We start from the raw sequence: 57,671 nt of genomic DNA on the forward strand, positions 1-57,671 counted from the left end.
CTTCCATGCCGTGCGCCTCGCACTGCCCGGCATGAAGGCGAAGGGCTGGGGCCGGATCGTCAACCTGTCCTCGATCTATGGTGCGCGCGGGGCCGAGAATCGCATCGACTACGTCACCACCAAGACGGCGCTGCTCGGCATGACGCGCGCGATCGCGATCGAGACGGCGCGCACCGGCATCACCTGCAACGCGCTCTGCCCCGGCACCGTGCCCTCGCCCGCGATCCTCGACCGCATCGCCGGCATCGCGCGCGAGCAGGGCGTCAGCGAAGCGCTGGCGGCGCAGGACTATATCGCGCCCCGCCACCCGACCGAGCGCTTCGTCGCGCTGGAGAGCGTCGCGGCCATGCTCGTCCTCCTGTGCGGCCCGGCCGGGCAGGACATCACCGGCACGACGCTGCCGATCGACGGAGGCTGGCAGGCGCGCTGAGACGCTCTGCTCTTTGGTTTCGCATCGGCATTTTCCGAAAATCGCATTCCACTTTTTCGGGCCGATGCGTCAGCCGAAGGCCGACAGCGCGATGACGCGGCCTGCATCGGGGGCCTCGTCGAGGTTCCAGAGCGCGGCGAGCAGCGGCTCGGGATCGAGGCCCGGGCAGCCATGGGCGGCGAGCGTCCTGAATTTCTCCGAGATCTCGGCGTCCGACAGCGGGTTGTCGGTGCTGCCGCGGGCCGCCTTCACGACGCGGTCGAGCACCGCGCCGTCAACGAGCGTGATCTCGACGCGCGCGCCATCGACCGTGTGCCCCACTTCCTGGCCGACCGTGACCCTGTCGCGCAAGGCCAGGACGTCTGGCGCCCTGACGCGCTCGTCGCTGAACTCGGTGACCCCGGCGCGCCCTTCGATCCAGGCGACCGCGACCGCGTGCTGGGCGCTGACCTGCGCCTCGCGGCCCGTGGTGACGGCCGGGCGGTCGGCCCGTTCGCCGAGCAGGGGATGGCCGAGTACGCGGATGCCGGAGATGCGCTCCGGCGGCACATAGCCCTGCTCCCGGAGTGCGAGCACGGCATCGACCACTGGGTTCAGCACGACGCCGCAGGGATAGGGCTTGTAGGTGTTGCGCAGCAGCTCCCAGCGCTCCCCCAGCCCCGCCGTCAGGCCGGCGAGATCGGGATCGCTGCCCATGACCTGCAGGAAGCCGCGCGGCCCCTCGAGCGGCAGCTCCGGCCCCTCGACGCCGTTCTGCGCCAGCAGGGCGGCGAGCAGCCCGCCCCGCGCCGACTGGCCGACGCCGATGCTCTTGGCCATGGTGCCGAGCGTCTCGACCAGCCCGGAGGACTGGGCCGAGGCATTGCCGAGCGCCCAGAGCATGTGCGTCTCGTCGAGGCCGAGCACCTTGCCGATGGCCGCCGCCGCGCCGAAGACGCCGCAGGTCGCCGTGATGTGCCAGCCTCTCTTGTAGTGGAAGGGCGAGACCGCGTTGCCGAGCCGGCACTCGATCTCGACGCCCAGGATGAAGGCGTGGAGCAGGTCCGCGCCGCTCATCGGCCGCCGCTGCGCGAAGGCAAAGAGCGGCGGCGCGACCGGCGCGGAGGGGTGGATGATCGTGCCGGGATGGGTATCGTCGAAGTCGAAGACATTGCCGGCGAGCGCGTTGACGAAGGCTGCGTCGAGGCAGCTCATCTGCTCGCGCCGGCCGATGATGGTCGCCTCGGCCGGCGCCGAGAAGGGCGCCAGCGTCAAGGCAGTGCGACGCGTCGCAGCATCGCTGGAGCCACCGAGCGCCGTGCCGATGACATTGACGACGGAGCGTTTCGCCTCGTGGCGCAGGGCCGCGGGCATATCCCGCCACTGCGAGTCGACGACGAAGCGGGAGAGGCTGCGGGAGATCATGCTTGTGCTCTCGATCAAGGGGGCGTCGCTCACTCAGCCGACCTGCTGCGGCAGCCAGGTGACGATGCCGGGGAAGAAATAGAGCAGCCAGATGAAGCTGAGCATGACGAAGATGTAGGGGATGACGCCGTAGGAGATGTCGCGCAGGGACACATCGTTGCTCATGCCCTTGAGCACGAAGAGCACGAGCCCCACCGGCGGCGTCACCAGCCCGATCTCGACCAAAAGCACCAGCACGACGCCGAACCAGATCGGGTCGAGGCCGATCGAGACGATGACCGGGAAGGTCACGCTCAGCGTCATCAGCATCATCGCGATCGATTCGATGAAGCAGCCGAGGATCAGGTAGATGCCGACGATGATCGCGAAGACGAGCCAGGGCGCGAGGTTCGCGTCGGTGACGAGCTGCACCATGGCGCGCGGCAGGCGCAGATAGTCGAAGACCCAGCTCATGATCGCCGCGCCGACGACGATCAGCATGATGAAGGCTGTGACCTTCACGGTGTCGATCAGGCAGGCATAGAAGGCGTCCCAGTCGAGCCTGCGGCGCTTCAGCGCCATGCCGAGCGCCGCGACCGCGCCGATCGCACCCGCTTCCGTCGGCGTGGCGATGCCGAGATAGAGCGAGCCGAGCACGGCGGCGATCAGGACCAGGAAAGGCAGCACGCCGACTGTAGAGCTGAGCTTGCGGCTCCAGGCGTAGGATTCGCCCTTCGGGATCGCGCTCGGCGAAACGAGGCCCCAGACGAAAACCGTGACCATGAACAAGGCCGAAAGCAGCAGGCCGGGAATGATGCCGGCGAGGAAAAGCTGCGTCACTGCGACGCCGACGACGTTGCCGTAGATGATCATCGCGATCGAGGGCGGGATCAGGATGCCGAGCGTCGCGCCGGCGGCGACGACGCCATAAGTCAGGCGCGGGCTGTAGCCGCGCCGGACCATCTCGGGCGCGGCGACCGAGCCGAGCGTCGCGGCCGTGGCCAGGCTGGAGCCGCAGACGGCCGCGAAGGTGGCTGAGGCCGCGACGCTGGCATGGGCGAGGCCGCCCGGCGTCTTGCCGAACCAGGTGACCAGCGCATCGAAGAGTTCGGTGGTGATGCCGCTGCGGACCAGCAGCGCACCCATCAGCACGAAGCTCGGCACGGCGGTCAGCGTGAAGCTGTTGATGCTGGTCCAGGAGCGGTCGGCCAGGACTGGCAACTGCGTCTGCGGCAGCAGGAAATAGAGGCCGAGCAGACCGACGAGCCCCATCGCGAAGGCGACGCGCACTCCGGCGAAGAGCAGCACCAGCAAGGTGAGGCCGAGCAGGCTGCCGAGCCAGAGCAGCGAGGTTCCGCGCGAATAATAGAAGATCAGGGCCAGTCCGCCGAAGGCGATCACGGTCGCCGCCGCGATGCGCCAGCCGCTCCAGGCGACCATTGCGACGACGATGGCGGCGCAGATCAGGATGGAGCCCCAGTCGAAGCGGGTGCCGGGAATGCGCCAGTCCGACCGGCCCATGAACGCGAGGGCGAGCATCAGCGACAGGGCCACGGCGGGGACGATCCATTGCGCGGCGACCGAGCGCGGCGGCCGCAGTTCGTGCAGGTCGCGCAGGATCGCAGCCGCGAACAGGATCAGCCCCAGCGTCATCGGGATCTGGGGCATCCATTGCGGCGTGCCGAGCAGGCCCCAGTCGCGGGCGCCATGGACATATTCGAGGAAGGTGAAGCGCGCCGTGTGCCAGGCGGCGAAGACGACGAAGACGAGGCCGAGCCAGAGCGTCACCAGTTCGAGGCGGGTGCGCCAGGGCTTCGAGACAGAATCGACGAGAATCTCGACCTGGATATGAGCGTTGGCGCGCTGGGCCGGCGCCATGCCGAAGAAGACGATGGCGACGAAGAGATAGGTGCCGATCTCAGTCACCCAGCTCGTCGGCTCGTTGAAGACATAGCGCGAGATCACCTCGAAGACGACGATGCCCGTCATCACCACGAGCGCGAGCGCGCCGACGAAGCCGCCGAGATCGGAGAGCCGGTCAATGCCGCGGATCACCGGGGAGCGGGGTTCCGCAGGGGGGTGCAACATTCCCGTCGCCACCATCGCGTCGGCCATAGGCGTATCTCCCGAAATCCTTGTTGGGATCGCGTTAGCACAGCGTCTGATTGACATGCAATCCTACTGTCATATTGTATGATTGGATGACGGGTCGCAAGATCGATGATCGATCGACCGGCGGTCAGCCACAGGCGGGCGCAACGTTCCGCCGCCGAATTTCGTATCCACGGGAGGATTTTATGCTGATTTCCACTCAGGCGGCCGAGTCAGGCCGCAGCCGTCGCCTGCTTGCCGCGCTTCTCGGCGCGGCCTTCACCTTCGTCGCCCCGGCGCTGGCCCAGGCCCCGAAGATCGACCTGACGATGGGCATCATCGTCTCGCCGGGCGATGCCTATTCGGCGATGACCGCGAGCGTGCCCGAGCGCATCGCCAAGGCAACGAATGGCCGCGTCTCGGTGACCGTCAGCGATTCCCTCGTCGCCCCGGCCCAGATCGCATCCTCCGTGCGTGACGGCCGCCTGCCGATGTCGGCTGCGCTCCACACCTATCTCGCCGCCGACGAGCCCCGCATGGGCATCTTCAACCTGCCCGGGCTGATCAACAATATCGAGGAATACCAGAAGGTGCGCGACGCCTTCTGGGCCAAGGACGTCGCCAGTATCTGGGCGGAGAAGTGGGGTGCGGTGGTGCTGGCGGAGGGCGCCTGGTGTCCGACCCGGCTGTTCTCGAAGACACCGATCCGCACCGTCGAGGATTTCAAGAACAAGCGCCTGCGCGTGCACAACCCGCAGACGGCTGCCCAGATGAACGCGCTCGGCGCCAAGCCGACGCCGATGGCGCCGACGGAGATCATGCCGGCGCTGGAGCGCGGCGTCATCGACGGCGTCTTCATCTCGACCTGCGTCGGCGGCGCGATGGAGTTCTGGCGGCTGGCCAAAAATGTCCAGGACTGGGGCGTCGGCGCCATCACCGGCTGGGCCATCCTGATCAACAAGGCGGAATGGGAGGGCATGCCGGCCGATGTCCGCGCGCAGGTGAAGGGCGCCATGGACGGCCTGCAGAAGGACGCCTTCGGCACCTACAACGCCTTCGTCCAGGCCGCGCTCGACAACATGAAGAAGAACGGCGTCGAGCCGTGGACCGCCTCGGAAGCGGAGCGGGCAGCGCTCAACGACCCGAAATTCGCCAAGGCGGCCTATGACAGCTGGCTCGGGCGCGCCAAGGAGGTCGGCTTCGACGGTCCGGCCTATGTCAACCAGGTGCGGCAGGCGCTGGGCAAGCCGGCGCTGTAATCGGCCAAGATGAGCCCGGTCGGGCATGGGCCTCGCGCCCGTGCCCGACCGCTCTGGCGGCGGGCAGGCCCGATGACCGGCCCGCTTGGGATCACGATCCCGAAAACGGCGGCCGCCGTTCAGCCGGGCTCATCACCTAAGTCATTGTTCTGGAAGCCGTTTCAGATTTTAACGCGAAACGTTCCAAATCGTCCGGCTAGGATATTGCTTGCGAATGTGACAATGGCTTTTGGAGCGTCGGGACAGGAGCATGTCAGCGGTGATGAATGATGCGGCGTTTCCGGAGCGTGACTTCCGCGTCGAGCGCGTGGCTGCACCGCTGCGCCACAGCGTTACCGAGAACATCCGCTACGCCATCGCCACCGGGCGCTTCAAGGGCGGCGAACGCCTGCCCGAGCGCGAACTCTGCGAACTGACGGGCGTCAGCCGCACCCTCATCCGCGAGGCGCTGCGCCAGCTCGAATCGGAGGGGCTGATCGAGGTCGTGCCGCATCGCGGCCCGGTCGTCGCGACGCTCTCGGCAGACCAGGCCCGCGACATCTACGAGGTCCGCATCCTGCTCGAAGGGCTGGCCTGCAAGCTCTTCGCCGAAAAGGCGACCGAGGCGCAACGCACGGCGCTGAAGCAGGCGTTCGAGCGGCTGCGCGCCTCCTTCGACATCCCCGACCCGATGGCGCGCCTCGACGCCAAGAACAGGTTCTACGACGGCCTGATCGAGGGCTCGGGCAATGGTGCGCTGGGGCTGAGCCTCAAGATGCTCAATGCCCGGATCATGCTGCTGCGGGCGACATCCCTGCAGGCTCCCGGGCGCAGCCGCGAGAGCATGCGCGAACTGACCGAGCTGATGGACGCGCTGATGTCGGGCGATGGCGAGGCCGCCCGGCTGGCGGCGACGCGGCATGTCGAAAGCGCCGCCCGCGCCGCCATGGGCTTCCTCAAGGGCTGACGGCGCGGTTGCGCGCCGAGCCCGCCCACCTCAGGCCGCGGCGAATGCCGCGTTGATGAGCGCCTGCGCCTCGTCCTGGATGCGGCGCAGATGGGCGTCGTCGCGGAAGCTCTCGGCGTAGATCTTGTAGACCTCCTCCGTCCCGGAAGGCCTTGCGCAGAACCAGCCGTCAGCCGTCGCCACCTTGACGCCACCGATCGCGGCGCCATTGCCCGGCGCCTCGTTGATGACGGCCGTGATCGGCTCGCCGGCGAGCGTCCCGGTCCTGATCTGCGCACGCGACAGCGTCTTGAGCACCGCCTTCTGCTCGCGGGTGGCCGCGGCATCGACGCGGGCATAGCGCGGCTCGCCCAGCTGCTTCGTCAGCCCGGCATAGCGCTGGCCGGGATCCGAGCCGGTGACGGCGGTGATCTCGGCTGCGAGCAGACCCAGGATCAGACCGTCCTTGTCGGTGCTCCAGCTCGTGCCGTCATGGCGCAGGAAGGAGGCGCCGGCGCTCTCCTCGCCGCCGAAGCCGAAGCTGCCATCCGAGAGGCCGTCGACGAACCATTTGAAGCCGACCGGCACCTCGACCAGCCGGCGCCCGAGCTTGGCCGCGACGCGATCGATCATCGCGCTGCTGACGACGGTCTTGCCGATGGCGGCGTCGCTGCGCCAGCCCGGACGGTGGGTGAAGAGATAGTCGATCGAGGTCGCGAGGTAGTGGTTCGGGTTCATCAATCCGCTGCTGCGGGTGACGATGCCATGCCGGTCGGCGTCGGTATCGTTGGCGAAGGCGACGTCGAAGCGGTCCTTCATGCCGATCAGGCTGGTCATCGCATAGGGCGAGGAGCAGTCCATCCGGATCTTGCCGTCCCAGTCGGCGCTCATGAAGCCAAACGTTGGATCGAGCGTGGTGTCGACCACCGTCGCGTTGAGGCGGTAGCGCTCGATGATCGGCGCGTAATAGTCGAGGCCGGCGCCGCCGAGCGGATCGATGCCGATGCTGACGCCGGACGAGCGGATCGCCTCCATGTCGACCACGGCGGCGAGATCCTCGACATAGGCCGCCAGATAGCCGTGGCGCCGGACAAAGCCGGAGGCCAACGCCTTCGCATAGGGCATGCGCCGGATGCCGGCGAGCCCGCCCGCCATCAGCTCATTGGCCTTGCGTTCGATCCAGCCGGTGGCGTCGGTATCGGCCGGCCCGCCATGGGGCATGTTGTATTTGAAGCCGCCATCGGCCGGCGGGTTGTGCGAGGGCGAGATCACCACGCCGTCGGCGAGCCCCGCGCCGCGGCCGCGATTGTGCCCGATGATGGCGTGCGAGATCACCGGCGTCGGTGTGAAGCGCAGATGCTCGTCGACCATGGCGACGACGCCATTGGCGGCGAACACCTCGAGTGCCGTCTCGAAGGCAGGGCGCGACAGCGCGTGCGTGTCGATGCCGAGGAAGAGCGGGCCGTCGATGCCGTTCTCCGTGCGGTAGAGGCAGATCGCCTGGGCGATGGCGAGGATATGCGCCTCGTTGAAGGAGAGCAGGAAGGAGGAGCCGCGGTGGCCGGAGGTGCCGAAGGCGACGCGCTGCGCCGCTTCCGCGGGATCGGGCCGGTCGAAATAGGCTTTCGTCAGCTTGGCGACATCCACCAGCAGGCTGGGGTCGAGCGGCTTGCCCGCAAGCGGGCTGATGGTGGACGTCATCAACTTTCCTCAACAACACATCGGCTTGCCGGCTTCTACGACACCCGAATGAAGCATCCGTTCCGGTTTCGCGATCTTGGGCCAGATACGGCCGCGCGTCACTCACTGCGCAAACAGGCTGTCGATCTTGTGGCACAGGGACGACGAATGAAGGCGCGCGTTTCGCGGGTCGCGATCAGGCGGTGCAGGAAGGGCCGCCCTCGCCTGCCGGCCGCGCCCGGACGGCGCAGAACTTGAATTCCGGAATCTTGCCGATCGGATCCAGCGCCGGGTTGGTCAACAGGTTCGCCGCAGCCTCGGCGTAGCAGAACGGCATGAAGACCATGTTCGGCGGGACGTCACGGTCGGAACGCACCTTCACCGCGACGGCACCGCGACGCGTCTCGAGCCGAACGAGACCGCCGGGCACGAGGCCGAGCCGCCCGAGATCGCGCGGCGACATCAGTGCGACCGCTTCCGGTTCGAGCTCGTCGAGGATGCCGGTGCGCCGCGTCATCGAGCCGGTGTGCCAATGCTCCAGCACCCGGCCGGTCGACAGCACCATCGGATAGGCATCGTCGGGCAGTTCGTCGGGCGGCACGATCTGCGCCGGCACGATCCGGGCGCGGCCGCTCGCGGTCGGATAGCCCTGCGTGAAGATGATCTCGTTGCCGGGCTGGTCGGGTCCGTCGACGGGGTAGGTGACCGCGCCTTCGCGTTCCAGCCGCTCCCAGGTGATGTTGCGGAGCGAGGGCATCACCGAGGCCATCTCGGCGAAGATGTCGGCCGGGCCGTCATAGCGCCAGTCGCAGCCCATTCGCCGCGCGATCTCCTGGATGATCCACCAATCCTGCCGCGCCCCGCCCCGCGGCCGCACCACCTGGCGCGCCATCTGCACGCGCCGGTCGGTGTTGGTGAAGGTGCCGACCTTCTCGGCGAACGCCGAGGCCGGCAGCACGACATCGGCGTGGAACGCGGTCTCGGTGAGGAACAGGTCCTGCACGACGAGATGCTCCAGCCTGGCCAACGCGCCGCGCGCATGGGTGAGGTCGGGGTCCGACATCGCCGGGTTCTCGCCCTCGATATACATGCCCGTGATCTCGCCGGCATGGATCGCGTTCATGATCTCGACGACGGTGAGGCCCTTCTTCGGATGGAGAGCCTGGCCCCAGAGCTCCTCGAAGATCCTGCGGGTCTCAGCCTTCTCGACCGGCTGATAATCCGGATAGACCATCGGGATCAGGCCGGCGTCGGAGGCCCCCTGAACGTTGTTCTGGCCGCGCAGCGGGTGCAGCCCCGTGCCAGGCCGGCCGATCTGGCCGGTGACCATGGCCAGCGCAATCAGGCAGCGGGCATTGTCGGTGCCATGGATGTGCTGGCTGATGCCCATGCCCCAGAAGATGATCGAGGCGCGCGAACGGGCATAGGCACGCGCGACCTCCTTCAGCGTCTCCGCCGGAATGCCGCAGACCGGCGCCATCGCCTCCGGCGGGAAGGCCTGGATGCTCTCCTTCAGCCGCTCATAGCCCTCGGTATAGCCGGCTATGTACTGCTCGTCGGTCAGCCCTTCGTTGATGATGGTGTGCAGCATCGCATTCAGCATGGCGACGTCGCTGCCCGGCTTGAAGGCAAGGTGTTTCCAGGCATGGCGCGACAGCGCCTGCCGCCGCGGGTCCATGACGACGAGCCTGGCGCCTTTCTTCACGGCGTTCTTGATGAAGGTCGCCGCGACCGGATGGTTCACGGTCGGATTGGCACCGATGACGATGATGACCTCGGCGTCGAGCGCGGCCGCGAACGGTGCCGTGACGGCGCCGGAATTGACGCCTTCCATCAGCGCCGCCACCGAGGATGCGTGGCAGAGCCTCGTGCAATGATCGACATTGTTCGAGCCGAAGCCGGTGCGCACCAGCTTCTGGAAGAGATAGGCCTCCTCGTTCGAGCCCTTGGCCGAGCCGAAGCCGGCGAGCGCCTTGCGACCCTTGCCGTCGCGGATGCGGCTCAGCCCCTGCGCCGCGAAGTCGAGGGCCTCTTCCCAGGACGCTTCGCGGAAATGGGTCCAGGGATTGGCGGGGTCGACCTGGTCGCGCGCATCCTTGGGCCTGTCCGGCAGGCGCAGCAGCGGCCGCGTCAGCCGGTGCGGATGGTGGATATAGTCGAAGCCGAAGCGGCCCTTGACGCAGAGCCGGTTATGATTGGCCGGGCCGTCGCGGCCTTCGGCGTAGACGATCGTCTCGTCCTTGACGTTGTAGGTGACCTGGCAGCCGACGCCGCAATAGGGGCAGAGCGAGGCGACCTTCCGGTCCGGCCAGACGGTGCGGGTCTGGTTCTCGTCGAGGAAGGCCCGCGGCATCAGCGCCCCGGTCGGGCAGGCCTGGATGCATTCGCCGCAGGCGACACAGCTCGACTGGCCCATCGGATCGTCGAAATCGAAGACGATCTTCGAACCGGTGCCGCGCCATGCCATCCCGATCACGTCGTTGACCTGGACCTCGCGGCAGGCGCGGACACACAGGCCGCACTGGATGCAGGCGCCGAGATTGACGCTCATCGCCGGGTGGCTGGTATCCGGCGGCGAACGCCCGGCCGCAGGGAAGCGGCTCTGCATTACGCCGGTCCTCTCGGCCCAGTTCCAGAATTTCGAGGTCGGGTCGTGCGACGTCGCGCGCGGCGGCTGGTCGGCGACGAGCAGCTCCATCACCAGCCTGCGGGCCTTTTCCGCCCGCCCGGTGCCGGTCTGCACCTTCATGCCGATGGCGGGCTTGCGCAGGCAGGAGGCGGCGAGCACGCGCTCGCCCTCGATCTCGACCATGCAGGCACGGCAATTGCCGTCGGCGCGGTAATCCGGCTCGGGCGAATGGCAGAGATGCGGAATCGCGATGCCGAGCCTCTGCGCGACCTGCCAGATCGTCTCGCCGGGCCCCGCTTCGACGCGCTCGCCATTCAGCTCGAAAACGATGCCGTGGCTCATGGCTGCGCAGCCCCCGTCATGAACGCCTCAGGGAAGTAACGCATCACGCAGGCCAAAGGGTTCGATGCCGCCTGCCCGAGGCCGCAGATCGAGGCGTCGCGCATCGCCTGCGACAATTCGCCGAGCAGGTCCTGGTCCCAGACCGGACGCCGCATCAGCATGACCGCCTTCTGCGTGCCGACGCGGCAGGGCGTGCACTGGCCGCAGCTCTCATCCTCGAAGAAGCGCATCAGGTTCAGCGCGGCGGCGCGGATGTCGTCATGGTCGGAGAGCACCACGACCGCAGCCGAGCCGATGAAGCAGCCATGTTTTTCGAGCGTGCCGAAATCGAGCGGGACGTCGTCCATCGCGGCCGGCAGGATGCCGCCGGAGGCCCCGCCCGGCAGATAGGCGAGGAAGCAGTGCCCGTCCTGCATGCCGCCGCAGAATTCCCCGATCAGCTCGCGGATGGTGATGCCGGCCGGGGCAAGCTTGACGCCGGGCTCCCGGACGCGGCCGGAGACCGAATAGCTGCGCAGGCCGCTGCGGCCGTTGCGCCCCTGCGCGCTCCACCAGCCAGGGCCGTTCTCGACGATGTCGCGGATCCAGTAGAGCGTCTCGACATTGTTGATCAGGGTCGGCCGGCCGAAGAGCCCGACCTGGAAGGGATAAGGCGGCTTGTGCCGGGGCAGCCCCCGCCTGCCCTCGAGGCTTTCGAGCAGCGCGGATTCCTCGCCGCAGATATAAGCCCCGGCGCCGCGCCTGAGATGGATTGCCGGACCGCCCGGCGGCAGCCTGGCGATCTCGCGGGCCAGGATCGCGCGGGCGGCGGGATATTCGTCGCGAAGATAGACATAGACCACGTCGGCCTCGACCACATGGGCGCCGATCAGCATGCCCTCGATGAAGCGGTGCGGGTCGGTCGTCAGGTAGTGCCGGTCCTTGAAGGTGCCCGGCTCGCCCTCGTCGGCATTCACCGCCATCAGCCGGGGGCCGGGTTCGCCGCGCACCGCCCGCCATTTCCGTCCGGTCGGGAAGCCCGCGCCGCCGAGACCGCGCAGCCCGGCCTCGTCGAGCAGCGACAGGATCGATTCGACGGCGCGCGCACCCGATCGCAGGCTGCCGAGCAGCTCATAGCCCCCGGCCGCGCAATAGGCGTCATAATCGACATGGTCCGGGATGTGAGCATGCGTGTCGCCGGCCGCGATCGCATCCAGCACCGTCTCCGGCGTCGCCTCATGGATGAAATGGTGGCCAACCTCCGCCACCGGCGCGTGATCGCACAGGCCGAGACAGGGCGCCCTGACCACGCGCACCCCCGGACCGGTCAACCTGTCGAGCCCGTCATGCAGCGCCTGAGAGCCATGCATCTCGCAGGTCAGGCTGTCGCAGACGCGCACGGTCAGCGACGGGATCGCCGGCTCGCCTTCCTTCACGATGTCGAAATGGGCGTAGAAGGTCGCCGTCTCGAAGACCTCGGCGAAGGACAGCTCCATCAGCTCGGCGAGCGCCGCCAGATGGGCGGCCGAGATCTGGCGATAGCGGTCCTGAATCAGGTGCAGATGTTCGACCAGCAGGTCGCGCCGGCGCGACTGCAAGCCAAGCAGGTCCTCGACCTCCTGCAGGGCGCGCGGCTCAACCTGCCGGCCCTTGGGCGTCGATCGGGCGCGCTTGCGCCCCAGCCCGGGATGCCCGAACCGCTGGACGTCATGACTCTGCTGATCCTGTGCGCTCATCGGCCCGGCCTATCCTCCCTCGTCGGAGTTCCAGGCTCCGCTCGCGCGCCGTTGTCCGGCTTCAGGATGGACGGTACCCGAAAGATCCGGGTCCGCCAGTCCGTGACAGGCAAAATGCCGGATCCGCGATGCGTCCAGCCCGGTGGCATGCGACGCCCCCCTCCTCGCAGCCCGAACCTTGGACAGGGTCATTGATCGCGATCAATGCGGGCGCGGACGGGTTTGCCGATCAAGGCTGCGCAGGTTTCCGGGCTTTCCCGCTCCTGCCACCCATCCGACCGGATGGACCAAACCGAGGAAACCGACATGCAACTGCCACATGGCGCCGTCATCGCCCTGGTCGACGGAAAGTGCTTCGAGCTGTTCCGCAACAGCGGCAATGAAGCCGGCCCCGTCCTCGCGCCGATGCCGTCGCCCGATCTGGACGAGCACGACAGGGCTGGCGGTGCAGGCCGCGATTCGAGCTCGGCCAACCCGACCGGCCACCAGATCGACGAGGATGCCCATGCGGCTGCCGCCGTCAGATGGTTGAACCAGCAGGTTCTCGGCCACAAGATCGAGCGGCTGGTGATCGTCGCCTCGCCCCGGACCCTGGGAGAAATGCGGCGGCACTACCACAAGCAGTTGCAGGCCGGCCTCGTCGCCGAATTGTCGAAGGATCTGATCGGCAAGAGCGGCCCGGACATCCTCGTCGCTCTCAGGAGCAAGTGAGGCGTCGCGGCAGCGGGCGCGGGGCGGAACACCCGGCGCCGGCGCCGCAGACAATGATCCGGAGACTCGGCGCAAGTGGCCGTTGACCTCGATCAAGGCCGCGGCGCGCCGGCGGGAGCACACAGGTCGTCAACGACCTCGCATGCGAGAGCAGTGATGGCGACCATGACCACTCTGGCCGGCAGGCCTCCTCCGGCGCCGCAGTTCGTCGCGCCTGGCCGGGCGCGGATGATGACGCGGATCGCGACCATACGGTCTCTCGTGATCGCGCTCGCCGCGATCTGCGCCAGCCAGGCGGCAATACAGCCGGGCCAGGCCATGCCCGCCGATGCGCAGCGGCCGGAGAACGCCGCGAGCGCCAGGATCGGCAAGCGCGTGGCGCAGCAGCACTGCGGCGGCTGCCACGCGGTTGCGGCGACCGGCGCCAGCCCCAATCCGAAGGCCCCGCGCTTTCCGCTGATCGCCGAGCGCTACCCGGCCGGCAACCCTGCGCCCGTCCTGATCGACGGCACCGTCGTTCGCCATCCCGGCATGCCCGAATTCAACCTGCTCGAGAACGAAACCGACGGGCTCGTGGCCTATATCAGGCGCGTGTCGCGCCGGTGGAAACCCACGCCCTGAGGCCAGGGGCTTCGACCAGAGGGAGCACGGCGACGATGACGGCGATCAGGATTTGGCGGCAGAAGCGCGCGATCAGATTTCGCGACGGGTTGAGGCTGCTGGCGCTCGGCGCGGCCCTGCTCGGGGCGGAGGCCACTCTGGCACAGAGCGTCGGCGATGCGCGCGCCGGCCGGGAGGTCGCCACGTCGCTCTGCATCCAGTGCCATCAGATCGACGGCTCCGGCCGCGATCCCGGCCGGGTTCCGCCCGGTTTCGGCGCGATCGCCGACATGGCGTCGCAGACCGAACTCTCGCTGCGCGTCTTCCTGCAGACGCCACATGGCAACATGCCGCGCTATCAGCTCACGCGAGACGAAACCGACGACGTCATCGCCTATATCATGAGCCTCAGAGCGCGTTGACTTCGGGGCGTGGCGGGCCTCCGGGGCCGGCTCGGACTTTGCGTCCCCACGACGGCCTCGGCCCTTGAGGCGAAGGAGCGTGAGTTCGCCATAGCCGGCGACCTGATCGAGCGGAATCCCGTTTTGACCAGCCAGCCCCGCGAGCGTAGCGTCGGAGCACTGTCTCAATTTTGGAGCGGGCCAATGAAGCGTCTGATCGTTACCTGTACCGCCCTTCTCGCAATTGTTTCGCCCACGATCGCACAGGAGGTGCTGAAGAAGGAGCCTGCCGCCGGTGTCCTCCGGTATGGCGAGAAAGTTCTCGTCGAGAGCCGGAAATGCTCGAAGGGTCAGGTGATGGAGGTCACCGGGGGCCGTATGCCGAGCCGCGGCACAAGAAATACACAGGCTCCGTCGACGCCCCGGGAGCGACGCTGCGTGCCGCGCGCCTGATTGCGAGCCACATTCGCGGCGACCCGACACGATTCGAACCTGCGACCCTGGCCCCTGGACCTGACCCGGCACAAATCCCTTGCCGCCGGAGCGATCGCGATCGGCTGGATGGAGCGGCGTCCTCCGAAGCTGGCTTCGAGCACCGAAGGCGTAAAAACTCCTTCTATTTATCAGATAGTTACGGGACACCCATTGGCTTGAAGAGCGATCTGAATCGGGGCAGGCAGGGCCGCGGCGCCGGCCAATTGACCCCGCCGCTTTTCCGCCTTACTCGTAAACGAGACGGTTCCCTCACGGGATCAAAAGGGAACGCAGTGCGGATGGTTCGCCATTCTATGCTGCGGCTGCCCCCGCAACTGTAAGCGGCGAGCCTTATCGCCACACGCCACTGGGACCTCGGCCCTGGGAAGGCGGTGACAAGGCACTGACCCGCGAGCCAGGAGACCTGCCGTCAGTCGTGGTCACACGCGAACACGTTCGGACGGGGTGTTTCGATCGCTGCTCGACTGTCTGCCCCCTGACCGGGGCAAACGGGAGATCGCGTTCGCGGTGACGTGCCACAGACGTCAACGCCCGAGGTCTCATCGTGATCCGTATCCCCAAGGCCGCCCAGCGCGGTCCTTCTTCCGTTATCCGCTGTTCTCTTGCTGCCGCCGGCATCGTGCTGTCTCAAACAGCCCATGCCCAGTCGCCGACCGAAATCATCGCGCTCGACCAGATCGTCGTCAGCGCGACCGGCACGCCCACTCCCGCCAGGGAGGTCGCCAGTTCCGTCACCGTCATCACGGCCCGGGAGATCGAAGTCCAGCAGCGCCGCACCCTTCCCCAGGCACTCGCGGCCGTGCCGGGGCTCAACATCGTCCAGATCGGCGGCCCCGGCGGCCAGACCTCGGTGTTCATGCGCGGCACCAACTCCAACCACGTCAAGGTCATGATCGACGGCATCGAGGTCAACGATCCCTCGACGCCGAACCGCTCCTTCGATTTCGGCTCGATGCTGACCAACGACATCGAGCGCATCGAGGTGCTGCGCGGTCCTCAGAGCGGTCTCTATGGCGCCAATGCGCTGGCCGGCGTCATCTCGATCACGACCAGGCGCGGCGAAGGGCCGCCGAAGGTCACCGCCTCCGTCGAAGCGGGCTCCCACGGCACCTTCAACCAGGCGATCAGCCTGAGCGGCGGCGGCGACCGCTTCAACTACTCCTTCAACATCGCCCATTTTAGATCCGAGGCAACGCCGGTCACGCCGCCCGACCTCGTCCCCGCCGGCCGGCGCATCAACCCGAACTCCTATGACAACTGGAGCTATTCGGCGCGGCTCGGCTTCAAGCTGACCGACACCGTCAGCCTGAGCTGGATCGGACGCTACAGCGACGGCTACCTGCTCTCGACCGGCGATTCAGGCTTTCCGAGCCGCCCCAACGGCTTCCGCTCGAGCCAGGACTACAAGCAGGCCTTCACGCGCGGCGAGATCGTCTGGGACCCGCTGGACGGCCGCTTCGTCAACCGCTTCGGCATCGCCTACACCAACCAGGATCGCAGCAACCGCACCGCAAACGCTGCAGGCCTTCTCGGCACGCCGACACCCAATCTCGGCGAGCGCACGAAGTTCGACTGGCGCGGCGATCTCAGGCTGACCGAAGGGCAAATGCTGGTGATGGGCCTGCAGCACGAGAACGAGCGCTATGAATCGCGCACGCTCACGGCGTCCACCGGAAACACCGGCGCCTTCGTCGAGCTGCAGTCGAACTGGACCGACCGCTTCTTCACCGTCGCCAACATCCGCTACGACAACGACGAGGAGTTCGGCGGTCACACGACCTACCGCCTGGCGCCGGTGTTCATCGTGCCCGGCACGGAGACCAAACTGAAGGCGAGCTACGGCACCGGCTTCAAGCCGCCGACGCTGAGCGAGCGCTTCAGCGATTCCAGGCCTGCCTTCAATTTCTTCGGCAATCCCAACCTGAAGCCCGAAGAGAATTGCGGCTGGGATGTCGGTTTCGAACAGCCGCTGCTGAACGACCGCGTCCGCTTCGGCGCGACGTATTTCCACAACGACATCGAGAACCTGATTACCACCAACCTCACGCGCGATTCCTACGCCAATGTCGGCAAGGCCACGACCAAGGGCGTCGAGGCTTTCGCGGCTCTGGAACTGACGCCGGAGTTCAAGGTGCGGGCCGACTACACCTTCACGCTCGCCAAGGACGAGATCGCGCGCTGGGAACTCCTGCGTCGGCCGCGCCACAAGGCGAGCGTGACCACGACCTGGACACCGATCGAGAAGCTCTCGCTCTCCGCGACGCTGATCTATGTCGGGGACCGCGTCGACGGGAACCGCGACTTCTCGATCTCGCGGATGCGGGCGACAGGAGCAGCGACCGTCAACATCGCCGCGGAATACAAGGCGACGGAGCAGCTCACCGTCTTCGGCCGCGTCGATAACCTGTTCGACAAACGCTACGAGAACCCGGTCGGCTTCCTCGCACCGGGCCTCGGCGCCTTCGCCGGCTTGCGGGCGACGCTGTGATCCTCGGCCTTGTTCCAGCTGGCGGCCGTCAAGCCGCCCGCGCCTTCCTGCTCGGCTGCCTTGCCGTCATCACAAGCGCCGCGTGCGCAGCCGCCGAGGAGAACCCGGCCAAGCCGCGCCGGATCGTCTCGCTGAACATGTGCACCGACGAACTCGTGCTGCGCCTTGCCGACCGGCAGGCGATCACATCGGTCACCTGGCTTTCCCAGGACCCGCGCAACGCCAACATGGCGGCGATCGCCGAAACGATTCCGGCCAATCACGGCCTGGTCGAGCAGGTGCTGAGCCACAAGCCCGATCTCGTCATCGCCGGCGCCTACACGACGCGGACCACCGTCGCGCTGCTGAAGCGCGTCGGTGCGACGGTCAGGGAGTTCGGCGTGCCGCGCAACATTGCCGCGATGCGCGCCCAGATCGAGGAGATGGCAGCGCTGCTGGGAGAGCCGGCGCGCGGGGCCGCGCTGGTCGCCGAGATCGACGCGCGCCTGGCCCGCCTGGCGGCCGAGCCTCGGCCGTCCAGAGCGAAAGCGCTGGTTCTGCGCCCGAACGGCTTTACCGTCGGGCGCGGCTCGCTCGTCGACGAGATTCTGACCCGAGCCGGCCTGGTCAATCGCGCGGCCGAGCTGGGCATCGACAATTACGGCCAGATCGCGCTGGAAACCGTCGTGCTCGGCGAAGCCGATCTGCTGATCCTGAATACGACTCCGGACGGCCCGCCCTCGCTGGCGCATGAAATCCTGCATCACCCGGTGCTCATGGCGCTCGGCAGCCGGGTCAAGCTCGTCGCTCTGCCGTCCAGGCTCTGGACCTGTGCCGGGCCGGCGGTGATCGACGCCATCGAGCTGCTGAGGCGCGCTGCCGCCGCCGATGGCGAGGGCTCATGACCGCACGGCCGTCCTATTCAGGCCTTGTCGCCCTGCTTGCCATCGCGGTGCTCGCCATGGCCGGTATCTCGATCGGAGTCGGCTATGCGCGGCTCGATCTGGGCGCGGCATTGTCCGATGCACTCGCCGGTCGCCAGAGCCTTTCGACGCTGGTGCTGGTGGAACTCCGTCTGCCGCGCGCGCTTCTCGGCGCGCTCGTCGGTTTCAGCCTCGGTATGGCAGGCGCCGCGATGCAGGGCCTGCTGCGCAACCCCCTGGCCGAGCCGGGCATCCTCGGGATTTCGAGCGCGGCGGCATTCGGAGCCGTCGTCGCGTTCTATTCCGGCTTTGCGGGCCTGTTCGCGCTGGCGCTCCCGCTGAGCGGCATCGCCGGGGCGATGCTGGCGACGCTGCTGCTCTACGGCTTCGTCGGGCGCGGTGCGGGCACGATGACGCTGATCCTCGTCGGCGTCGCCATCAACAGTTTCGCCGGCGCGATGACCTCGCTCGCGCTGAACCTCGCGCCGAACCCCTATGCGGCGCTGGAGATCGTGTTCTGGCTGATGGGCTCGCTGGCTGACCGAAGCCTGACCCATGTCTGGCTGGTCTTGCCGCTGATGCTGCTCGGCTGGGCACTGCTTTTGTCGAGCGGCCCGGCGCTCGACGGGCTGACGCTCGGCGAGGACACGGCGCGCAGCCTCGGCTTCGATCTCGCCAGGTTGCGGGCGCGGCTGATCGCGGGGGCCGCACTGTCCGTCGGCAGCGCGGTCGCCGTCACCGGCGCCATCGGCTTCGTCGGCCTGGTCGTGCCGCATATCCTGCGGCCCTTCATCGGCCATCGCCCCGGCAAGCTGCTGCTGGTCTCCGGGCTCGGCGGCGCGATCCTGACGCTCGCTGCCGACACCGCCTTGCGGCTGCTGCCGATCCGGCCCGAGCTCAAGCTCGGCGTCGTCACGGCGCTGATCGGCGCGCCCTTCCTGTTCAGCCTGATCCATCGCCTGCGACGGGAGGTCTGATGCAGATCGAAGCGCAAAACCTGACCGTCGCGCTTGGCGGAAAAGCGATCCTGCAAGGCATCGACCTGTCGCTCCGGCCGGGTGAACTCGTCGGGCTGATCGGGCCCAATGGCGCCGGCAAGACAACCCTGCTGAAGGCACTGGCCGATCTGCTGGCTCCGGATACGGGCCAGGTGCTCTACGAGGGCCAGACCGCGCACGCTTTCGGCCGGGGCGAACTGGCGCGCAGGATCGCCTTCCTGGCGCAAGGCGGCTCGGTGCATTGGCAGATGCGTGTCGAGGCTTTGGTCGCGCTCGGTCGCCTGCCGCATCGCCGGCCGTTCGCGGACAGCGCCGTCACCGACCGCGATGCGATCGCACGCGCCATGGCGGCCGCCGACATCACGCAGTTCCGTGGCCGAACGATCGACACCCTTTCTGGCGGCGAGCGCATGCGCGTGCTGCTGGCGCGGGCTTTGGCGGTCGAGGCCGCGATGCTGCTCGCAGACGAGCCGCTGGCGGCGCTCGACCCGCTGCATCAGCTCGAAGTGATGAGCCTGCTGCGCGCCAGTGTCACACCGCAGACCGGCGTCGTCGTCATCCTGCACGACCTGACATTGGCCGGCCGTTTCTGCGATCGCCTCGTGCTGATCGACAGAGGGCGTGTCGTCGCCGACGGGCCGCCCGCGACGGTGCTCAGCGATACGAACATCGCGGATGTCTTCGGCGTGACGACCGCGCGCGGCCAGCAGGCCGGGCAAGGTTTCGTGCTGCCCTGGCAACCCCTCCCCCCAACGCGCGAGCATGAGGCGGGCGCAAAAACCGCCTGACGATGCGCAAGCGAGCCAGCCCGCGCGCGGCGATCACGTTCCCGGGAAATCTGTTCGGACACGACGCTCGCCCGCAAAAATGCCGCAATGCAGCATATACTAAGCCTGCTTATGATGAGGAGGCGCTGCGTTGAAGACGCGCCCGCTGCGCCGCGAAATGATCTTCCAGCTCGTCGAGACGGCGCGGCTCATGCGCGGTCATATCGACCAGCGTGCCCGCCAGCGCGGGACCACCCGCGCGCAATGGGGCGTGCTCTCGCGGCTGCGCCGCAACGAGGGGATGAGGCAGGCCGAGCTCGCCGACATCCTCGACATTCAGCCGATCTCGGTGACGCGCATGATCGACCGGCTGGCACAGCAGAATCTGGTCGAGCGGCGGCCCGACCCAAGCGACCGCCGCGCCCATCGCCTTTACCTGACCAGCGAGGGGCTCGCTCTGGTCGACGATCTCGACCCCTTGCGCCAGGACATCGCCGATCACCTGCTCGCCATGGTCGATGACACGACCATCGCCACCATGCTGGCAGGGCTCGCCAGCATCCGCGAGCGGGCTCGGCCGACCGATTCCGAAACCCTTCCCGCCATTGAAACAGCCGCGTGACATCGAAGCCCATGAAGACCTCGAAGCCCATGAAGACCTCTCGACTCCTGCTCATCCCCTTCGTCGCCGCGGCAGCCGCGGGCGGCATCTGGTTCAGCAGTTCGCGCGGAGCGACCGAGTCCTCAGCACCGCGTCAGGCTCGCGGCGCCGACGGCTTTCCCGTGGCCGTGGTCACGGCGGCGGCCGAGGAGGCCGACATGCCCGTCGTGAAGCGCGCCATCGGCTTCGTCGAAACGCCGGCGAGCGTCGTGATCCGGTCGCGCATCGACAGCCAGATCCTCGAGCAGCACGTCACGGACGGCCAGTTCGTCAAGAAGGGCGACCTGCTCTTCACGCTCGACGATCGCGACATCAAGGCCCAGATCGCCAAGGACGAGGCGGCGGTCGCGCGCGACGAGGCGCTCCATACGCGCAGCGAGAGCGATCTCTCCCGCTACCAGCAGTTGATCGCCCGCAATGCCGGCACGCAGCAACAGCTCGACCAGGCCACGGCCGACGAGCGCTCGAGCGCGGCCACGATCCAGTCCGACAAGGCGACGCTCGAGGCGGACCGGCTGAAACTGGGCTACACGCGCATCGTCGCGCCAATCGACGGGCGCGCCGGGGCCGTGCAAGTCACGCCCGGGAACCTCGTCTCCGCCAATGCGTCCGGCACGGCGCTCGTCACATTGACCCAGATGAAGCCGCTGCGGGTCAGCTTCACACTGCCCGAGCGTGACTTGCCGGCGCTGCAAGCCGCGCTCGCCCGCGGCGCGCCGGTCCCCGTGCTCGCGCGCATTCCCGATACCGACCGGAAGGCCGCCAAGGGCGTGCTGAATTTCGTCGACTCCAGCATCGACATGACATCCGGCACGATCAGCGCCAAGGCCGCCTTCGCCAATGACGATCTCTCGCTCTGGCCGGGGCAGTATGTCGAGGTGGAGGTCGATGTCGATGTGCTGCGGGATGTCCCGCTGGTCGCCACCGTCGCGGTGCAGCCCGGCCAGAAGGGCCCTTACGTCTATGTCGCCAAAGGCGACGGCACAGTCTCGCTCCGGTCGGTGAAGATCGCGCTGGCCGATGGCGGACGCACCGCGCTGAGCGAGGGCGTGAAGCCCGGCGAACGCGTGGTCATCGATGGGCAGCTGCGGCTGAAGGACGGCGCGAAATTCCGCGAGCGCGATCCGCAGATGCCCACTGCCGCGCCCGGCGCCGCAGCCGTCGCCGAAAGAAGCGCGCCATGAACGTCTCGGCCTTCTGCATCCGCCATCCCGTCGCGACGATCCTGATGTCGGTCGCGCTCGTGCTCGCCGGGAGCTTCGCCTATCGCGTCCTGCCCGTGGCGGCCTTGCCGCGCGCGGAATTCCCCGTGGTGAACGTCTCGGCGCAATTGCCCGGCGCCTCGCCCGACACGATGGCGACCTCCGTCGCCACGCCGTTGATCAAGCAGTTCGCGACGATCGCGGGCATCGACAGCATCTCGACGACAAACTCGCAAGGCGCGACCTCGATCGCGATCCAGTTTGTGCTGACCCGCAACATCGACGCCGCCGCAGCGGATGTGCAGGCCGCGATCGCGCGCGCGCAACGCCAATTGCCGCAGGAGATGACCACCGCGCCGAGCTATCGGAAGGTCAATCCTGCCGATGCGCCGATCATCCTGATGGCGCTGAAGAGCGACGTCATCCCGCTCTCGCAGCTCGATGCCTTCGCCCAGCAGGTCATCTCGCCGGCGCTGTCGACCGTCGACGGCGTGGCGCAGGTGCTGATCTTCGGCAGCCAGAAATATGCGGTGCGCATCCAGATCGACCCGGTGGCGCTCGCCTCGCGCGGCATCGGCGTCGACGAACTCCAGGCCGCGATCACGGCGAGCAACGCCAATACGCCGGTCGGCACGCTGCAGAACACCGCGCAGCAACTGACGATCCAGGCGCGCACGCAGCTCGCCAACGCCAGCCAGTTCGCGAACGTCATCATCGCCACCCGCAACGGCAAGCCGGTGCGGCTCGGCGATGTCGCGAGGGTGATCGATTCCGTCGAGAACGTGCAGACGTCGAGTGCCTATGACGGCACGCCCGCGATCGTGCTTGCCGTCCAGCGCCAGCCCGATGCCAACACCGTCGAGGTGGTCGATCGCGTCAAGGCGATGCTCCCGACCTTCGCCGGGCAGATGCCGGCAGCGGCCTCGATCTCGTTCCTGAACGACCGTTCGACCTCCATCCGCGCCGCCGTCGAGGACGTTCAGTTCACGCTGGCGCTGACCATCGTACTGGTCGTGATGGTGATCTTCGTCTTCCTGCGCCGGCTCGCCGCGACCTTCATCCCGGCGATCGCCGTGCCGATCTCGATCGTGGCGACGCTGGCGGCGATGTATGCCTTCGGCTTCGCGATCGACAACATCTCGCTGCTGGGCCTGACGCTTTCGGTCGGCCTCGTCGTCGACGACGCCATCGTGATGCTCGAGAATATCGTGCGGCACATGGAAGAAGACGGGCTTTCGGCTTTCGACGCCGCCCTGAAAGGCTCCTCCGAGATCGGCTTCACGATCGTTTCGATCTCGCTCTCGCTCGTCGCCGTGTTCATTCCCGTGCTGCTGATGGGTGGCGTGATCGGCCGCATCTTCAACGAATTCGCGATCGTCGTGACGGTCTCGATCCTGGCCTCGGCCTTCGTTTCGCTGACGCTGACGCCGATGCTCTGCGCCCGCCTGCTCTCGGGCTATGGCAAGCATCACCGCGAAAACGCCCTCGGCCGCGCGCTGGAGCGCGGGTTTTCGGCGCTGGTCTCCGGCTATGACCGGACACTTGGCTGGTGCCTTCAGGTGAAGCCGCTGATGCTGGCATGCTTCTTCGCCACCATGGCGGGATCGGTCTGGCTCGTGCAGAGCGCGCCGAAGGGCTTCTTTCCACAGGAGGATATCGGCCAGCTCCAGGTCTCGACGGAAGCGCGCCAGGATATCTCCTTCGGCGCGATGAAGGAGCTTCAATCCAAGGTCGCCGAGATCTTTCGCCAGTCGCCCTCTGTCGCGCATGTCGTGCAAAGCGTCGGCGGCAGCGGCCCGGCTTCCGCGGCACTCAATGCGGGACGGCTCTTCGTCGAACTCAAGCCCAAGGACGAGCGGCCGCCTCTTGCCAAGGTGCTCTCCGATCTGCGCCGCGAACTCGCCCAGGTCGCCGGCATCACGGCCTTCATGACGCCGGTGCAGAACCTCAACATCGGCGCGCGTTCCTCCAAGAGCCAATACCAGCTCGTCGTGCAGGGGCTGGACCAGGGGTTGATGAACGAGTGGGCCGTGAAGCTCGCCGACGCGATGGGCCAGGACCGCGCCCGTTTCATCGACGTGACGACCGACCTGCAGAACAGCGCCTCCGAGGCGACGCTGGTGGTCGACCGCGACAAGGCGAACCAGCTGCGGATCGGGGCCGACACGCTGCGCTCGACGCTCTACTCCGGCTTCGGCGTGCGCCAGGTCTCGACGATCTACACGGCCGGCGACAGCTACGAGGTCATCGTCGAGTTCGATCCGCGCCATGGTTGGTCCCCGGACAAGCTCGACCAGATCCGCATCCGCGCGGGCAACGGACAATTGGTGCCGCTGGGCTCCTTCGCGCGCGTCGAGCGCACGGTCGGGCAGCTCACGGTCAACCAGCTCGGCCAGATACCGGCCGTGACGGTCTCCTACAACCTGCCGGCCGGTGTCGCGCTCGGCGACAGCGTCGCGCGCATCGATGCGATCAAGAGTTCGCTCGGCTTCCCGACCGCGCTGTCGACGACGCTGGCCGGCACGGCCAAGACCTTCCAGGATTCGCTCGGCAACCAGGGCATCCTGATCGCGGGAGCGATCCTGACGATCTATATCGTGCTCGGCATCCTGTATGAGAGCTTCATCCACCCGCTGACGATCCTGACCGGCCTTCCCTCGGCCGCGATCGGGGCTCTGGGCGCACTCAGGCTCTTCAACCTCGACCTGTCGGTCATCGCGATGATCGGGCTGCTGATGCTGATCGGCATCGTCAAGAAGAACGCGATCATGATGATCGACGTCGCGCTCGTGCTGCAGCGCGAGGGCGCCACTGCGCAGGATGCGATCCACCGCGCCTGCGTGATGCGATTCCGGCCGATCCTGATGACGACGCTGGCGGCACTGATGGGCACGCTGCCGATCGCCCTTGGCGCTGGCGCCAGCGCGGAACTGCGTCAGCCGCTCGGCATCGCCGTGGTCGGCGGGTTGCTGATCAGCCAGGTGCTGACGCTCTACATCACGCCGGTGCTGTTTCTCTATCTGGACAAGCTCGGCGACGCAGCGTCACGACTGTTCGGCCGGCGCGCCGCGACGCCCGCCGCCCTCCCCGCGCCGGCGGAATGACGGGGCGGTTCTTAACGACGCGCGGCCGAATCGCGTTCACGAAAAAACTGATTGTGGAGCGGAACCATTTCGCGAGGCGTTCGCGTTCCGCTGGGCCGTGGAGATCGTTGTCCAGAGATTTTGCGTCCAGGAAGTCGCGATAAGGCAACAGCCGTAATGCGACCATTGCCTCCTACGCGCTGAGGCGCTCACAGGCAGCGTCGTCGCATTCCTCGCGAAACCCAACTCACGACATCGCCGAGTCAGCCGGTGATCCGAACGTGTGGCAGCTGCCACTCTGAACCTTGCTCCTTCGCAAAATACCGCATTGAGCGTGTAGAGATCCAGGGCCAGCACGTGCTCATCTCAGGTCCAGTCAATGCGAGCTGATCGGCGCGCGAGAGGAAAGCTTTAGGCCGCAAAAGCCGGCAGAATCGGCACGCCGCGACTGCGCAGTTCGGCCTTGACGAGGTGCCGAAACCAGCGATCAATGGGGTTGGACGAAGCGACGAAGCAGGAGGCTGCCATGCCGGATCGCCTTCCTCCCTTACCGCATCTTCAAGGCGGCAACTTCCTGGCTGATGGCGGACTTGAAACCACGCTCGTCTTTCTGGAAGGTATCGATCTGCCTTCCTTTGCGGCGTTCCCGCTGGTCCTGACCGAGGCCGGACGAGAGGCGCTGGCTCGCTACTTCGGACCTTATCTGGCCGAGGCGAGGAACCGGGATGTCGGCTTCATCCTCGACACTCCCACGTGGCGAGCCAATCCTGATTGGGCAGAGAAGCTGGGCTTCGGCCTTGGTGATGTGCTCGAGGCCAATCGCCGGGCAGTCGCTTTTGCCGCACGGCTACGGGACGAAGTCGACGATCCGTCGATCCCGATTGTCCTGAACGGCGTGGTCGGTCCGAGGGGAGACGGCTACGTTGTTGGCGCGACCATGACCGAGGACGAGGCCGCACGCTACCATCGTCCACAGATAGAGGCGCTTCGCGACGGGGGCGCTGACATGGTGAGCGCGATCACCATGACATATGTGGAGGAGGCGGTGGGCATCGCGCTCGCTGCGCGCGCCAGCGGCGTGCCCGTCGCAGTCTCCTTCACAGTCGAGACGGACGGGCGACTGCCGTCTGGGCAGGACTTGAAGGCCGCGATCGAGGATACCGATGCGGCAACGGGCAAGACGCCAGCCTACTACATGATCAACTGCGCCCACCCGGATCATTTCCGGGAGGCAATTGCCTCCGGCGAACCCTGGCTCGACCGCATCCTCGGAATCAGGGCCAACGCGTCCCGGAAAAGCCATGCAGAGCTCGATGCATCGACCGAACTCGACATCGGCGATCCGACCGAGCTAGGCCGGCAGTATCGGGACTTGCGTTCCCAGCTGCCAAGCCTTCGCGTCTTCGGCGGCTGCTGTGGCACGGACCATCGGCACATCGCGGCCATATGCGAGGCGTGCCTTTGAGAAAGTCGGTCGTGAGGCTGCGCCGCAATCGATGCCGACGCTGCCGAGCCGCCATCTCGTCTGGCAGGGTTGCGGCCCGGCTGCCCGTTGCTGATTGGTCTTAGGCCTTAGTCTGGAGACTGCCGCTAGAACCGCCGTCGCATTTGCACGAGCACCCATCCCGCCACACCCGCGGCGCGCCTGACACGATCCGAACGTGTGACCGCTGCGCCGACCCAGCCCCTCGCTTCGTCGCAAATCCCGCATTGCCGAGCGAGCCGCGATCGGCTATCCACCTTTCACGGTTTGCGCCCGTAGCTCAGCTGGATAGAGCGTTGCCCTCCGAAGCTGGGTTTCCGCCGAAAGCGCTGCCGAAAAACCCCTACATAAACAGAAGCTTACGCGGCTGATAAGCACCTTAAACCCGATCACAATTAGGTTCGGCACAACCACGCCACAACCACTCGATTTCAGCACCAAGCCACGCTCGCTAAGATCTGAGCAGAATTTCGACGAAGCGCGATGCGAGCCGTGACAAGGGCCGGCTGCGCACTGTCATCAGACAGATCGTGATCGGGATCTCCGGGGTCACCAAAAGCCGCGCCAGACCGTCGAACCGTTGCGCTTCGATCAGAAGGCTATCGATCAAGGTCACATCGCCTTTCTGCGCCATCAGATGCGCCGCCGAGATGCTGTAGGGCACGGTCATGAACGGCGCATAGTCGAGCCCCACGTCTTCATGCGCGCGGGCGATCAGCCAGCCCAACGGCGACTTCTCCCGGTCGAAGCAGATCAGTCGCCGGTTCTTGATATCGTTGAGGCTGACAGAGCAACGCTGCGCGAGCGGATCGTCATTGCGAACCAGCGCGATAATCGAGGCCTGTGCCAGAGGCGTCAGGGCGATGTCGTCGGTGACGCGAGGCGAAAACATTACGCCGATATCAGCTGTGCCCTGTGACAGTTCGGTCGGCGCGTCGCCCATGATCAGTTCGATTCGCGCCAGCGGATACTCGGTGACGAGTTGTCGAAGCGCCTGCGCGATCAGACCCTGGCCGATGCTCGGCGTCGAGGCGATCCGCAGCGGCAGGGCGCGCCCAGACCGGAGTTCGCCGACAGCTTGGCGCAGGTCGCGCCATTCGTCCTCTACGGCGCCGAGAGCCCGCATCAGGGCGCGTGCCTGCGGCCGCAGCACCAGGCGGCCGTCTCGGCGCTCGAACACAGCGACTCCCAGACCTGCCTCGCTGCGGGCGATGATCTTGCTGACGGCCGATTGCGTCAGGTTCAGTTGCCTGGCGGCCTCGACGGTGGTGCCGAAGCAATCGACCGCACGCAGGACGCCGGCATGGAAAGGCGTCAGCCCACTCATGCCGCCGCCTCGGCCAGACGGTCCAGCAGGATGCGCGCGGCGCGGTCGAGCGGTGCACCATCGCGGTGATGCGCATACGCAGTCACAAGCGGGCTGGCCGCGAGCGGCCGGATGGCAAGGCCTTCTGTCAGTCCGCTGCTGATCACGAAGCCGTCGACGACGGCAATGCCCACGCCCTCGCGCGCAAGATGGCAGGCGGTGTCGGTGTGGCGCACCGTGATCGCGATACGGTCGGCAAGACCGCTTTGGGCGAGCGCGGCCTGGAAGCTGTCCGAGCGGCTGACACCATCCGGCCCGTAGCTAATCAAACGCTGGCGATCGAGATCGGCGCGCGCGAGTGCCTCGCGATTGGCAAGCGCATGCTCCTGTCCCAGCACGCAGACGAGCGAGCTGCGGCGCAGTTCGACATCGAGCAGCCCGTCGATCGCCATGGGACCGTAAGAGATGGCGAGATCGACATCGTCGGCGACCAGATGATCGCGGACATGATCGAAGACCACCTCAACGGCCGCGCTGTCAGCCAGGGCAAGCCGAGCGCTGGCGATCGCAGGCGGCAGGATGCTATGCGCGAGCCCCGGAACGGTCGCGATGCGCAGCCGGTCCGCCATGCCGACGCGGATCATGTCCGCCTCGTGTAGCGCGCGGCGCAGTGAGCCAAGGGCTGGCCGCGCCAATCGGGTCAGCTCGATTGCCTCTGGCGTTGGTGTTAGCCGCCCCTGGACGGTTGCGACGAGGCTTAGATCAAGTTCCTGCTCGGTCTGATGCAGCGACTTGATGACGGCGGACTGGCTGATGCCGAGTCCCTGCGCCGCCTCACCGGTTCCACCCAACCTAACGAATGCGTTGATCACATGCAGGGCGTTGAGCTTCATCGCGCCTATTCCATTCGGTTGACGAGCTTACCGAATGTTTCATTGGCGAGACTAGACCCGACCATGTGAGGTTGCAACATGCCGCGGGACAGCGGCCAAGATCAGGGGATCTGCATGACCACATTCCGCTCCATGGTATCTGCCGCCGCGCTTAGCCTCGCGATTCTTGCTCCATCGCTGACCGTCGCGCCGTCTCCCGCTTTCGCCAAGGGCATTCTGAAGCTCGCGCAGACCCAGGATCTGGTCTCGCTCGACCCGATCGCGACCAGTGACAATGCCTCGATCTTCGCGCAGCTCCTGGTTTTCGACACGCTGCTGCGCCCGAGCAAGGACGCGACCAAGCTCGAACCTGGCCTGGCGGAAACCTGGCAGGTCAGCAGCGACGGCCTGACCTACAGTTTCAAGCTGCGCGAGGCGAAGTTCTCGGACGGCACGCCCGTCACCGCGGGCGACGTCGCCTTCTCGCTGAAGCGCGCCGGCAGTGACGGCTCGAACTGGAAGCGGTTCTTCGCCGGCATCGACACCATCGAGACGCCCGACGACCGCACCGTCATTCTCAAGCTGAAGAAGGTCTTCACCCCGCTACTCAACAATCTCGCGCTGTTCTCCTCGGCGATCCTGCCGCAGAAGGCGTTTGAGGCGTCGTCGGGCAGCTTCTTCGAGAAGCCGATCGGCTCCGGACCCTTCACGGTCGCGGCGTGGAACAAGGGTCAGGGGCTCTCGCTCCGGAAGAATGCGAACTACTGGCAGGCCGGCAAGCCCGATCTCGATGGTGCCGAGCTGCTGGTCATTCCCGAAGGCAACAGCCGCGTGCTCAAGCTGCAGGCCGGCGAGATCGATGCCGCGCTCGAAATACCCCTGAACCAGATGCAGAGCCTCGGCCGGGCGGGCACCATCAAGACCGCCGTCGCCAATGTGCTCCGCACCGACTTCGTCTTGCTCAACACCAAGAAGAAGCCCTTCGACGACGTCCGCGTCCGCCAGGCGCTGAACTACGCCATCGACAAGGAGGGGCTGGTCAAGGCGCTGCTCTACGGCGCGGGCAAGGTGTCGAATTCGCCTATGCCGCCGATGGCCTATGCCGATCCGGACTTGAAGCCCTATGCCCATGATATCGCCAAGGCCAAGGCCCTATTGAAGGACGCCGGCTACGCCGATGGCTTCAAGACCTCGCTCCTGGTGCATTCGGGCCGACCGCTCCATCGCCAGCTCGGCCAGGCATTGCAGAGTGCGCTCGCGCAGATCGGCGTCACTGCCGAGATTCGGCTCGTCGAGGGTGGCACACACTGGTCGACCACGAAGGCCGGCGACTACGAGATGGCGGTTTCCTACGCTTCGAGCGACACGATCGATCCCGACCAAATGGCGGGCTTCCTGATCGTCAATCCCGAGCGCGCCAATGCCTACCATACCGAATGGAAGAGCGAGCGGGTCAACGAGCTCTACGAAAAGGAGCGCGCCACCAATGACGGACCCGAGCGCGGCGCGATGTTCAAGGAGATGGTCAAGCTCGCGCATGAAGGAGCGCCATCGATCTTCCTGTTCTATCCCGGCACGTCTTACGCTTATCGCAGCAACGTCGAGGGTTTCGAGGTGCTGCCGACCTCGAATTTCCGCCTGGAGGACGTCAAGCTGAAGTGAGGGTCTGGGCAGCTTCGGCCGCCCAGCTTCCCGGCTGAAGATCATGCTCTCTTACATCCTCAAGCGGCTCGTTCAGCTGGTGCCGGTGCTTTTCGGCATCACACTGGCCTGCTTCTTCCTGCTGCGGGCACTGCCGGGGGACCCGGCGACGCTGCTGCTCGGCGCGCGTGGCGGGCCCGACGAGATCGCGCTGATGAAGCAGCGGCTTGGTCTCGACCTGCCGCTCTGGCGGCAATATCTGCTCTTCCTGGGAGACATTCTGTCGGGCAGCCTCGGCCGCTCGGTCGTTTACGGCCAGTCCGTCACAACCCTGGTGCTGGAGCGCCTGCCGGCGACGCTGTCGCTCGTGGCCTACTCCACGATCATCGCCGTGGCGCTGACCATCCCGCTGGCGTTGCTGTCGGCCGTCAAGCGCGACCGGGCGGCGGACGTCCTGATCAAGCTTGTTTTCACGGTCCTGCTCGCGATCCCGTCCTTCTGGCTCGGGCTCGTGCTGGTCGTCGTCCTGGCGATCTGGGTGCCATTGTTCCCGACCTCGGGCTATGGCACCGGCATCCTCTCGCGCCTGCACCACCTCACGCTGCCGGCCTTCGTCATTGCACTGGCGACGGCATCTCTGACCATACGCAGCCTGCGCAGCGGCATACTCAACGTGCTCGGCTCCGACTACGTCACCACCGCCCGCGCCAAGGGCAATGCGACGGGCCGGACCATGCGGGTCCATGTGCTGCCGAACGCGCTGATCAGCTCGATCTCGGTGCTCGGCGCCCATACCAGCTGGGTGATAGGCGGAACGGTGGTGATCGAGACCGTCTTCGCCCTGCCGGGTCTCGGTTCGCTGTTCGTCGAATCCATCTTTGCCCGCGACTACCCGCTGATCCAGGGGCTGACGATCGTGTTCGCGGTGCTGGTCGTGCTGATTAATCTCGCGACGGACATCGCCTATGCGCTGGCCGACCCGCGCATCCGGCTGGATTGAAGCGATGGGCACGCGCCGCCTCGACCCGACGCTCATCGTCGGCCTCGCCATGCTCCTGCTGCTGTGCGCCTTCGTCGGGCTGGGGCAGGTCTGGACGCCGCACGATCCGTTCTTCGTGGACTACGCCAATACGCTGCAGCCGCCCTCACCGAGGCATTGGTTCGGCACGGACGATCTCGGCCGCGACGTCGCCTCGCGGGTGATGGCGGGTGGGCTGGTCGATCTGCGGGTCGCGCTGGTCTGCGTCATGGCGCCCGCCATCCTCGGCATCGCGATCGGCGCGCTGTCGGGCTTTATCGGCGGGCGGGTCGACACGGTGATCATGCGCATCACCGACATTTTCTGGGCCTTTCCTTTCCATGTGCTGGTGATCGCCATCGTCGGCGTGCTTGGGCCCGGCGAGTCCAATCTGTATCTCGCCTTCCTGCTGGTGAACTGGATCTCGTTTGCCCGGATCACGCGCGGCGAGGTGCTGGTGCTGCGCGAGCTTGAATTCGTGCAGGCCGCTCGCAGTTTCGGCTCTACCAACACACGCATCGTCGCAGTGCATATCCTGCCCAACGCCGTGACGCCCGCGATCGTTTTCGCGATGGCCGACATCGTTCTAACGATTCTCGCGGTGACCTCCCTGTCGTTCCTGGGCCTCGGCATTCAGCCGCCGACGCCGGAATGGGGGCTGATGATCTCCGACGGGCGGCAGTTCCTCTTCGACGCCTGGTGGATCGCGACCTGTCCGGGCCTGGCCATCATCTTCACCGGCGTCACCTTCGCCCTGATCGGCGAAGGTCTCGACACCGCGCTCCGACCCAAGGGCTGAGGCGCCTCCCCTTCTCAACCGCCCCAATGCGAGACGAGATCATGAGCTTCTTCACCGAGAGTTCCGAACTGAAGCGAATCGGCACGCTGATCGAGGCTCATGCCGCCCCGATCTATGCAGCCCGCGGCATCCCGTCGGAGCAGTTCGCGTATGTGCTGACGCGGCCGGGGCAGGACAGCGGCAGGCCCGAGGGGGCCGCGCTGCGGGCGGACTGGCGCTGTTATCCATGCTCGCTGGTGAAGGTGTTCCACCTCGTCGCCTCCCAGTTGCGGCTGGAGGATGGCCGCCTCGCCGCTCACGGAGAACTAGACCGGGCCATGCGCGACATGATCCTATGGTCGTCCAACTCCGCGACGAACTACATCATCGACCTGCTGACCGGCACGACCGGCGACACGCTGCTGGACGACGAGGCGATGGCCGGCTGGCGCGAGCGCCGCGAGGAGATCAACCGGATCTTCGCCGCGCTGGATTGGCCAGAGTTCGTCGGCATCAACCTCAACCAGAAGCTGATGGACGATCTTCGTTATGGCCGCGAGAAGGTGGCGCTAGATCTCTCGCCTGCCGGGCATAATTGCCTGACTCCGATCGCCATGGCGCGGTTGATGAGCGAGATTTTCGGCGAGACCACCCTGCTTACGCTAGATCGACGCGCGATCGTCCGCGATCACCTCGCGCGAGATCCACAAAGCCCCTATCGGGGTCGCGGCGTCTACCAGTTGCTCGGCTATCTCGGCGACGCGCTGCCCGAGGGAACACGGATCTGGTCCAAGGCCGGGCGGACACGCTGGCTCGGCGACGAGCGAGCTGCATTCCGCCGCCACGATACCCTGCGCGCCATCCTGCCGGGCGGTCAGGAATTCCTGCTCACCGTCTTCACGCAAGGCGAGGCGATCGCCGAGGACGACAGCTTCCTGCCTGCGATCGGTTCGCTGGTCGCGACCGAGCTGCTTTGCGAATGACGCTGCGCCGTCAAAGGAGCGTTGCCGTCGGAAAGCACACGGTTGAGGGAGCAGGTCCCTCCGAAGCTGGGTTTTCGCCGAAGGCGTTTCCGAAATATCCCTACATTCACAATAGGTTGTTCAGAACGATCGCGCGAGCGATCGCATCGCAGCTCGGTTCGGCACACCCGCGCCACAGGCCCGTCATGGGATGAAAGTGCCTCGCTCGTTTGCCTCTTGAAAACCTGATCTGACGCGTCCAAATCGGCGCCATCAATGAAGAGGTTCGAGAACCGCTATGTCGACCGCGACCACTGAGAACCGCAGCTTCGAAGCCGACGTCTCACGCCTCCTGCACATGATGGTGCATTCGGTTTATTCAGACCGTGACGTCTTCCTGCGCGAGCTGATTTCCAACGCCGCCGATGCCTGCGAGAAGTTGCGCTATGAGGCTATCGCGACGCCGGCGCTGATCGGGGACGAGGGCAAGCTCGCCATCACCATCGCGGCCGATCCGGAGGGAGGCACTCTCTCGATCAGCGACAACGGTATCGGCATGAGCCGCGACGAGATGATCGAGGCTCTCGGCACGATTGCGCGCTCTGGCACGCGCGCCTTTATGGAGCAGATCGAGGCGGCAAAGGGCAAGGAGGGCGCTCAGCTCATCGGCCAGTTCGGCGTTGGTTTCTATTCGTCCTTCATGGTCGCGGGCGACGTCGACGTCGTGAGCCGCCGTGCCGGTAGCGACGAGGCCTGGCGTTGGACCTCCGACGGCAAGGGGGAGTTTTCTGTTTCTCCCGTCGCGCTGGAAGATGCGCCCCCACGCGGCACGCGGGTGACGCTCAAGTTACTGGATGATGCGAAGACCTATGCCGAGCGCTGGACGCTGGAGCGTATCGTCAAGGCTCAGTCGGGCCATGTTCCGGTGCCGATCACACTGGTGGAGAAGCCCGGAGCGGAGCCGACGTCACTTGCCGATGGCGCAGCGCTCTGGACCAAGCCCAAGAGCGAGATTACCCCTGCGGAATATACCGACTTCTACCGCAGTCTGGCTGCCCAGTATGACGAGCCAGCGGCGACGGTGCATTTCCGTGCGGAAGGGCGCCAGGAATACACGACGCTCGCGTTCATCCCTGGCAGCAAGCCGTTCGACCTGTTCGATGCCGAACGCAAAGGCCGGGTGAAGCTCTACGTGAAACGCATCTTCATCACGGACGAGGCCGAGCTGCTCCCGCGCTATCTGAGATTCGTGCGGGGCCTGGTCGATACGTCCGATCTGCCATTGAACGTTTCGCGCGAGATGATCCAGGAGAGTCCGCTGCTGGCTGCGATCAAAAAGGGCGTAACCAGCCGCATCCTGTCGGATCTTGGAAAGTTGGCCGAGAGCGAGCCAGACACCTTCGCGACGATCTGGGAGAACTTCGGCGCGGTCGTCAAGGAAGGCCTTTACGAAGATTACGAGCGACGCGATCAGTTGCTTGGGCTGGCGCGTTTCAGAACGACCGCCTCGGGCGAAGGCCTTCGCAGCCTTAAAGACTATGCTGGCGCTCTTAAGGAGAACCAGACCGCGATCTATTACATCGTCGGTGACGATCTGGCGCGGATTTCGGACTCGCCGCAGCTTGAAGGCTTCCGTGCACGCGGGGTTGAGGTTCTGTTGCTGAACGATCATGTCGATAGCTTCTGGGCGTCGAGCGCGCCGGATTTCGAGGGCAAGCCATTCAAGTCGATCACCCAGGGCGCAGCCGATCTCGGGCTGATCCCGCTCGTCAACGGCGACGCCCCGCCTTTCGCCGAGACCTCGCCCCAGGTCGACGCGCTGGTCGAAGCGCTCAAGCAAATACTTGCTGCCGATGTCGCCGATGTTCGTGCGTCCGATCGTCTAACGGACAGCGCGGTCTGCCTCGTCGCGCCCGACAAGGGACCTGACAGGCAATTTGAGAAGCTGCTCTCAGCTGCTGGCCGACTCGATAGCCCAGCCAAGCCGATCCTCGAAATCAACCCGCATCATAGTCTCGTGGCCAGGCTCGCAGCGTTGGAAGACGATGCGATGCGTGACGACTTAGCGCACCTTCTGCTCGACGAAGCTCGCATCCTCGACGGCGAGCGCCCCTCGCATGCAAAATCGTTTTCCGAGCGCCTCGCGCGCCTAATTGCCAAGGCTCTCGCGTAGGCTCTACGGAACCAGCGACTCCAGAGCGTTCGGCACGGCGGGTCCGCTCCTACAAACAGCGGCCCCACCGAGCAGATCCTTCGCGTCATGGATGACAATCAGGCGCGAGAAATCACATCGTCAAGGACATCGAGAAAGGCAGGATCATAATCCTCGCCAACATGGTTCTGGTTCCACAGGCCGGACTGGTGCACCTTCTTCCGGCTTGACAGTCTGCCGAGCCATATGTCCGACGGCGGGTCCAGTGGCGGTCGATCGAAATTGCTGAGCAGCGCTATCGAATTGCGCTCGATTACGCCCCGCAGGCTGCCTGGGCCGGGTTCGTCATCAATCGAAAGCCAGAGGAAAGGCATCGCCCTCAGATACGCGCTAACGGCGAATTCAACGGGCGCTTCCGAAGCCGATAGCTCGGTTCGGCTCGCGTTGACCGAAGCTGCGTCCTTACCGAAATCGCCTTTGACCCCCCAGGACAGACAGGATGGACAGGCACCGCGGGTCAAAAGTGCCTCGCCAACAAGAAGACGGAAGATCGAACCGCGGTGATTGCCCCCTCCTGCCGAACCGCCGCCATGCTGACGCAAACGCTGGCGCAGGGTCGATCGGGCGCCAGCCCCCAGAGCATGGGTCCCAACCCGAACCAAACGGGGTCCCGTTCCACTTTCGGATCTTTCTTCGCCAGCTTCAAAGAAGAAGTAGACCCCGCGGCGGGGCCAGTCTCGCGTTGTTCCAAGGCTTTCCAGCGTCCGTTTCCCGCCAGCACTCTCCAGTCGGCCGAGCAGGCTGTAAAGCCGGGCTAAATCCTCCGATCGGCTCATTGATGGGCACCAAGCCAGGAGAGTTGCTCGACTCGTCGACCGGTGCTTAGAACTGGCCCGACAGCCGTGCGGGCGGGCAGAATATACTTCTCCATAGCGGCCTGGCGTATTCGATCAGCCTGTCTCATTTCTCCCACCTAGCGTCGTAAGCCATGACCCTGTCAAGAATCCCTGTCCGCAGCGAAATTTTGACAAGACGCATTCGCCACAGACTTGCCGCAAGCCCCAAACGGGCCTCGCCAGTCAATCGAGGATTTCTGCTGGTTTCGAAGCCCGACAGCGCAGTTGCCATGCTCGCAGCATCTTCACCACAGCTTGGGCCCACGCGTGATTTGACCGCCCGATCTGATTGAGGGCCTCGGCATACTGCCGCACTTCGAGCTGGTTATGTCCCACCACACGAGACCACGATATTCAGTCCGAGAAATTTCAGCGCGGCCCATCCTCGCTGGATGATATCCTTGCTATCGAATCGACGACGTAGGCACGGAGACTCCGACCTTGAATAGCATTCCAAGCGGACGCTTTGTCGTGCTCGATTTCGAGACGACCGGACTCAGCCCCGCGATGGGCGCGCGGGTGATTGAGGTGTCAGCTCGCGAAGTGGTGGATGGCCGAGCAGGCCACGAGTTCGTTACGTTCGTCGATCCAGGCGTCCGCGTGCCGGCTGAGATAACGCAGATCACCGGCATAACCACCGGGATGCTAAGCGGCGCACCGACCTCGGCCGTCGCTATGCGTCAATTGACGTCTTTCATCGGATCATCGCCGATCGTTTGCCACAACGCGGGCTTCGATCGTAGATTTTATGAATACGAGGCAAGCGAGTTCCGCGGTGGGCAGTCCGTCCGCGCGTTCTGCACTCTGCTGTTGGCTCGTCGCCTATTTCCAGGCCGGAGAAGTTATCGATTGGGTGGCCTTATCGACGAGATGGGCATCACGTCCCCTGGTCGCCTTCATCGGGCGAGTGCGGACACGTTTGTCACCGCCCAGCTGTTCGATCGCATCTGCGCCGACGCACGCTCTCGCTGTCGTCCCGAACACTTTGATCACGACGTGCTGCACCGGCTGCAGCGGATCCGGATTGCTTCAGCACATGATTGGCTGGCAGCGTTAGGCGACCAGACCGCGACGAAATCGCAAAGCAAGTCTGAATCGGCCGGTAGCGCTTCGCAGAACATGAGTTCGGTAGATTGAGGGGTCGACGCTCATCGCGAGCCCACCGGCTGCACACAGCGTTTGAAACAAACCTATACTGCCAGCGCTTGACCAGCCCCCGTGGTCATTTGACAAGAGCGAGGAGCTGGGATGCGGACAATTGATTGCTACTGAATTCACGCTAGATCGGACGTTGTCGCACACTAGCCGACTATCAATTGGAATTATTTGATGAAATTAATTTTTAGCCGGAAGGGCCTTGATAGCAGCTCTGGTGGCGCACCGTCACCAATAATAGACAATAAATTGATCAGCATCCCAATTCCGACGAGCCAAAGAAGCGTAACTACTTACGGTAATATTGGTCTTGGATTGATAATAGAAAATCAGACCAACAATAGATTCAATAGAAATGATTTGTGTCACGCTGATCCACTGTTTTATGAGAATCAATGTGCATTCGGCCAAACGGGAGCTTCCCAGTCTCATCTAGAAAAAAACGGCATTGGCATAGGCGACGTATTTCTTTTTTTCGGCCTATTTCAACGGCCTGGCGGGGCGAGAGAACACTGGATATACGGATATCTACAAGTCACGGAAATTCGACGACTTGGACCCGATCCATCGCCGACTCAATCACCGGCCCTGTCTCCATACCAACACCCGCACACCATTGGACAATGGAATGCCAACAACACGCTTTACTTGGGGAAGGGCGCGAAAGCATCGCATGCAAATAGCGCACTCAAATTGACTGCCGACAGTGCAATGACATCAATCTGGAAGGTTCCACCCTGGCTGAGATACGCCGGCCTAACATATCACTCTCAAGAAGATAGATGGACTGACACAGACAAGCTTCGCATTGTAGGTCGAGGCCAGGAATTCGTGGCGGATATTAAACGTATTCCTGAAGCTTCCCTCTGGGTCAAATCGATTATTGAGGCGATTGTAGAATGAACCGGTTCTTCCGCTATATCCTTGTGACTGACAATGGAACGGCACCCAGCGCTGATGATGAGCTGCTGAGCCTGGCGACGTGCAAGCCTTCCATTAGGCGATCGGCCAAGCCTGGGGATTGGGTTGCGGGTTTCATGCCGCGACCGTTCGAACGTGGGCTCATCGTATACGCGGGCCGGGTTGGACAGATATGCGAATGGACGGATTACGCACGCGCTTATCCGCAGCGGCGAGACGCGGTCTATGCGCCAGATGGCGCAGGCGGCTTCAAGAGATTAAAGCCCTCGTATCATAACGATCCGGAACTCATACGCAAGGATCTGTCTGGCCCGGCTCTTGTTTTCGAAAAGGAGCGTTCCTGGTATTTTGGCAGTTCGCCTTTGGCATTGCCGCCGGCCCTCGCCCATCTCGCTCCTTCAGGTAAGGGTCATCGGGTGAACGGCGCAGGACCAGCGGATATCCTGACATTCGAATCTTGGTTGCGTGAGCAGCGGGCTCCAGGAGCACATGCGCCGCCGAGGCACGCGCATTAAGCAGTCGCAGCTTGCAAGTCTCCCCAGGTCCCGAGCTTCAATGGACGTTCGCCGGTTGTGAGCGGAAGTGACGCCATTCCGGCTGGATCGAAAGGGCGACGGAAGAGCATTGCCTATGCAAGGCAGTTGAGATCGGCTCACCGGCGCTCGTAAGTCCTTGATCCTGCTGAAGACGTTCTCGCGCCGACCATGTGCCGAGCGTGCCGCGGCACAATCGCGCCACATCCGCTCCGGGATTTCCTGTGCCGCCTCCGGAAACCTCCTTGGCACCGAGCGACCGGCGTCCTGTAGTCGTTGGACAAACGGGACTGATCCGCAATGGCGACCATCCGAAAGCTCAGAGACAGATGGCAAGCGCAGGTGCGCAGGCGCGGAATGGCGCCGCGCGCCAAAAGCTTCGACCAGAAAGCCGATGCGGAGAAGTGGGCTCGATCGCTTGAAAGCGAACTTGATCGTGCCGGCATGCTGCCAGACACGCGTGTCGCTGAATCTATGACCCTGCGCTCGGTCCTGCAGCGCTACGTGACCGAGATCTCACCCAGGAAGCGCAGCGCCCATACCGAGATTTCGCGCATCAAGGCGCTGATGCGTCGTCCGCTCTGTCACCGGACGCTAGCACTGCTATCGACATCGGATCTGGCGACCTACCGGGACGAACGCCTTCGCTCTGTCTCACCATCGACCGTGATCCGCGAACTGAACACGATCAGCCACGCCATCGACACCGCGATGCGCGACTGGGACGTGTATTTGCACCGAAATCCTTGCAAGCTCGTGCGCCGTCCAAGTCCGCCTCGAGGGCGTAACCGTCGTCTGCGTGACGACGAAGAGCAGCGCCTGCTCGACGCAGCAGACTCCGGAAGAAACGTCCACATGCGCGATCTGATCGTGCTCGCCATCGAGACAGGCATGCGACGCGGTGAGTTGCTGTCACTCGACTGGCAGCACATCGACTTCGAAACTCGGATCGTGCATTTGCCGATGACGAAAAACGGAGAGCCGCGCGACGTTCCGCTGTCGACCCGTGCGCGAGACGTGCTGTATCGACTCTGGGAGGCCCAGGAGCGCCCTTCGGCAGGGCGTCCGCTGCTCACCACCGAGTCCGCGGTCGTCCAAGCCTGGGGGCATCTATGTGCCCGCGCGGGCATCAACGGTTTGCACTTCCACGATCTGCGACACGAAGCCGTTTCGCGCCTCTTCGAGAAGGGCCTCAACGTCGTCGAAGTGTCGACCATCAGCGGGCACAAGGAACTCCGCATGCTCGCCCGCTACGCGCATCTCCGAGCTGGGGATCTTGTCGCTCGACTGGGGTAGCCCGCTGCGGAAAGCGAAGTCCTAGGTCGACACGTTTATGCCCTGGGGGATGCAGGCAATCTGCCGGCTCCCAGAGCGCTATCCTTGCCTATCTCGATCCGGTGAGATGGCGAAGTAAACCCAGCACGGCCGTGTTCACCAGATGCAGCTTCATCGTGTCTCGTCTCCTATAGCACGCGCCCGATAGGCAATTCGCCCGACCTTGGCCAAGAAGCAGACCTGGCTCGCGTTGACGATGCTTACCGGCGCACCATGGAGATCGACCGATCCCACCTGTTTTCCTGCCACGCTCGTAGCAACCGCCAGCCGTTCCGATAGATGCGAGTGCTCGTTCATCGGAGCCAGTCATGACCCTCGCAAAGCCGGCCGCTCTGGCCATCATCGCCCTCCTGACACAGCCCCTCGCCGGTCCAGCCCAAGCCCAGGAGTTCACGCGTCTGGACGTGCTGGCGCTCGTCAACCGCGATGCCAGGAACTGGCTGCTGAACGCTGACGACGTCCGCCTCGACATCGAGACCGTCCGCATTCCCAGAGCCGCGGGTGAGCAGGGCAAGGTCTGCGGTCCCATCGTGTCACTGCGCCGGAACGCCGATCCCAGATCGCCGAGATCCTATTCCGCAACGCTCTGGATCGAGAAGGGGCAGCTTGTCGTCGGAGGTATGTCGACGTTCTTCATGGGCATCAAGGAACTGGTCGCCAGCGAGGGTTGCATCTGACCCCCGCAACGGATCGCAGACTCCTTCAGATCAAGATCCATCCCGGCTCTTCGGCGTCGGGAAGGATTCTTCCTGCGCCGCGACTGGGCCACAGCAGCGACCCCACCCGTCCGGGGGCAGTGAGAATAGGCGGGGTATTGCATCAGTCGCTCGGCGATAGCGGGCGGAGCCCGCATGCGCCGGACGATGTTGGAATCGCCCTCCTGTTCTCTTCAATCATTATTCCTGACAGCCAGTTCGTGGACCGAGGACCGGGACAGGGGACCACGACAGGATTGTAACGCTCTCCGAACATAGATTATACACTACAGTATATGTATATATAATATATAGGAAAGCGTTACATCTGTTTTTGGCATTGTTTCATCCGGCTTTGGCTGAGGCCTCGGAATACGTTACATGCGAAGCCTCAGCCTTCCTCGGCTCGGATTTCGATTTCGCGCGGAAACGTGCAACGCGTTCCCGACCAGCATCACGCTCTCGCTGCCTGACGGGGTCAGTCGATCCGAACCTCTTTGTAACGTGATCCAGCATCCCTTGCTGAGCAGCGCCGCAGTGATCTCGGAAATGGCATCCGATGCATTCTGCAGAACCGGCGTCATACGCGTGCGGAACGCAGGCACAAGCTGGCACGAAATCATAGCTGGTCAGGCTGGGCATATCAGCAGGCTCGCACGACAAGGACGCAGCCTTTGCCATCTCGACGCGCTCCTCCCCGAAGGCACCCAAGGCCTCCGCTTCGGGCAGAACGCGCATCTGATAGACAAGCTTCGCGATCTGGTAGGGCGCCCCGTGCTTGAGCCCCAGAAGATCCACGCACCAGCGGATGTGCCTGGCCTGCGCAGACGCACCTCGGTCAGCTTCAAGCCGAAACTGAGTTAGGCTGGGATAAATCGTATTCGCGGCACGCTGCTCGTCCCACGCCAGCCTGATCGCCTCCGCGAGCCGATCGCGCCAGCGTGCACTGTAGAGCTGGTTCGGTTGCGGCAGACGCTTCATGCCGGCGTCAAGAACGAACCGAAAGGCAGTGCGACAGAAAAAGTCGTATGGCACGCCCAACTCGTCAGCGAACTGCCGGGCTTTCCAAAGCCCGGTCAGAACACGCCGCTCCTTAGCCGTTGGCCGCGGGTTGGCGAACGACGGAGTCTTGAACAAGCCACGACGGTTCCGGCTCTCCGCCACATCGAAGTTTCTCGCCCAGGCGGCGCGGTAAGCATCGACGTAGCAGTCGGCAAACAACTTAGTCGCAGTAGCCGGACTCATGAAACAGTAATCAAACCACTTTGTGCTGCTGAGCGCGCGCTCAACGATGAGATCGTTCGGTTTGATGACATTTGCAGCGCTAATCAATTCCCTCAGTCGCGATCTGAACCTTCTCGGCCCGGCTTGCGTGCGGTCGACCTGACCTTCCATCGTGCTACTCCTCTTGGGGGACGCAAAGCGAACGACGGTTCGCACCAAGAGATGTCCGACGGCTCCTGACGACAGCCCCATATAGCGGGTTGCGAGCGGGTTGCGTTTCAGCAATCGACACGGCTTGCTGCGATCAACTTCCGTCACCAGCTGCAAACCCATACCGACACATCGGTGACGCGAAGAGCGAAGCCATCGATCTTCTCGACCCCGAAGAGCTCCAGGCGCTTGCGGCGATGCTGGATGAGCAGGAACAAGCAATAAGGCGTCGACCGTCCGGTCAGTGATGATCGACCCGCGTGTGGGTAACCAGGGTGGAGCGTAAAATCGGCGACGGCTTTAGCGCAACCTGATTGGAAGGCACCGATCTATAGGACAGCACGATGGGGATCGGCGGATCGGTGCGGCTACCTCGGAAAGCTGGATCTGGTTGACCTGGGTCAATCACGGGCACGATTTAGGTCAACTTGAGGTAAACCATCACGCCCCCTACAGCCAGAAATAGCTATTTCTCGGCGTCTGCAGGTCAACCACAATGGCCCGAAAACCCTGTAAAAGTGCCAATAAGTTTACCGTAGGTTGCCCCTAAGTTGACCAAAACAGCCTTAAATTTTTTTTTGGGGAGATTCGAGCGCTTTTCTTCGGCGTATTGTCCAACCAGCCATCGCAGCGGTCGATTGTCGAATCGGCGTTACGCCTGCCCATAATGAGCTGTGACAGTGGCTGGATCTTGTTTTGAGGCGCCCGCGACCGCGCTCGCGATACATGATCTGATCATCGGATAGCTGCATCGATACAGCGTCATGCTCAGAAATTTCCCCGCTGGAGAATCGCCGTCGAGTTTGGTCGTCGGATCGACGAGAATCTCGCAGGGGCTCTCTCTGACAGCGTCGGCGCGCAGGACTGTGCTTGCCCTATCGGCGGGGCGCGGACCGCGTCAGGGACTCTGCCTGTTCGTCTATGCACCCGCGCCGCAACAGCCGCAGTCTCGGCGGCATGAGAGCAGACGATAAGGTTGAGGTTCACTCCCGTCGAGATACCCAACCGATACCGCTCTGCGGACGGTCGCTGGTGACGATCAGCCAGCCGGAGCGCAGACTCGCACGGTCCGACCGAGAGGCGTTACATCGCAAGTAGATCCTGGATCTTAACACGGAGGAAGGCGCGGTCGGCGGGGATGTGGATCGGATTGCCGGCGCGATGCCCGTAGATCGAGGGGATGGGTGACAACTCGGCGGAGCGGGCGTTGACCAGCAGTGGAAGCTCATCGGCGTTATCGTTCGCCTGGAAATAGCTGTCGGTCGCACCCGGCATCAGGAGCACCCGTGCGGTGATGGCAGCCAGCGCCTTGGACCGATCACCACCGAAACGCGCGCACGCGCTGACATCGCCATTCTGCCAGGTCGCGATCTGCGCAAGCAGATCGTCGCCGGCTCGTCTCGCGAATGCGCCATCCCAGGATCGCGTGAGGAAATCCTCCAGCGACTCGAAGCCCAGCCCCCTCCAGGCTTCTTCATGATAGAACGCATACGACAAGGCCCAGCCGGCGTAGACCCGCCCCATGGCCCGCATGCCCACCGTGGGCTGCGACACGAACCTGCCGTTCTGGAACGCAGGGTCCGCGTGGAGAGCGGCTTTCACGCCCTCGAGGAAGACGTGATTGAAGGGTGCGCATCTGGCGCTGCCGCAGACGACCGCGACGCGCTGGACCATGTCGGGGTGAAGTGCGGCCCAATGGTAAGCCTGCATGCCCCCCATCGACCAGCCATAGACGAGCGCGATCTCGTCGACATGGAGCTGCTCGACCAGGAGCCGGTGCTGCACCGCGACGGCGTCGTGGTAGCTCACGAGCGGATAGCGACCGTCCGCCCATGCATCGGGCGAGTTCGATGGCGATGAGGACAGCCCGTTGCCGAACAGGTTCGGGATGACGATGAAATAGCGATCGGGGTCGAGCACACCGTCTGGGGAAATCAGCCACTCGGTGTCGAAATGCTGCGCGCTGAACGAGGTCGGATAGACGACGACGTTGTCGCGGGCGGCATTGAGCCTGCCATAGGTTTTGTAAGCCAGTTTCATCGAGCGGAAGACCTGACCCGATGCGAGCTGGACATCGCCGGCATCGAAAATGGCGCAATTCGCGGGTTCAGTCATGGGCGCACCTTGGGTCTGTTCGCTGCTCGATACCGTTAGCCGCGATGCGCGCTGAGAGCGACCAGGCGCTCGCAGGCTGCGTTGGCGCTGAGCGACAGCGGCAGGTGCTTCGAACGCCACGAAGCCAGCCAGTGACTCTCCCTGAGCTTCCTACGATGCTTCTGCATTGGGCTCTGCGCGATCGTGCTCGCTAACCGCGGCAACCAGGGGCTTCTACTGCGACCAGCTCCCGAAGGTCGTTGACGCTCGGCAGCGCCTTCTTTCGGTGAAACTCGCAAGCACCCGCATTTTACAACACGGTGATCCCACATTTCCTGTGGACATCGCCCGCCGTCATGCCGGATCTTCGTCGCCTGCGAATCCGAGGCGATGAAATGACAAACCTTCTCGATAATATTGCCGAGTTTAGAGCGTTTGTGTGGGATCACTCCCTTGACGCATTCCAGGCTCAGTTTGATGAGCGCCGATTTTTGAACGACCATGAAACTAGTTCACTAGTAAAAATTGCACGCGCCTCGATGAGTGAGCCGGAGAAATTTGGAATAATACTGAAATCATCAATTTACGATGACGCCGCTATCCTGTCGCTTGTATTACAAATTTGTGGGTTAACACGCAATAAAATACTTCAGGATTTAAAAGCCTCCGCTGATCTCAACAAGAACGGCATTCAAATACCAGGCAAATATTCCGCCCTTCCAAATTCAAGGGCTTGGCCAGCAGCATCGAGTTATATTGCATCTCGCATGAGAAAGGTTTTTCATTCATTTGCAGACCAGTCAGACGACGCGCTGGGATCCGCCATCGAATCGCTGAATCAAGCGACTTGGCCTGGATACATTAGGCAAGAACGCGCCAAACGTAGCGGTCACGAGGCTGAGTATAGGCTGGCGACACTAATGTTTAACTGCAACATACCGTTTGAGCCAAAAATGAAAGCTGAAAACCCACTTTGCGCCGATGCGCAGATAAGTGGTGTTTCTTTTGACTTAGTGGTTCCATCAGTTTTAAAGCCAATTTTGGTATTTAAATCCACTGTTCATACAGCCAATATCGGACAATACGGCGAATCAAAAGACGATCTCGAAATAAAACATGCGAGAGCAATGATAGAGAGCAAATACTCCTCCCAAAGGCCGATTCTTATGGCCTTTATCGACGGGGTTGGATTCTATTCCAATAAGAGTGGCCTTGAAGGTGTATTAACTGGCAGCGACGAGTTCTGTCAATTTAGAACGATATGGAAGTCTGCTGCAATCGCACTTACTCAACTGAGACGCAATTTTCGGATTTATCTATCTGAACAAGACATGATCTCATTTGAACCTTTTTTAAAACGTCGCGGTTGCATCGATAGCGTCGTCATCAAAACGACTGCCGACTTAGACGGGAGCGAAATTGAGGCAGGCGATGCTTTGATCAAAATTTTCTGATGATCTATTTGGCATTGGCAGCAGCATTTGGAGGTCTTATCAGGAGCGGAGCGCTGATCTGCCGCAATTCATTCTAGTCGTCTTCAAATAATCCGGGCCCGCCTTTTGCAATCTTTGCAAAGTGTGCCTTGCGAGGACCGACGGGCTTGGTGTCGTTGGTTGCCGAATGGAGCACGTCGAGTCGCTTCCAATCCGGAACGTCCCATAGCTCTTCAATGCGAGCGCGAACCAATGGTTTGAATTCTGGATTCAATTCGTATCCTATCCCTACTCGCCCCATAACGGATGAAACTTTCAATGTTGTTCCGGAACCCAGAAATGGATCAAGAACAACATCCTTCTTATCCGTGTAGCATTCAAGAAAAAATGAAACGAGCTCTTCAGGAAAAGCAGCAACATGATAGTTCATTTTCTTGATATTAGGCGGACGATAAGCAGGTATTCTTAAAACGTTGCCGAGGCAACGACCCTTCGAGTTTTTATTCGCGCGCGGATCAGCTGACATATATTTCTGTGGGACGCGCGGCTTGTGGAATTTATAGTCTGTGTTGCCGTTCTTTGTAAAAACCAAGACATACTCGAACTTATTATCGAGCAGCCTTTCGATATAAGCATTTGGCTGGGGTAGAGCGTTAGGAATATACCATGTCACGTTATCGTGCAGCTTCCAGCCCTTCATTAATCTGACGATATCAAAGGCTATAGGATAAAATTGCTTCAAATGACGTCTTGAATTTACATTGATAACGAGGACGCTATTGTTCTTTCCGACTCTATAGCACTCCTGCCACACCTCATTCATTTTTTCGAGATAGAATTCATAATTTCCTTGACCGATCTCGTCCGGCGATCCGTAATTTTTGAGGTTCCAGTATGGTGGGCTCGTGATAAAAAAATCCACGCTATCATCTGCTACGTTTTTCATGTGGGCAGACGAAGAAAAATAGGCGGTCTGACCTTTGAGCTTGAGCGTCTCGATAGCCGGCATTTTTGTGATTCTACCCATGTTGGAAGGGTCGCAACATACAGACCCGGCCTATGGCGCCAAGGCGCATTCTTGGGTTTTTGTCGCCCTTCCACAGATGCCTGGACCTCATCCTTCAGCCACACCCGCGGCGCGCCCGACACGCTTCGAACATATGACCATTGCCTGCCGGGCCCTTCGCTCCTTCGCAAAATCCCGCATTGCCGAGCGAGCCGCGATCGGCTATCCACCTTTCACGGTTTGCGCCCGTAGCTCAGCTGGATAGAGCGTTGCCCTCCGAAGGCAAAGGTCACACGTTCGAATCGTGTCGGGCGCGCCACTTAACTATCTGTTTAGATTGGCTTTTTTGGATTACGGACTCGGCCGCAGCGAGTGATCCATTCTGCCAATAGCCACCAGATAGCCACCGCTTGCCGTTTCTCGCCGCTGCTGCGACCCGCTCAGCCTTGATATCGATAGCTTGCCTGCAGGAGCCGCTGCCTGATCGGGCGCTTACGATCGTCAAGCGGGGGCAGAAGTGGGGTGACGTCCCAGGATTCTTAGGGGAAGGTTGGCCCATTGCCGACATCCGAAGCGCCCAGTTCCGGGCGATCCCGGTTGGCGACGAGTTCCGCAGCCGAGGCTGGCTTACTGGGTGTTTTGCGATAGTCGGCTTCGGCGGATTTCGCTCACGCCTGCAGCCCAATGTCTTTCGTTGCGCGGGCTCGCCCCTGCGTCAAATGCCGCCTGGTTGCCGACAGGCAGCATCGAGGAGCACGATATTTGCCCTTCAGGCGCTGCCGGCTTTCGGTTGTCCGCTGACCCCACCGGTCAGGCCGTCGAGCCAGGTGTCGGTCTCGGCGAACTGTCGCCCTGCCTGGACGACCTTCCAGAAGGTCACGTCGGCCCAGTGGACGATCGTGTTTTCGAGACTGCGCTCGAGCAGCTCGCCCTCGGCCGAATGAGCCGCTGCGATATGGGCGACCGCTTCGGGCAGATCCATGCTGAAGCAGATGAAGACGCCGTAGCCGGGGTGGCGGATCGAGGGGAAGCCGACAGCGTAGGGATCGGCCTTCCAGCGCTTCACATTATCCGGCTGGAACTCCCAGACCTTGCCGATGTCGTGGCACAGCGCGCCGGCGATCAGGATATCGCGGTTGTAGCGGAAGTTCGGGAAGAGCGCGGCCATCTCCTCGGCGGTTTTCACCGCCAGGCGACAGACCGAGCGCATATGGTCGCATTGCGTGCCGGTCAGCAAAGGGTAGGAGTCATAGTTGCCCGAGGGCTTCATCTCGCCGATCTGCGTGAAGCCATGGGCCTCCAATGCCGCAACCCAGGCGTCGATGACCTTGTCGCGCAGATCGCGATCCTCGATCCAGTCGATCTCCGGCATCTCGGCGATGCGGGCGGCGCGCTTGGCCTCGGTGATCTCGATCGACTGGCCACGCAACGTTACGGTTCGGGGATAGGTCACATGGGTCTCCGAATGTCAGATGATTTGGCCATGGTCACTGCGCGCCGATCAGGCGTGGCAGCCACATCACGATGCCGGGCGCCGCAATGATCAGGACGATCATGACGAGCAGGCTTCCGATGAAGGGCAGGACGCCGAGGATGACGTCGCTTATGACGCCGCGCCCTCTGACGCCCTGGACGACATAGAGGTTGACGCCGACGGGCGGCGTGATCATCGCGGTCTCGCAAAGCAGGACGACCATGATGCCGAACCAGACCGGATCGAACCCGGCCTGGACGATGACGGGAACGATGATCGGGATCGTCACGATCATCATCGGCAGCGGCTCCATGAAGCAGCCGAGGATCAGGTAGAAGATGATGATCGCGACCAGCGTGCCCATCGGCCCCAGCCCGAGCCCGGTGATGAAGCTGTTCAGCGCGCCGACGAGGCCGATCGCCGACAGCACGAAATTCAGGAAGAAGGCCGAAGCGACGATCAGCATGATCATCGCCGAAGTCCGCATCGTTCCGTCCAGCGCCTCGAGGATCATCCGGATCGAGAGCCTGCGATTGATCGCTGCCAACCCGATGGCGACGACGACGCCAAGTGCGGCCGATTCCGTCGGTGTCGCGAAGCCGGCGTAGATGCTGCCGATCACGATCAGGAAGATGATCCCCGGCGGAACGAGGCCGCTCAAGCTTGCGACACGCTCCTTCCAGGAGGTCTCGATGCGGCGCCCGCGCCATTCGGGCCGGATCAGGCAGCAGATCAGGATCGTCGCCATGAAGATCAGGCCAAGCACGATGCCGGGCACGAAACCGGCCAGATAGAGCTGCGGCACCGAGGTCTGTGTCAGCCAGCCATAGATGATCAGGTTGATCGAGGGCGGGATCAGGATGCCCAGCGTTCCGCCGGCGGCGACCGTGCCGAGAAACAGCTTTTCGCCATAGCCATAGGTCTTGATGACCGGGGTCGCGACGGTTCCGATCGTGGCGGCGGTTGCCACGCTTGATCCGGACGTCGCCGCGAACACCATCGAGGCACCGATATTGGCGTGCATCAGGCCGCCCGGCAGCCAGGCCAGCCAATGACTCATCGAGCTGTAGAGCCGGTCTGCCATGCCTGAGCGCAGCAGGATCTCGCCGAGCAGCACGAAGAGCGGCACGCTGACGAGGATGGCATTGGTCGAGGCCGACCAGATCACCTCCCCCATGGCGAGATAGATCGGCATCGGCGAGAACGCCGCCCCGAGTGAGAGCGCCAGCAACAGCAGCGCCGCACCGACGGGAATGCTGAGGCCGAGCAGGACAATGAGGAGGCCGAGCGAGGTTGGGACCATGGCGGCTACCTCGGCATCACGGGCTGGGCATCGACCGCGTCAAGCGCCTCTTCGATCTCGTCGGCGACGTCGGGCGTCGTGACGATCGCGGCAGCCGCAGCGCTGTTGCCGCGCATCAGGGCGAGCGCGACGAGGCCGAGCTGTTCCACGCAGACGAAAGCAAACCAGATCAACCCGACAAACCAGAGCCCTTGCGGGATCACGAGCAGCGTCCCGAGCGAGGTGTTCTCGCGCGCGCCCAGGGTCCAGGATGTATCGACCGTGTCCCAGGCGAACCAGGCCATGATGAGGGCGACGGCCCCGAGCGAGCCGAGCGCCAGAACATCGAGGCCGAACCTGACGGTGGGCGGCGCCCAGTTCCGGATCACGTCGATCCGTACATGCGCGCGATTCAGGAGAGCGTAGCTGAAGGACCAGCTGGCGGAGATGGCGAGTGCATAGCTCGACAACTCCGTGCCGACGCTGAAGGGAATGTGGATCACCTTGCGCGCCAGGATTTCCATGGTGATCACCACCGAGGCTCCGACGAGCATCAGGCCGCCGATACGGGCCATCCACAGCGAGATGGCCGCGACGATTGCGTGAAATCGGGTCATGGCGATCCGCCTCGCTGGAGCCGACGGCTACTGCGCCGTCGCCTCGACGCCCGCGACCTTGCCGACCGTCGCGTTCCACTCGGCAACGCATTCGGGGCCGCAGCGCTTGGCCCAATCGGGCAGGACGCGCTCGCGCAGGATCTTCTGCGCGGCAGCCTTGTCCGGCTCGGAAACCGTCACGAACTTCATCTTGGGATTGGCTTCGATGCCGTCCTTGCAGGGGCCCAGGCCAGTGTTGCAGTTCACACCGTCCTGGATATCGCTGCCGGCCTGCGTCCACATGCGGTCTTCCAGCTCGGCGAACTGCTGTTCGAGAAATGCACGGGTTTTTGCATCGAGCTTCGACCAGCTGCTCAGATTGGCGCCGAAGAAGGTCATCGACCAGCCCATCGGCAGGGCATAGAGGTGGTCGCTCACCTCCCACCAGCGCGCCGTATTGCCGGCTGACGTGCCGGTCACCGCGCATTGCGCGACGCCGCGCTGCATCGCCGGGATGACCTCGGCGAAGGGCACGTTCACCGAGGAGCCGCCAGCACCCTCGACCATCTGCGACATGGCGCGATTGAAGGTGCGCACAGCCTTGCCGCGCAGCGAGTCCAGGCCGAGGACCTCGCCCTTGCAGTAGAACATCTGCGCCGCGACCGGGCTCATGCTCAGGAGCTTGGTGTTGTATTTCGTCTCCAGCGCCTTGGCGAGCGCGGGGCGGAAGGCGTCGGCGGCCTTGCGCTGGGTGGCGATATCGACGGTGACGCCGGGCAGATCGAGGCCGTCGAAGCGGGAATCCTCGCCCGCCATATAGCTCATCGTCGCCTCGGAGATGTCGAACACGCCCTGCCGCAGCAGGCGCAGCACCTCCGGTCCGCGCAGGCCGAGTTCTTCCAGCGAGCCGAAGGTCGTCGTGATCGCGCCATTGGTGCGCGCGGCAAGCTGCTCGGTGAAGAACGGCTTATAGATCTTCTGGAACAGGTTCTGGGTCTGGTTGCCGCCAGAAACCTTGAGATTGATCTTCGGGAAATCCTGCGCCTGCGCGCCGAGCGCAGAGATTGCAAAGGTCGCAAGAAAGGCCAGAGCCCGAACCGGTCGCTGCATCACACTCTCCCCTGAAAGGTCGATTATCCGACTTCTGGGAGGCAGCGTAAGCCGCATTGCAATCGCAAATCCAATTGGATTATCTCGTCCAACAACATTGGGAATTTCAATGCGCCCGACGATCGCGGAACTGGAGGCCTTCGTCTGGACCGCGCGGCTGGGCTCGGTTCAGGCCGCTGCCAGGCACCTGTTCCTGGCGCAGCCGACGGTCTCGCTGCGGCTGAAATCGCTGCAGGACGAGCTGGGTGTGAAAGTCTTCGAACGCTCCGGTGCCGCATTCAAACTCAGTCCCGAGGGCGAACAGCTCTTCGGCCACGCCATCTCGATCATCGAGGAGCTGGGGCGGATGCGCGAACGAGCGGGGTCGACCGGCGCCCTCCACGGCACGGTGAAGGTCGGCATGCCGGAAACATTCGCCGTTGCCTGTCTGCCCCGGATTCTCAAGGACCTTGCATCGCTCTATCCGCTGCTGCGCCTGGAACTCTCGGTCGCGACGAGTTCCAGGCTCGAAGACGAACTGCGCGAGCATCGGCTGGACCTCGCCTTCCTCGTCCGCCCCAGCGACGGGGCGGCCATCAGGCTTGTCGAGCTCGGGCGTCAGGAGGCGGCCTGGGTCGCAGCCAGCAGTCTCGGACTCGGGCCGATCGTGCGTCCCGCCGATCTGCAGGACTGTCAGATCCTCACGAATCCGCCGCCTTCCGCGATGCATCGGCAGATCACCGACTGGTTCAGCGCGGCCGATGTCAAACCGCGCCGCCTCGATTTTTGCACCGGCCAGATGGTGATTGCCCATCTGGTCCAAGAGGGTGTGGCAGCCGCCTTCCTGCCGGTGAAACTGATGGAGGCCAGTCTCGCCGGAGGGCGTGTCGTCAAGCTGCGGTCCGTGCCGGATTTCCAGCATGCATCGCTCTGCGCGGGTCACCGCGTCGGCGGAGGGACGGCCGAGATCGGGGCCGTCATTGCCGCGGCGCAAAGAGTCCTGGAGCAGGTGCCGTTCCTGCTGCCTGCTGCCGGTGCAGCATCGCATTCCGCAACCGGCTGATCCCGGCGGCGGTCAATCACAACGCTCCATCCACCTTGAGATAATCGATCGCGTCGAGCGACTTCTGGATCGATTTCAGCATGGCGCTCACCGGGCCGGTGAGCCCTCCCTCCGGATAGCTTGCATAGACCCTGCCATGGTTCAGCTCCGGGATGGGGTGCAGGACATCGACAAGCCCGGCTCGCACCTCCGCCTCCATCATCCGGGCCGGCAGGACGCCCAGCGCGACGCCCGAGGATACGAGGTGGCCGATGACGGCGACGCTGTTGCAGAGATCGTGGCGGACCGGCTCGAGGCCCGCGGTGGCGAACCAGTCCTTGATTTGCCGAAACATCGCCGATCGCGGCTGGTTGCTGACGATGGGAAGCCGATAGAGATCGGCCGGCCTGACCTCCGGCCCAAGCTTCCATTTGGTCGAGGCGACCCAGGCGGTGTCCTGCACGCCGAGCGGCACCAGCCGCATGCCCGGCCTCCCGATCGGGTTGACGAGGACGGCGAGATCGAGATGCCGGTCGTTGAGCTCACGCTCCAGTTCATAGCTGATCGAGACGACGTATTCCGCCTTCAGCAGCGGATAGTCGGCGCGCACCGTTTCCAGCAAGGTCGGTAGGCAGGTCATGGCGAAGCCTTCCGCGAAGCCGACGCGGATGCTTCCTGTCACGACCTCCGGATCGGTCTGGAGCATGATCTTGTCTGCTTCCTCCAGCAGCGCCGCCGCGCGCGGCAGAAGCGCGAGGCCATCCGGCGTGGCAGCGAGGCCGCGCCCGTTGCGCTGGAAGAGCTTGAGGTTGAGCGCCTGCTCGAGGTCCCGCAGACGCAGCGAAATGGTCGGCTGCGACATGTGCAGATGGCTGGCCGCCTTGCTGAGCGAGCCCAGGCGGACCGTCCAGAAGAAGGCCTCGAGCTGCGCGATAGTGAACCTCATGCTCACTCCCATCTCATATTTGAATTCCTGATGAATACCGCCGTAGATAATCAAATTGGATTAGCGATGGCAAAGCTGATCTACGATGGCTTCCCTGTCGAGACCCGAAGCCTCTTATGCTTTCAACGCCCCCCAGGATCGTCCGCATCGACGGGTTCGAGCTATCCGCCCGGCTCAGCGAGACCGTCGGCAATTCGCGGCAAATGTTTGACCGCCGTGGCGCGCTGCTGCTGCGCGTCGTCAGCGATGCGGGCGCTGTCGGCTGGGGCGAGAGCTGGGCCTATCCGGGTGCGGCGGCCGCGCTGGTGCGGGAGCATTTCGCGCCCGTGCTGCTCGGCCATGACGCGACCCTGCCGCGTGCCGGGTGGCAGTCCATGGCGGCAAGGCTCGGTTACGACCGGCGCGGCATTTCGACGATGGCGCTGGGCGCCCTCGACGTCGCGCTGTGGGATCTCGCCGGACAGATCGCTGGCAAGCCGGTGCATGCCCTGCTCGGCGGCCAACTGCGCAACCGGATCCCGGCCTATGTCAGCGGCCCGTTCATGAAGCCCGGCAGCGACCCCTACCGGGATTTCGAGGCCGATATCGGCAGTTATCTCGATGCCGGTTTCCGGGCGATCAAGCTCCGGATGGGCACCGATCCGGCCCGCGACGGGGCAACAGTGCAGAAGGTCCGCGCGCAGATCGGCGATGCGATGCCGCTCATGATCGATCTCAACGAGGGCTTCACCGTCGAGGGCGCGCTGGCCATCGCCCGCAGGCTGGCCGAGGTTGACCCGGTCTGGCTCGAGGAGCCGATCGCGCATGACGACCTGCCGGGCTATCGCCGGTTCGCCGCCAGTTCACCGATGCCGCTGGCGGGCGGCGAGGCGCTGTTTGGCCTGCGTGCCTTTCGCGACTACCTGACCGCTGGCGTGTTCGACTTCATCCAGCCCGATCTCGGCCTCTGCGGCGGCCTGTCGGAGGGGATGCGCATCTCGGCACTATGCGAGGCCTTCGAAGTCGCCCTGGTTCCTCATGTCTGGGGCTCGGTCGTCAACTTCCAGGCCTCGCTGCATTTCGCCGCCTGCCTGCCGGAGCGACGCGGCCGGTTGCGCTGGCCGCTGTTCGAGTATGATCCGTCGGAAAATCCGCTGCGCACCGCCTTCGCGAGCCACCCGCTCGATGCCGACGGCGCCGTCACCGTGCCGGACGCGCCGGGGTTGGGTCTCGACCTGACGCCGGAGAGGCTCGAACCCTTCATCGCCCATCATTGGACCATCGAATAGCCGGCTCGTCGGATTCAACCGCGACCACATCCCAGAGGAGACGACCATGCGACTGAAATCCATCCTTCGTTCCGCGCTCGTCGGCGCAGCCTGCCTTGCCGGGCTCTCATCCGCCCAGGCGCAGCAGCCCAAGGTTTTGAACCTCGCCTTCGTCGGCCGCGCCACGGCGCCCGAAGGCATCGCGATGACCGCCTTCGCCGAGGAGATCAAGGCCAAGACCAATGGCCGCATCGAGATCCGCCTGCATCCGGGCGGGGCGCTCGGCGGCGACCGCGAGGTGCTGGAAGGTCTGCAGATCGGCACGGTCGATCTGACCGTGCCTTCGACCTCGGTCATCGCCAATTTCGTGCCCGACGTTCAGGTCTTCGACATTCCCTTCCTCTTCCGCGACTTCGACCACGCCCAGGCCGTGCTCGACGGGCCGATCGGCCAGGAGATTCTGGCCAAGTTCAAGGCCAAGGGGCTTCAGGGCCTGGCTTTCGGCGGCATCGGCTTCCGTCAGCTCACCAATAGCCGCCGTCCGGTCAACGGGCCCGAAGACGTCAAGGGGTTGAAGATCCGCACCCAGGAGAACCAGATCCATCTCCAGGTCTGGCGCGCGCTCGGCGCGCTGCCGACGCCGATGGCCCTGCCGGAGGTGTTCACGGCGCTGCAACAGGGCGTCGTCGACGGGCAGGAGAACCCGATCGGCGCGATCCTCAACAACAAGTTCGGCCAGGTGCAGAAATACCTGACCATCACCAACCATGCCTTCACCCCGGTCGGCTTCGTGATGGCTCCGCGCGCCTTCGAGGCACTTTCGCCCGAGGATCAGAAGCTGTTCGTCGAGGCGGGGCGCCGCGCCATGGTGATCTGCAAGGACGAGGTCGGCAAGGTCGAGAAGACCGGCGTCGACGAATTGCGCAAGCTTGGCCTTCAGGTCGTCGAGAAGGTCGACACCGCGAAGTTCCAAGATCTGCTGAAGCCGGCCTTTGCCGAACTCGGCAAGCGCTTCGGCGAGGCGACCATCGCGCGTATCAAGGACCAGAAGTGAGCGCGCAGCCGAACCGGGGCGTCGCGCTCCTGCTCGCGACCGAGCGCCTCGTCACCGGGGCGTCTCTGGCGCTGGGCTGCGCCGCCATGACGATTGCAGCCTGCGCCGGGCTGTTCCAGGTCCTGACCCGCTTCATCCTGCAAGAGCCGGCGACCTGGTCGGAGCCGCTGATCCGGATGATGCTGATCTGGATGGCATATCTCGGCCTGGCGGCGGCGGTGCGGGCGGGTTCGCTCGTCTCGGTCGATCTGCTCTATCGCCTCGCGACGGGTCGTAGCCGTCGCTTGCTCCAGGGCGTGATCGCACTGGCGACGCTGACACTGCTCGGCATCCTGTTCTGGTTCGGCCTCGACTTGACCCAGCGGGTTCGCTTCCAGAATCTTGCCGGGCTCGAAATCCCGGTAAGCTATGCCTATGCCGCGATTCCGACCGGAGCGCTGGTCTCGATGCTCGCCGTGCTCGCGCATTTCTTCGATCCGCGGCGCGAAGAACTCGAAACTGCGGTCTGAAGGACCATCATCATGACCGCCACCATGCTCGTCACGATGTGCGTGCTGTTCCTGTGCTCGGTGCCCGTGGCGATCGCGGTCGGCCTGGCAGCGGTTGCAGGCCTCGGCCTGTTCACCTCGCTGCCTCTCGTGCTGGTCGCGCAGCAGGCCTTCGCCTCGCTCGACAAGTTCCCGCTGGCGGCCGTGCCGTTCTTCATTCTCGCCGGCAATCTGATGGGCGAGGGCGGGATTTCGCGCCGCCTGGTCGATTTCGCCAAGAGCCTGGTCGGCGGCGTCCAGGGCGGGCTCGCCTGCACCTGCATCCTGACCTGCATGATCTTCGCCGCCGTCTCCGGTTCGAGTGTCGCGACGACCTTTGCCATCGGCGCGATCCTGATCCCCGCCATGGTCAAGCATGGCTATCCCATCACTTTCGCTGCGTCCCTCCAAGCGAGCGCCGCCGAACTTGGGGTGATCATTCCGCCCTCGATCCCGATGATCCTCTATGGCGTCGCAGCAGAGGTCTCGATCGGCGAGCTCTTCGTTGCGGGGTTCGGCCCCGGCCTGCTGATCGCTGCGGCGCTGATGCTGTCGGTCCTGGTCTGGTGTCGCCTGCGCGGCTACGGCAAGAACGACCGCGAGGGGCGGCTTTCGCCCTGGCCCGCGACGAAGGCGGCGGGCCTTGCCCTGATGATGCCGGTGATCATTCTGGGCGGCATCTATGGCGGCGTGTTCACGCCGACGGAGGCCTCGATCGTCGCGGTGTTCTACGCGCTGGTGGTCAGTTGCTTCATCTATCGCGAACTCGATCTGACCGGCGTCGTCGCGATCCTGCGCAAATCGGTGGTGTCGTCCTCGGTGATCATGCTGATCATCGCGATGGCCGGGTTGTTCAGCTTCCTGCTGACGCGCGCCGGCGTGCCTGCCCAGATCGGCGCCTATATCACGGCGACCTTCGACAGTGGCTGGTCCTTCCTGCTTGCGGTCAACCTGTTTCTGTTCGTGATCGGCATGTTCATCGAGACATCGGCTGCGATCATCGTGCTGGCGCCGATCCTGGCTCCGGTCGCAGCGCGCTTCGGCATCGACCCGGTGCATTTCGGCATGGTCATGGTAGTCAATCTGGCGCTGGGCATGATCACGCCGCCCTTCGGCGTCAACCTCTTCGCCGCCTGCGCGGTCGCCAGGATTTCGCTCGACCGGATGACCAAGTCGCTGCTGCCCTTCATCGGCGTGGTCTTCGCCTGCCTGATGCTGATCACCTACATGCCCTGGATTTCGCTCGCCTTGCGGGATCTCGTCTATCGCTGACCTATGCCGCCGAGAGGCGGTTCACGAACAATGACCGCGAATGCGGCATCAACCATCCTTGGGAGGATACCATGCGTCTCATCACTTTGACTGCGCTCGCAGCGCTTGCCACCTCCATGACCGCCGCCCGGGCTGCGGATGTGGAGTGGAAATTCTACACCTACTTCGCCGCCAACGATAAGCCGACCCTGCTGCACAAGGCCTTCGCCGAGGATATCGGCAAGGCCAGCGGCGGACGCTTCAAGATCAACGTCTTCGCCTCCGGCGAACTGCCCTACAAGGCGGCCGACGTGCTCCGCGTCGTCGCGCAGAACCAGGTCGAGATGGGCGATGTCGCCTTTGGCTTCGTCGCTGGCGACGTGCCTGCGCTGAATGCCCTGTCGATGCCGTTCTCCTGCACCTCGATGGACAAGTTCTACGACAAGGTCGCTCCTGCCATCGCGCCTGCGATCGACGATGAACTCGGCAAGCGCTTCAAGGTCCACAGCGCCATGCAATGGGTAATGCCGCCGCAGCAGCTCTGGCTGACCAAGCCGGTGGAAACGCTCGACGCCTTCAAGAACCTGAAGGCCCGTTCCTGGAATCGCGAGCAGAGTGAGATGATGCGGCTGCTTGGCGGCTCCGGCGTGTCGATCACGCCTGCCGAAGTGATTCCGGCCCTGCAGC

48 protein-coding genes, 1 tRNA gene, 1 pseudogene and 1 riboswitch (2 of these 51 cut by a window edge) are annotated in these 57,671 nt (G+C 64.1%); of the genes and pseudogenes, 33 read left to right on the forward strand and 17 right to left on the reverse strand.

The features are described 5' to 3' along the window. Positions 1-430: the 3' portion of an SDR family NAD(P)-dependent oxidoreductase gene (locus C8D03_RS06290; RefSeq protein ID WP_108045501.1), read on the forward strand. It extends 365 nt beyond the left edge of the window; only the last 430 of its 795 coding nucleotides appear in the window; the start codon falls outside the window, past its left edge; the stop codon is at positions 428-430. Positions 431-499: 69 nt separating this feature from the next. Here the strand turns inward: C8D03_RS06290 and C8D03_RS06295 are convergent, their stop codons facing one another. Next, complete coding sequence (locus tag C8D03_RS06295; RefSeq protein WP_108051271.1) at positions 500-1,834, reverse strand: MmgE/PrpD family protein; 1,335 nt, start codon at positions 1,832-1,834, stop codon at positions 500-502. Between the two features lie 33 nt (positions 1,835-1,867). Beyond that, a complete protein-coding gene (locus tag C8D03_RS06300; RefSeq protein ID WP_181300714.1) occupies positions 1,868-3,928 on the reverse strand; it encodes a TRAP transporter large permease subunit in 2,061 nt (686 codons plus the stop codon). Between the two features lie 182 nt (positions 3,929-4,110). Between C8D03_RS06300 and dctP (C8D03_RS06305) the strand changes: the two genes are divergently transcribed. Together dctP (C8D03_RS06305) and C8D03_RS06310 are read left to right on the forward strand one after the other, a co-directional pair. Continuing rightward, positions 4,111-5,163: a TRAP transporter substrate-binding protein DctP gene (gene dctP, locus C8D03_RS06305; RefSeq protein ID WP_108045503.1), complete on the forward strand. Its 1,053-nt coding sequence runs from the start codon at positions 4,111-4,113 to the stop codon at positions 5,161-5,163. Positions 5,164-5,413: 250 nt separating this feature from the next. Then, a complete protein-coding gene (locus C8D03_RS06310; protein WP_108045504.1) occupies positions 5,414-6,109 on the forward strand; it encodes a GntR family transcriptional regulator in 696 nt (231 codons plus the stop codon). Positions 6,110-6,139: 30 nt separating this feature from the next. On the opposite strand, the gene pgm is transcribed toward C8D03_RS06310, so the two are convergent. From pgm to C8D03_RS06325, 3 genes are all read right to left on the reverse strand, one after another. Then, positions 6,140-7,789 carry a phosphoglucomutase (alpha-D-glucose-1,6-bisphosphate-dependent) gene (gene pgm / locus C8D03_RS06315; protein WP_108045505.1) on the reverse strand — a complete coding sequence of 550 codons (1,650 nt, stop codon included), beginning with the start codon at positions 7,787-7,789 and terminating at the stop codon, positions 6,140-6,142. A 175-nt stretch (positions 7,790-7,964) separates the two neighbouring features. After that, complete coding sequence (gene fdhF, locus C8D03_RS06320) at positions 7,965-10,739, reverse strand: formate dehydrogenase subunit alpha (protein WP_108045506.1); 2,775 nt, start codon at positions 10,737-10,739, stop codon at positions 7,965-7,967. Continuing rightward, complete coding sequence (locus C8D03_RS06325) at positions 10,736-12,454, reverse strand: NAD(P)H-dependent oxidoreductase subunit E (RefSeq protein WP_108045507.1); 1,719 nt, start codon at positions 12,452-12,454, stop codon at positions 10,736-10,738. The genes fdhF and C8D03_RS06325 overlap by 4 nt, the downstream gene beginning before the upstream one ends. A 306-nt stretch (positions 12,455-12,760) precedes the next feature. On the opposite strand from C8D03_RS06325, the gene C8D03_RS06330 reads away from it, so the two are divergent. The 12 genes from C8D03_RS06330 (at position 12,761) to C8D03_RS06385 (ending at position 26,227) form a co-directional block, all read left to right on the forward strand. Then, on the forward strand, positions 12,761-13,165 hold the full coding sequence (locus C8D03_RS06330) for a baeRF12 domain-containing protein (RefSeq protein ID WP_108051273.1): 405 nt from the start codon (positions 12,761-12,763) through the stop codon (positions 13,163-13,165). 165 nt (positions 13,166-13,330) lie between these two features. Then, a complete protein-coding gene (locus tag C8D03_RS06335) occupies positions 13,331-13,786 on the forward strand; it encodes a c-type cytochrome (protein ID WP_146170097.1) in 456 nt (151 codons plus the stop codon). A 35-nt stretch (positions 13,787-13,821) separates the two neighbouring features. Further along, positions 13,822-14,187, forward strand: a complete 366-nt coding sequence (locus C8D03_RS06340; RefSeq protein WP_108045509.1) for a c-type cytochrome — start codon at positions 13,822-13,824, stop codon at positions 14,185-14,187. A 183-nt stretch (positions 14,188-14,370) separates the two neighbouring features. After that, positions 14,371-14,619, forward strand: a complete 249-nt coding sequence (locus C8D03_RS26045; protein WP_146170098.1) for a DUF6719 family protein — start codon at positions 14,371-14,373, stop codon at positions 14,617-14,619. Positions 14,620-14,885: 266 nt separating this feature from the next. Next, positions 14,886-15,086: riboswitch (cobalamin riboswitch) on the forward strand. A 194-nt stretch (positions 15,087-15,280) separates the two neighbouring features. Then, positions 15,281-17,149 (forward strand): TonB-dependent receptor plug domain-containing protein, encoded by a 1,869-nt coding sequence (locus C8D03_RS06350; protein WP_248308370.1) that lies wholly within the window; start codon positions 15,281-15,283, stop codon positions 17,147-17,149. Next, on the forward strand, positions 17,146-18,033 hold the full coding sequence (locus C8D03_RS06355; protein ID WP_248308371.1) for an ABC transporter substrate-binding protein: 888 nt from the start codon (positions 17,146-17,148) through the stop codon (positions 18,031-18,033). The genes C8D03_RS06350 and C8D03_RS06355 overlap by 4 nt, the downstream gene beginning before the upstream one ends. Beyond that, positions 18,030-19,028, forward strand: coding sequence for a FecCD family ABC transporter permease (locus C8D03_RS06360; protein WP_108045511.1), 999 nt, complete (start codon positions 18,030-18,032; stop codon positions 19,026-19,028). The genes C8D03_RS06355 and C8D03_RS06360 overlap by 4 nt, the downstream gene beginning before the upstream one ends. Further along, positions 19,028-19,837: an ABC transporter ATP-binding protein gene (locus C8D03_RS06365; RefSeq protein ID WP_108045512.1), complete on the forward strand. Its 810-nt coding sequence runs from the start codon at positions 19,028-19,030 to the stop codon at positions 19,835-19,837. The genes C8D03_RS06360 and C8D03_RS06365 overlap by 1 nt, the downstream gene beginning before the upstream one ends. A 130-nt stretch (positions 19,838-19,967) precedes the next feature. Beyond that, the gene (locus tag C8D03_RS06370; RefSeq protein WP_248308372.1) at positions 19,968-20,438 is read left to right on the forward strand and encodes a MarR family winged helix-turn-helix transcriptional regulator; all 471 of its coding nucleotides are present in this window, start codon (positions 19,968-19,970) and stop codon (positions 20,436-20,438) included. 29 nt (positions 20,439-20,467) lie between these two features. Next, on the forward strand, positions 20,468-21,661 hold the full coding sequence (locus C8D03_RS06375; protein WP_181300716.1) for an efflux RND transporter periplasmic adaptor subunit: 1,194 nt from the start codon (positions 20,468-20,470) through the stop codon (positions 21,659-21,661). Further along, positions 21,658-24,783: an efflux RND transporter permease subunit gene (locus C8D03_RS06380; protein ID WP_108045514.1), complete on the forward strand. Its 3,126-nt coding sequence runs from the start codon at positions 21,658-21,660 to the stop codon at positions 24,781-24,783. Before C8D03_RS06375 ends, C8D03_RS06380 begins: the two co-directional genes overlap by 4 nt. Before the next feature lie 505 nt (positions 24,784-25,288). Further along, positions 25,289-26,227, forward strand: a complete 939-nt coding sequence (locus C8D03_RS06385) for a homocysteine S-methyltransferase family protein (protein ID WP_108051281.1) — start codon at positions 25,289-25,291, stop codon at positions 26,225-26,227. A 469-nt stretch (positions 26,228-26,696) separates the two neighbouring features. Here the strand turns inward: C8D03_RS06385 and C8D03_RS06390 are convergent, their stop codons facing one another. The 3 genes and pseudogenes from C8D03_RS06390 to C8D03_RS06395 all read right to left on the reverse strand — a co-directional run bounded on the left by C8D03_RS06390 (position 26,697) and on the right by C8D03_RS06395 (position 28,444). Continuing rightward, positions 26,697-27,398 (reverse strand): LysR substrate-binding domain-containing protein, encoded by a 702-nt coding sequence (locus tag C8D03_RS06390; RefSeq protein WP_248308373.1) that lies wholly within the window; start codon positions 27,396-27,398, stop codon positions 26,697-26,699. Between the two features lie 6 nt (positions 27,399-27,404). Beyond that, positions 27,405-27,572, reverse strand: a pseudogene (locus C8D03_RS27115) (helix-turn-helix domain-containing protein); the annotation flags it as partial. Then, positions 27,569-28,444: a LysR family transcriptional regulator gene (locus tag C8D03_RS06395; protein WP_108045516.1), complete on the reverse strand. Its 876-nt coding sequence runs from the start codon at positions 28,442-28,444 to the stop codon at positions 27,569-27,571. The gene C8D03_RS06395 and the pseudogene C8D03_RS27115, both read right to left, overlap by 4 nt. Positions 28,445-28,558: 114 nt before the next feature. On the opposite strand from C8D03_RS06395, the gene C8D03_RS06400 reads away from it, so the two are divergent. From C8D03_RS06400 to htpG, 5 genes are all read left to right on the forward strand, one after another. Further along, positions 28,559-30,085, forward strand: coding sequence for an ABC transporter substrate-binding protein (locus C8D03_RS06400; RefSeq protein WP_181300718.1), 1,527 nt, complete (start codon positions 28,559-28,561; stop codon positions 30,083-30,085). Positions 30,086-30,128: 43 nt separating this feature from the next. Beyond that, positions 30,129-31,064 (forward strand): ABC transporter permease, encoded by a 936-nt coding sequence (locus tag C8D03_RS06405; RefSeq protein ID WP_108045518.1) that lies wholly within the window; start codon positions 30,129-30,131, stop codon positions 31,062-31,064. Between the two features lie 4 nt (positions 31,065-31,068). Then, positions 31,069-31,881 (forward strand): ABC transporter permease, encoded by an 813-nt coding sequence (locus C8D03_RS06410; RefSeq protein WP_108051283.1) that lies wholly within the window; start codon positions 31,069-31,071, stop codon positions 31,879-31,881. Between the two features lie 41 nt (positions 31,882-31,922). Further along, positions 31,923-32,843, forward strand: coding sequence for a serine hydrolase (locus C8D03_RS06415; protein WP_146170100.1), 921 nt, complete (start codon positions 31,923-31,925; stop codon positions 32,841-32,843). 277 nt (positions 32,844-33,120) lie between these two features. Then, positions 33,121-34,995, forward strand: a complete 1,875-nt coding sequence (htpG, locus tag C8D03_RS06420) for a molecular chaperone HtpG (protein ID WP_108045520.1) — start codon at positions 33,121-33,123, stop codon at positions 34,993-34,995. Positions 34,996-35,093: 98 nt separating this feature from the next. Here htpG and C8D03_RS06425 read toward each other — a convergent pair whose 3' ends face one another. Then, entirely contained in the window at positions 35,094-35,810 is a 717-nt protein-coding gene (locus C8D03_RS06425; protein WP_108045521.1) for a GIY-YIG domain-containing protein, read from the reverse strand. 501 nt (positions 35,811-36,311) lie between these two features. Here C8D03_RS06425 and C8D03_RS06430 point away from each other — a divergent pair. From C8D03_RS06430 to C8D03_RS06440, 5 genes are all read left to right on the forward strand, one after another. Next, positions 36,312-37,007: a 3'-5' exonuclease gene (locus tag C8D03_RS06430; protein WP_146170101.1), complete on the forward strand. Its 696-nt coding sequence runs from the start codon at positions 36,312-36,314 to the stop codon at positions 37,005-37,007. Positions 37,008-37,199: 192 nt separating this feature from the next. Then, on the forward strand, positions 37,200-37,928 hold the full coding sequence (locus C8D03_RS26050) for an Nmad3 family putative nucleotide modification protein (protein WP_146170102.1): 729 nt from the start codon (positions 37,200-37,202) through the stop codon (positions 37,926-37,928). After that, complete coding sequence (locus C8D03_RS27120) at positions 37,925-38,461, forward strand: Nmad2 family putative nucleotide modification protein (RefSeq protein WP_181300720.1); 537 nt, start codon at positions 37,925-37,927, stop codon at positions 38,459-38,461. Before C8D03_RS26050 ends, C8D03_RS27120 begins: the two co-directional genes overlap by 4 nt. Before the next feature lie 375 nt (positions 38,462-38,836). Continuing rightward, the gene (locus C8D03_RS06435) at positions 38,837-39,775 is read left to right on the forward strand and encodes a site-specific integrase (protein ID WP_348981691.1); all 939 of its coding nucleotides are present in this window, start codon (positions 38,837-38,839) and stop codon (positions 39,773-39,775) included. Between the two features lie 347 nt (positions 39,776-40,122). Continuing rightward, positions 40,123-40,491 carry a hypothetical protein gene (locus tag C8D03_RS06440; protein ID WP_108045524.1) on the forward strand — a complete coding sequence of 123 codons (369 nt, stop codon included), beginning with the start codon at positions 40,123-40,125 and terminating at the stop codon, positions 40,489-40,491. Between the two features lie 363 nt (positions 40,492-40,854). Here the strand turns inward: C8D03_RS06440 and C8D03_RS06445 are convergent, their stop codons facing one another. Together C8D03_RS06445 and C8D03_RS06450 are read right to left on the reverse strand one after the other, a co-directional pair. Further along, complete coding sequence (locus tag C8D03_RS06445; protein ID WP_108045525.1) at positions 40,855-41,904, reverse strand: hypothetical protein; 1,050 nt, start codon at positions 41,902-41,904, stop codon at positions 40,855-40,857. Between the two features lie 1,122 nt (positions 41,905-43,026). After that, positions 43,027-44,058: an alpha/beta fold hydrolase gene (locus tag C8D03_RS06450; RefSeq protein WP_108045526.1), complete on the reverse strand. Its 1,032-nt coding sequence runs from the start codon at positions 44,056-44,058 to the stop codon at positions 43,027-43,029. 335 nt (positions 44,059-44,393) lie between these two features. On the opposite strand from C8D03_RS06450, the gene C8D03_RS26055 reads away from it, so the two are divergent. Beyond that, positions 44,394-45,491, forward strand: a complete 1,098-nt coding sequence (locus tag C8D03_RS26055) for a hypothetical protein (RefSeq protein WP_146170103.1) — start codon at positions 44,394-44,396, stop codon at positions 45,489-45,491. A 73-nt stretch (positions 45,492-45,564) separates the two neighbouring features. Here the strand turns inward: C8D03_RS26055 and C8D03_RS06455 are convergent, their stop codons facing one another. Continuing rightward, positions 45,565-46,479 carry a DNA-methyltransferase gene (locus C8D03_RS06455; RefSeq protein ID WP_181300722.1) on the reverse strand — a complete coding sequence of 305 codons (915 nt, stop codon included), beginning with the start codon at positions 46,477-46,479 and terminating at the stop codon, positions 45,565-45,567. 239 nt (positions 46,480-46,718) lie between these two features. On the opposite strand from C8D03_RS06455, the gene C8D03_RS06460 reads away from it, so the two are divergent. Further along, a tRNA-Arg gene (locus tag C8D03_RS06460) sits at positions 46,719-46,795 on the forward strand. 450 nt (positions 46,796-47,245) lie between these two features. Here the strand turns inward: C8D03_RS06460 and C8D03_RS06465 are convergent. Genes C8D03_RS06465 through C8D03_RS06480 form a run of 4 tightly spaced genes read right to left on the reverse strand, consistent with a single transcriptional unit; the run spans position 47,246 to position 50,938 of the window. Continuing rightward, a complete protein-coding gene (locus tag C8D03_RS06465; protein WP_210203896.1) occupies positions 47,246-47,929 on the reverse strand; it encodes an HD domain-containing protein in 684 nt (227 codons plus the stop codon). Positions 47,930-47,963: 34 nt separating this feature from the next. Further along, on the reverse strand, positions 47,964-49,253 hold the full coding sequence (locus tag C8D03_RS06470; protein ID WP_108045528.1) for a TRAP transporter large permease: 1,290 nt from the start codon (positions 49,251-49,253) through the stop codon (positions 47,964-47,966). Positions 49,254-49,258: 5 nt separating this feature from the next. Next, positions 49,259-49,849: a TRAP transporter small permease subunit gene (locus C8D03_RS06475; RefSeq protein WP_108045529.1), complete on the reverse strand. Its 591-nt coding sequence runs from the start codon at positions 49,847-49,849 to the stop codon at positions 49,259-49,261. A gap of 27 nt (positions 49,850-49,876) precedes the next feature. Beyond that, complete coding sequence (locus tag C8D03_RS06480; protein WP_181300724.1) at positions 49,877-50,938, reverse strand: TRAP transporter substrate-binding protein; 1,062 nt, start codon at positions 50,936-50,938, stop codon at positions 49,877-49,879. On the opposite strand from C8D03_RS06480, the gene C8D03_RS06485 reads away from it, so the two are divergent. Beyond that, the gene (locus tag C8D03_RS06485; protein WP_210203897.1) at positions 50,850-51,980 is read left to right on the forward strand and encodes a LysR family transcriptional regulator; all 1,131 of its coding nucleotides are present in this window, start codon (positions 50,850-50,852) and stop codon (positions 51,978-51,980) included. The two genes, C8D03_RS06480 and C8D03_RS06485, sit on opposite strands and share 89 nt — an antisense overlap. Positions 51,981-51,996: 16 nt before the next feature. Here C8D03_RS06485 and C8D03_RS06490 read toward each other — a convergent pair whose 3' ends face one another. After that, a complete protein-coding gene (locus tag C8D03_RS06490; RefSeq protein WP_181300726.1) occupies positions 51,997-52,905 on the reverse strand; it encodes a LysR family transcriptional regulator in 909 nt (302 codons plus the stop codon). A gap of 116 nt (positions 52,906-53,021) precedes the next feature. Between C8D03_RS06490 and C8D03_RS06495 the strand changes: the two genes are divergently transcribed. The 5 genes from C8D03_RS06495 to dctP (C8D03_RS06515) form a co-directional block, all read left to right on the forward strand. After that, positions 53,022-54,173 carry a mandelate racemase/muconate lactonizing enzyme family protein gene (locus C8D03_RS06495; protein ID WP_108045533.1) on the forward strand — a complete coding sequence of 384 codons (1,152 nt, stop codon included), beginning with the start codon at positions 53,022-53,024 and terminating at the stop codon, positions 54,171-54,173. 46 nt (positions 54,174-54,219) lie between these two features. Then, entirely contained in the window at positions 54,220-55,206 is a 987-nt protein-coding gene (locus tag C8D03_RS06500; protein ID WP_108045534.1) for a TRAP transporter substrate-binding protein, read from the forward strand. After that, the gene (locus C8D03_RS06505) at positions 55,203-55,715 is read left to right on the forward strand and encodes a TRAP transporter small permease (protein WP_108045535.1); all 513 of its coding nucleotides are present in this window, start codon (positions 55,203-55,205) and stop codon (positions 55,713-55,715) included. Before C8D03_RS06500 ends, C8D03_RS06505 begins: the two co-directional genes overlap by 4 nt. Before the next feature lie 12 nt (positions 55,716-55,727). Then, on the forward strand, positions 55,728-57,005 hold the full coding sequence (locus tag C8D03_RS06510) for a TRAP transporter large permease (protein ID WP_108045536.1): 1,278 nt from the start codon (positions 55,728-55,730) through the stop codon (positions 57,003-57,005). A gap of 71 nt (positions 57,006-57,076) precedes the next feature. Beyond that, positions 57,077-57,671, forward strand: partial view of a TRAP transporter substrate-binding protein DctP gene (gene dctP, locus C8D03_RS06515; RefSeq protein ID WP_108045537.1) — the 5' portion only. 395 nt of this gene lie beyond the right edge of the window; the window shows 595 of its 990 coding nt (coding positions 1-595); it begins with the start codon at positions 57,077-57,079; its stop codon lies beyond the right edge, outside the window.

The sequence above is a fragment of the Bosea sp. 124 genome, assembly GCF_003046175.1.
Taxonomy (GTDB): Bacteria; Pseudomonadota; Alphaproteobacteria; order Rhizobiales; family Beijerinckiaceae; genus Allobosea.

Bases quoted from the DNA above. Each gene is read 5' to 3' on its own strand.
- C8D03_RS06475 (WP_108045529.1), bottom strand. From the start codon at position 49,849: ATGACCCGATTTCACGCAATCGTCGCGGCCATCTCGCTGTGGATGGCC.
- C8D03_RS06330 (WP_108051273.1), top strand. From the start codon at position 12,761: ATGCAACTGCCACATGGCGCCGTCATCGCCCTGGTCGACGGAAAGTGC.
- C8D03_RS06365 (WP_108045512.1), top strand. From the start codon at position 19,028: ATGCAGATCGAAGCGCAAAACCTGACCGTCGCGCTTGGCGGAAAAGCG.
- C8D03_RS06490 (WP_181300726.1), bottom strand. From the start codon at position 52,905: ATGAGGTTCACTATCGCGCAGCTCGAGGCCTTCTTCTGGACGGTCCGC.
- C8D03_RS26045 (WP_146170098.1), top strand. From the start codon at position 14,371: ATGAAGCGTCTGATCGTTACCTGTACCGCCCTTCTCGCAATTGTTTCG.
- htpG (WP_108045520.1), top strand. From the start codon at position 33,121: ATGTCGACCGCGACCACTGAGAACCGCAGCTTCGAAGCCGACGTCTCA.
- C8D03_RS06425 (WP_108045521.1), bottom strand. From the start codon at position 35,810: ATGAGCCGATCGGAGGATTTAGCCCGGCTTTACAGCCTGCTCGGCCGA.
- C8D03_RS06375 (WP_181300716.1), top strand. From the start codon at position 20,468: ATGAAGACCTCTCGACTCCTGCTCATCCCCTTCGTCGCCGCGGCAGCC.
- C8D03_RS06395 (WP_108045516.1), bottom strand. From the start codon at position 28,444: ATGAAGCTCAACGCCCTGCATGTGATCAACGCATTCGTTAGGTTGGGT.
- C8D03_RS06440 (WP_108045524.1), top strand. From the start codon at position 40,123: ATGACCCTCGCAAAGCCGGCCGCTCTGGCCATCATCGCCCTCCTGACA.
- C8D03_RS06335 (WP_146170097.1), top strand. From the start codon at position 13,331: ATGACCACTCTGGCCGGCAGGCCTCCTCCGGCGCCGCAGTTCGTCGCG.
- C8D03_RS06340 (WP_108045509.1), top strand. From the start codon at position 13,822: ATGACGGCGATCAGGATTTGGCGGCAGAAGCGCGCGATCAGATTTCGC.
- C8D03_RS06300 (WP_181300714.1), bottom strand. From the start codon at position 3,928: ATGGCCGACGCGATGGTGGCGACGGGAATGTTGCACCCCCCTGCGGAA.
- C8D03_RS06410 (WP_108051283.1), top strand. From the start codon at position 31,069: ATGGGCACGCGCCGCCTCGACCCGACGCTCATCGTCGGCCTCGCCATG.
- C8D03_RS06470 (WP_108045528.1), bottom strand. From the start codon at position 49,253: ATGGTCCCAACCTCGCTCGGCCTCCTCATTGTCCTGCTCGGCCTCAGC.
- C8D03_RS06445 (WP_108045525.1), bottom strand. From the start codon at position 41,904: ATGGAAGGTCAGGTCGACCGCACGCAAGCCGGGCCGAGAAGGTTCAGA.
- C8D03_RS06310 (WP_108045504.1), top strand. From the start codon at position 5,414: ATGTCAGCGGTGATGAATGATGCGGCGTTTCCGGAGCGTGACTTCCGC.
- C8D03_RS06415 (WP_146170100.1), top strand. From the start codon at position 31,923: ATGAGCTTCTTCACCGAGAGTTCCGAACTGAAGCGAATCGGCACGCTG.
- C8D03_RS06400 (WP_181300718.1), top strand. From the start codon at position 28,559: ATGACCACATTCCGCTCCATGGTATCTGCCGCCGCGCTTAGCCTCGCG.
- C8D03_RS06325 (WP_108045507.1), bottom strand. From the start codon at position 12,454: ATGAGCGCACAGGATCAGCAGAGTCATGACGTCCAGCGGTTCGGGCAT.
- C8D03_RS06450 (WP_108045526.1), bottom strand. From the start codon at position 44,058: ATGACTGAACCCGCGAATTGCGCCATTTTCGATGCCGGCGATGTCCAG.
- C8D03_RS26050 (WP_146170102.1), top strand. From the start codon at position 37,200: ATGAAATTAATTTTTAGCCGGAAGGGCCTTGATAGCAGCTCTGGTGGC.
- C8D03_RS06480 (WP_181300724.1), bottom strand. From the start codon at position 50,938: ATGCAGCGACCGGTTCGGGCTCTGGCCTTTCTTGCGACCTTTGCAATC.
- C8D03_RS06385 (WP_108051281.1), top strand. From the start codon at position 25,289: ATGCCGGATCGCCTTCCTCCCTTACCGCATCTTCAAGGCGGCAACTTC.
- C8D03_RS06405 (WP_108045518.1), top strand. From the start codon at position 30,129: ATGCTCTCTTACATCCTCAAGCGGCTCGTTCAGCTGGTGCCGGTGCTT.
- pgm (WP_108045505.1), bottom strand. From the start codon at position 7,789: ATGACGTCCACCATCAGCCCGCTTGCGGGCAAGCCGCTCGACCCCAGC.
- C8D03_RS06435 (WP_348981691.1), top strand. From the start codon at position 38,837: ATGGCGCCGCGCGCCAAAAGCTTCGACCAGAAAGCCGATGCGGAGAAG.
- C8D03_RS06455 (WP_181300722.1), bottom strand. From the start codon at position 46,479: ATGCCGGCTATCGAGACGCTCAAGCTCAAAGGTCAGACCGCCTATTTT.
- C8D03_RS06380 (WP_108045514.1), top strand. From the start codon at position 21,658: ATGAACGTCTCGGCCTTCTGCATCCGCCATCCCGTCGCGACGATCCTG.
- C8D03_RS27120 (WP_181300720.1), top strand. From the start codon at position 37,925: ATGAACCGGTTCTTCCGCTATATCCTTGTGACTGACAATGGAACGGCA.
- C8D03_RS06495 (WP_108045533.1), top strand. From the start codon at position 53,022: ATGCTTTCAACGCCCCCCAGGATCGTCCGCATCGACGGGTTCGAGCTA.
- C8D03_RS06500 (WP_108045534.1), top strand. From the start codon at position 54,220: ATGCGACTGAAATCCATCCTTCGTTCCGCGCTCGTCGGCGCAGCCTGC.
- C8D03_RS06295 (WP_108051271.1), bottom strand. From the start codon at position 1,834: ATGATCTCCCGCAGCCTCTCCCGCTTCGTCGTCGACTCGCAGTGGCGG.
- C8D03_RS06510 (WP_108045536.1), top strand. From the start codon at position 55,728: ATGACCGCCACCATGCTCGTCACGATGTGCGTGCTGTTCCTGTGCTCG.
- C8D03_RS26055 (WP_146170103.1), top strand. From the start codon at position 44,394: ATGCCGGATCTTCGTCGCCTGCGAATCCGAGGCGATGAAATGACAAAC.
- dctP (WP_108045503.1), top strand. From the start codon at position 4,111: ATGCTGATTTCCACTCAGGCGGCCGAGTCAGGCCGCAGCCGTCGCCTG.
- C8D03_RS06360 (WP_108045511.1), top strand. From the start codon at position 18,030: ATGACCGCACGGCCGTCCTATTCAGGCCTTGTCGCCCTGCTTGCCATC.
- fdhF (WP_108045506.1), bottom strand. From the start codon at position 10,739: ATGAGCCACGGCATCGTTTTCGAGCTGAATGGCGAGCGCGTCGAAGCG.